Here is a 53,609-nt window from a genome sequence, read left to right on the forward strand (position 1 = left end):
GTCCACTCGGCGGCGAGCTGCGCGAATCGCGCGCTCGACGTGGTCTGCTCGTCGAGTGCCAGCTGCGCGGCGGTCTGGGCGGACTCCAGCCGACGGGCGGCCGACTCGTGCGCGGTGGCGTCACCGCGCTGCAGCCGGGCGAGCGACTCGAGGTCGAGCAGGCCCGAGCCGACGGTGCCGGGCGGAAGGGCGGCGGCCTCACGCACCGCGGCGTCGGCGGCCTCCACGGCGTTGGTCTGCGCGGCGCGGAGCGACTCCTGCGCGTCCAGGACCTTCTGCGCCGCGGTGGTGACCTGCGCCTTGGTGATGTCACGGTCCTGCCCGACCCGGATCAGCTGGTCGCCGAGGGCGGCGATCTCGGCCCGACCTCGCTCCACCTGTTGCACGACCGGGCTGGTCGCGATGCCGGTGATCGAGGTGACCGGCAGGGCCGCGGTCGTGGTCGTGCCGGTCGGTGAGCCGGGGAGGACGAGCGTGCCGGTCTGCGTGGGCCGCGAGCCGGAGTTCGGGATCGAGGTCGAGGTGGTGGCGGAGGTGGCGGGAGTCGTCGCGGCGGGAACGGCCGGGTCGGTCGGCGCGGCCATCGCGGGAATCGGCTGGAAGAGGGTGGCGATCGCCGCCAGCACCGCTGCCGGGAGAGCGAACGGACGTAGACGCGACGGTGCGAAGCGTGACCGCCGGGTCGATCCGTACCGCAATGCCTTGGACATGATCTCCCTGTCCGCGCCGGCCGAGACCGCGCTAGTCGTTCCTTATGGTTCATACCGCAGCGCGCGGACCGGTGTCGATCGAAAGAAGATGAAAACACGCTGAGAAAATTTCAACTCCGCGGTGCCTTCCAAGATCATTTCAGATGACCGAGGTGACGCCCGCGCACGTCCCGTGCTTGTTGTCGGACCCGGCACGTACCCTCGACGGCGAGGTGACGGAAAGGGGCGCACATGGACGCCGGGCTGAAACGGGAGCTCGAAGCCAAGGTCTACGCCGGTGAGAGGCTGACCCGTGAGGACGGCATCGCGCTCTACGAGTCGGACGATCTGACCTGGCTCGGCCGGCTGGCGCACCACAAGCGCACCGAGATGAACGGCGACCGGGTGATGTTCAACGTCAACCGGCACCTCAATCTCACCAACGTCTGTTCCGCCAGCTGCGCCTACTGCTCCTTCCAGCGCAAGGCGGGCGAGAAAGACGCCTACACGATGCGCATCGACGAGGCCGTTCGCAAGGCCAAGGAGATGGAGGACGAGCAGCTCACCGAGCTGCACATCGTCAACGGCCTGCACCCGACCCTGCCGTGGCGCTACTACCCGAAGGTACTGCGTGAGCTGAAGGCCGCGCTGCCGAACGTGAAGCTCAAGTGCTTCACCGCGACCGAGGTGCAGTGGTTCGAGAAGATCAGCGGCCTCTCGGCGAGCGAGATCCTCGACGAGCTGATGGACGCCGGGCTGGAGTCGCTGACCGGTGGCGGCGCCGAGATCTTCGACTGGGAGGTCCGGCAGCACATCGTCGACCACGACTGCCACTGGGAGGACTGGTCACGCATCCACCGGCTGGCACACCAGAAAGGCATGAAAACCCCGGCGACCATGCTGTACGGGCATATCGAGGAGCCCCGGCATCGCGTCGACCACGTGTTGCGCCTGCGCGAGCTGCAGGACGAGACGGGTGGCTTCGTGGTCTTCATCCCGCTGCGCTACCAGCACGACTTCGTCGACTCGCAGGACGGCAAGATCCGCAACCGGCTCCAGGACCGCACGACGATGGCGATGCCGGCCGAGTCGCTGAAGACGTTCGCGGTCTCCCGCCTGCTCTTCGACAACGTGCCGCACGTGAAGTGCTTCTGGGTGATGCACGGCCTGTCGGTCGCCCAGCTCTCGCTGAACTTCGGTGCCGACGACCTGGACGGCTCGGTCGTGGAATACAAGATCACTCACGACGCCGACGCGTACGGGACGCCCCACACGATGCACCGCGACGACCTGCTCGACCTGATCACGGACGCGGGTTTCCAGCCGGTCGAGCGCAACACCCGCTACGAGATCGTCCGGGAGTACGACAAGCCCGTCCCGCTGGCCGAACGCCGCAGCGAACCGCAGCGAGTCTGGGCCTGAGCTGACGACCGACCGAGCCCGACGACAGACGCCGCAATGACCGGAAACCCGAGGACGCCCCGATGACCCAGCAGAGGAACGCGCGCGGCCTGCGCCGAGACGCCGGTGGCCGGCTGATGACCATCAGCGACCTGCTCGGGGCGGCGTTCGCCGGTCTGGCGGTCGGCCTCGTCGTGCTGTTGATCTTCGAGGCGGTGATGGCGCTCACCGGCCTCGGCACATTCGGCTCGTCGAACGGCTGGCTCGTGCTGATCCTCCCGGTCTGGCTCTTCGTCGAGGAGTTCCGGGCCGAGGGCTTCGGCGCGCACCGGGTCATGATGGCCGCGCTCGCCGCCGGTTTCGGCGTCGCGCTCGGGATGACCGTGGCCGGTCTGATCTCCGGAGTGGCGCCGGCCCTGGTGAGCGGCACGGCCGGAGCCGCCACCGGTACGGTCGTGTACTGCCTGGTCTGGTTCTACGGCCTCCGCTGGCTCAACCAACGGTGAGGCTGAGGGAGAGATGAAGAGATGAGCCCCGCCGTCAAATACACGCTCGGCCGGCTCGGCCTGTTCGTGGTCGCCTTGGCCGTGCTGCTGCCGTTCCCGTTGAACTTCCTGGTCAAGGTCATGGTCGCGTTCGTCGTGTCGGCCGTGCTCTCGCTCGTGCTGTTGCGCAAGTGGCGTGACCAGATGGCCGAGCATCTCGGTTCGGTCGCCGCCAAGCGCACCGCGGAGAAAGACCGGCTGCGTTCGGCGCTGGCCGGGGACGAGGACGCCGCAGCGGCCGGCGACCGGGTGGCCGCCGCCGACGCGAGCCACAAAGCAGGCGACAGCGCGGGCCCGGGCACCGGCGAGACGGCAGGCAGCGAGAAAGCCGCCGACGGCCGCTGACATCAGTACGCACCAGCTGCCGATGTAACCCACCGGCGGCGACTCCGTGCTGTCCGTGAGCTAGCGTTTTCATCAGACCGCGTCTCAGCGAAGCCGGTGCGAAACCGGCGCTGTCCCGCAACTGTGATGCCCGCGACGAGCCGGGCTAGCCAGGTCGCCTGGACGCCGGTCGCGATTCAGCGCTCTCGGGGAGGGGCGCCTCGCAGACGGCGGCCACGAGCCCCTGTCGGCGAAGCACCACAGCCCGGCCGACAGGAGGATTCCATGCAGCGACGACGTCTTCTCACCACCGCGATGGTGACCACCGCCCTGGCTCTCGCCGGTTGTGCGGGTCAGGACGCGGATGAGCCGGCCGCGACGCCGGCGAGCTCCGCCGCGGGCTTCCCGGTCACGGTCGGCGCGGTGACCCTGGAGGCCCGGCCCGAGAAGATCGTCTCGTTGAGCCCGACCGCCACGGAGATGCTGTTCGCGATCGGCGCGGGCCCGCAGGTGACGGCGGTCGACGACCAGTCGAGCTACCCGGCCGACGCCCCGAAATCGGATCTGTCCGGCTTCAAGCCGAACGCCGAGGCGATCGCCGCGAAGGACCCGGACCTGGTGGTGGTCTCCAACGACACCGAGAACATCGTGGCGCAGCTCGGGAAACTGTCGATCCCGGCGTTCGTCGCGCCGGCCGCGACCACGCTGGAGGACACCTACGCCCAGCTCGGTGACCTGGGCGCGCTCACCGGCCACCGGGCCGAGGCGGAGAAGACCGGCGCCGACATGGCGACTCGGATCGACGAGATCGTGAAATCGGTTCCGGCCCGCAGCCGGCCGCTGAGCTACTTCTACGAGCTCGGACCGGATCTCTACTCGGCCACCTCGAAGACGTTCATCGGATCGATCTTCGCGAAGTTCGGCATGACCAACGTGGCGGACGCCGCCGACGCGAGCGGCTCGTTCGGCGGGTACCCGCAGCTCACCCAGGAGGCGGTGGTCAAGGCGAACCCGGACATGATCTTCCTGGCCGACAGCAAGTGCTGCCAGCAGTCCGCCGCGACGGTGACGGCGCGCAGTGGCTGGTCCACGGTGACCGCGGTGGAGAAGGGCCAGATCTACGCGCTCGACGACGACATCGCGTCGCGCTGGGGTCCGCGGACCCCCGACCTGGTCCAGGCCGTCGCCGACGCGGTGGGCAAGGTCCCCGCGTGATCGATGCCGTGGCCCCGAAGCAGCGGGCCCGCTCTGCCGGGCTCCGGCCGGCATGGCTCGTCGCGGGCGCGCTCGCGGTGCTGGTGGCGACCCTGGCCGGCCTCGCCTTCGGCTCGGCGTCCCTGCCACCGGGCGGGGTCGCGGCGGAGATGCTCAACCTCATTCCCGGGGTACGGCTGGAGAGTGGCCTCACCGATCGGGAGGTCGCGATCCTGATGCAGCTGCGGCTGCCCCGGGTGGTGCTGGGCCTGCTGGTCGGCGCGATGCTGGCCCTCTCCGGCGCGGCGTACCAGGGCGCTTTCCGCAACCCGCTGGCCGACCCGCACCTGCTCGGCGTGGCGGCCGGCGCGGGACTGGGCGTCACGGCGGTGATCGTGCTCGGTGCCGGCAGCACCACGGAGGTGCCGGTGGGCGTACCCATGGCTGCTTTTGTCGGTGCGGTGACCGCGGTGGCGCTGACCTGGCTGCTGGGCGCGGCCGGCAGCCGGGACCGGACGCCCGCCGCGTTGATCCTGGCCGGTGTGGCCGTGTCGGCGTTCCTCTCGGCGGCGCAGACGTTCCTGCTGCAGCGGCACGTCGAGTCGCTGCAGGAGGTGTATTCGTGGCTGCTCGGCCGGCTCGCCACGGCCGGCTGGCACGACGTGCTGGTGATCCTGCCGTACGCGCTGGTGACGGGCGTGATCGTGTTGTCCCGGCGGCGCGAGCTGGACGTGCTGACGGTCGGTGACGCGGAGGCTGCGAGTCTGGGCCTGCATCCGCAGCGCAGCAGGTACCTGCTGATCATCGCGGCGTCGCTCGGTACCGCGGCGGCGGTCTCGGTCTCCGGGTTGATCGGTTTCGTCGGGATCATCGTGCCGCACACGATCCGGCTGCTGACCGGCCCGAGTTACCGGTCGCTGCTGCCGCTCTCGGTACTCTTCGGCGCCGCGTTCCTGACCCTGACCGACCTGCTGGCGCGGACCGTCGCCGGTGACGCCGAGATCCCGATCGGCGTCGTCACGGCATTCCTCGGCGCGCCATTCTTCGTCCTGGTGATGCGCACCAGCCGCGCGGTGCCGACATGACCGATGCGCACCAGCCGCGCGGTGCCGACATGACCGACGCGATCACCGTCGAGGACTTGACGGTACGGCTCGACGGCACGCTGATCGTCGACGGCGTGAGCCTGACCGTCGCCGAGGGTGAATGGGTGACCGTGATCGGTCCGAACGGCGCCGGCAAGTCGACGGCGTTACGGGCGATCGGCGGCCTGTTGCCGTACACGGGAAAGGTTTTCTGGCATGGGTCTCCGATCGACCGCATGCATCGGCGGGACCGGGCCAAGGCGATCGCCACGGTGATGCAGTCGCCGGTGGTGCCACCGGCGATGGGCGTCTACGACTATGTGCTGCTCGGGCGTACGCCGTACATTCCGCCTCTGGGCCGCGAGTCGGCCTCGGACCTGGCCGTCGTCGACGAGGTTCTGGCCGCGCTTGACCTGGAGCCGTTCGCTGGTCGCCGCCTGGACACGCTCTCCGGTGGGGAGCGGCAGCGGGTCTTCCTGGCGCGGGCGCTCGCCCAGGGCGCCGGCATCCTGCTGCTGGACGAGCCGACCAGCGCGCTCGACATCGGCCACCAGCAGGAGGTGCTGGAGCTCGTCGACCGGCTGCGCGCCGAGCGGGGGCTGACCGTGCTGGCGACGATGCACGACCTCTCCACCGCCGGCGAGTACGCGGACCGCATGATCCTGCTGGCCGGTGGACGGGTGGTGGCGGCCGGTCCGCCCGCCGAGGTGCTGACCGAGACGAACCTGGCCGAGCACTACCGGGTCCGGGTCCGGGTGATCGCGGGGGAGCGCGGGCCGCTGGTGGTGGCAACCAGACCGCAACCGAACAGCACTCAAAAACCAATTGATCAGACGATAAGTCCTTTATGACGGACACGATGGTGGTGGAACTCGCGCTCCAGGCCATGACCATCTCGGCGAAACTGGCAGCGCCGGTACTGCTGACCGCGCTCGGCGTCGGCTTCGTGATCTCGCTCTTCCAGTCGGTGACCCAGATCCAGGAGGCGACGCTCTCGTTCGTCCCGAAAGCGATCGCGATCGGGGTGGCGCTGCTGCTCACCGGCAACTGGATGCTGCGCGAGATGCTGACCTTCACGACACAGCTGTACGAGAAGATCCCGCAGCTCCTGGCGTAGAGGCTCACGGGGCGAGGATCGCGAAGCTCCCACCCTGCGGATCCGTCAGCAGCGCGTACCGTCCCGCGGAGATCGTCGTGGGCGGGTGCACGATCCGGCCGCCCAGCCGGTACGCGTGCTCGGCCGCCGCATCGCAGTCGCCCACCGCGAAATAGACCAGCCAGTGCGGTGGCAGGTCGTCGGGCCACCCGTTGCCGACCATCAGCTGGATGCCGGCCACCGACTGCCGGTGCTGCTCGCAGAGCACGTAGGGCAGGCCGCCCACCTGGGTGTCCCGGTACTCCCAGCCGAACACCATGCCGTAGAACGCCATCGCCCCGGCCGCGTCCCGGGTGTTCAGCTCGGTCCAGCTCAGCGCGCCGGGGATGTTGAAGACCTCGGCGCCGCGCATCGTGCCGGCCTCCCAGACGCTGAACGGCGCGCCGGCCGGGTCCAGGAACGCGGCCATCCGGCCCTGATCCACCACGTCGAACGGCGCGACAAGCACCTTTCCGCCCGCCGCCTCGACCCGGGCCGCCACCGCGTCGGCGTCCGCGGCGGCGAAATACGTGCTCCAGGCGGTCGGCTGCCCCTCGCCGAAGAGCGGTCCCGCCCCGGCCACCGGCAGGCCGTTGCGCAGAAACGTCGTGTAGCCCCCGAAGTCGTCGCCGGAGACGTCAGCGGTCCAGCCGAACATCCCGGTGTAGAAGCGGGTGGCGTCCGCGAGGTCGGCGGTGGCCAGATCCACCCAGGTCGGCGCGCCGGGCGACGGAGCGGTCATGTCCCGCATAGTCGCATTTCCATACCTTGCCCGGCATGAAAGTGTCGTGGTTCCGGCTCACCTGAACCCTCGGCGGCGCGGGGTCACCGGCAGCAGGGCGAGTGGTCTGGGCTGGGCGAAACCACTCGCCTGAGTCACAGCGCGGCGAGCGTGGCTTTCACCTGACCGACCGGGTCCGGGCCGAGCGGCCGGAGCACCAGCGTTCCCGCGCCGGCCTCGGCCAGCGCGCGAACCTTGGCCGGGCTCTCCGCCGCCGGGCCGATCAGCGCGAACAGCTCGGACGGCTCGACGCCCAGCCACGCCGCCTGAATGCGCACCAGCTCGCCGGTCTCCCGCTCGATCGCCGCCGGGTCGTCGCTGACGTGCAGCAACGTGAAGACGACCGCCTCGTGATCGTCCCGCCCGCCGCCGCGGCGGATCAGTTCCAGCGCCTCGGCCACGTCGGCCGGTCCCTTGCCCTCCGGGATGATCGTGCCGTCCGCGACCCGGCCGGAGAGCTCCAGCGAGCGCGGCCCGACCACACCGGTGACGATGGGCGGCGCCACCGCGGGCGGGTGCACCAGCTTCACGCCGTCGATGTGCACCTCGCGGCCGTGCAAGGTCACGGTCTCGCCGTCCAGCAGCCCGCGGACCGCGCGGATCGTCTCCTCGAGCAGGGCCAGCTTCGCCTTCCGCTCGGCGCCGACCTGGCGCATCCAGTCCGAAACGCCGTGACCGAGACCGGCCACCAGGCGGCCGGGGTGGACCCGGGCCAGCATCGCCAGCTCCATGGCGAGCAGAGCCGGGTTCCGCAGCGGCGCGGGCGCGATGCCGATGCCGACCCGGACGCGGGAGGTGGCGGCGAGGGCGAGCGCCGCGGTGCTGACCGATCCGGCCCAGCCCAGGTCCTCGACGACCCAGAGGTCGTCGACGCCGATCTCCTCCATCGCGGCGGCGAAGCCGGGCAACTCCTCGGGCGCGCGGTCGCGGTCGAACATCACTCCGATACGGGGCATCAAGCGATCTTAAGCGGGTCCGGCAACGGTTGGGAGTGCAGAACCGACAGCCTCGTGACGGCGCGGGTGAGGACCACGTAGAGGCGGTTCAGGCCCTTCGGCTCGGCGGCCACGATGTCGGCGGGCTCGTGGACGATGACATGGTCGTACTCCAGGCCCTTGACCAGCGTCGCCGGCACCACCATGACGCGCGCCGCCGCCTCGACCTCGTCCGGGCTCGCGTGCTCGACGCCCGCGGCGGTCAGGTGCGCACGCAGCCGGTCCACCGCGCCGTCAGCGGCGATGACCGCGACTGATCCCTCGTGCGCGAGCGCCGCGGTGACCTCGGCCAGCGTCCGCGCGTCCAGAACCCCGGGCTCCGGCACCGCGATCACGGCGAGCTCGCCGTCGCGGCGCAGCGACTCCGCCTCCGGCACGTTCACCCCGAGCGCCGGCAGCAGGCGATTCGCCAAGGTCACAACCGCTTCCGGTACGCGGAAACCAACGGTCAGCGGAACCACCGCGGCGTCCGGTTTCCCCAGGTGACGAAGGATCTCCCGCCAGTCGGTGGTGGCCCACGGCGCGGTGCCCTGCGCGAGGTCGCCGAGAAGCGTGATCGAGCCGTGCTCGCTGCGGCGGGCGATCACCCGGGCCTGCATGGGGGAGAGATCCTGGGCCTCATCGACGACCACGTGACCGAAACTGTTCTCCCGTTCGAGGAGACCCGCGGCCTCGTCGAGCAGGAGCAGGTCGGCCGCCGAGAACTTCGCCGACTTCACCGTCTTCGGCGGCTTCACCCAGCGGATCGCCTCCTGCTCCTCCTCGGTGAGCAGGTCGCCGGCCGCCGACGGGTCGGTCAGCAGGCCCACCACCAGCGACTCCGGGGTGACGGCCGGCCAGGCCGACTCGAGGAACTCGGTGACCGGGGCGATCTTGCTCATCTTGCGGAGCCAGGTCTCGCTCGGTGAGTTGCCGGTGCGGTACTCCGACTGGCGTTGCAGCAGGCCCACGACACGGGCCCGGACGCGTTCCCGGCCGACCGCGTACGGCAGGCCCTCGCGGCGCGCCTCGTCGACGATCCGGCGCAGCGGCTCCACGTCGATCCGCCAGCGGTAGGAACCGTCCGACACCATGATCGGCTCGGTCGGCTTGCGCAGTCGTCCCCACAGGACTCGGTGGAGCACCGCTGCCATCCGTACGTCATGTTTGACGAACGTGGCCGGCGCCGGGTCGACGGCCTTGACCGGCACCCGGGCGATCAGCTCCTCCAGAGTGGACTGCTGGACCTCGACCTCGCCCAGCGTCGGCAGCACCGCCGAGATGTAGGAGAGGAACGCCGTGTTCGGCCCGACGATCAGCACACCCGACCGGCGCAACCGTTCCCGGTGCAGGTAGAGCAGGAACGCGGCCCGGTGCAGGCCGACCGCGGTCTTGCCGGTGCCGGGCGCGCCCTGCACGCAGATCGAGTCGGCCAGCTCGGCCCGGACCAGTTCGTCCTGCTCCGGCTGGATGGTCGCCACGATGTCCCGCATCGGCCCGACGCGGGGCCGCTCGATCTCGGCGGTCAGGATCCGGCTCGTCGTGCCGAGCTCCTCGCCGCGGTCCAGGTGCTCGTCCTCGAAGCTGGTCAGATCACCCTTGACGAACCCGAACCGGCGGCGGGTCGCGACACCCTGCGGATCACGCACGCTGGCCCGGTAGAAACTGCGCGACAGCGGCGCGCGCCAGTCCAGCACCATCGGCTCACCGGCGTCGTCGGTGACATGCCGCCGTCCCACGTGGTACGCGGTCTCCTCGATGTCGAGACGGCCGAAGAAGAGCGGCGTCTCCGGATCGTCGGCGAGCTCCTTGACCCGGCGGGCCATGTGCCGGCCCAGCTGCTCGGCGGTGTAGGCGTCCCCGGCGACCTTGTCACCGGTGGCGAAGAGCGATTGCGCCCGGTCGCGCATGCGGCGCAGCGCGGCCCGGGACTCGACGAGATGGGTACGTTCGGCGGCGAGTTCACTGTCGAGATCGATGGACACAGTCATCCCCAGAATCCTCAAGGCTGGCTGCTCGCGTATCCGCAAGGCGGGTGGCCGCCGGCGGCGCGGGGACGTCCGGTGCGGTGCATGCTCACCACGGCCGTCAAGCGGCCCTCCACGCTACGCGGATTCCCCGGCCTGTCCACCGGATTTCGAGCTCGAGGTCGCCTCGCCGGGCCGATGTCTTCCTGGCTGAGAATGGGGGGATGGCTGAGCAGGCGAACGTTCGGATCACTGATGCGCGGACCATGCGGGCGCTTGCGCATCCGGCCCGGATCGAGATCGTGGAGTACCTGAGTTACACCGGGGCCTCGGTCACCGCCACCGAGTGTGCCGGCCTGGTCGGGCTGTCGCCCAGCGCGACCAGTTATCACCTGCGGGAACTCGCCAAGTACGGGCTCGTCGAGCACGCTCCGAGCCAGGGTGACGGGCGCGAGCGGCGGTGGCGCAGCACCGGCTCCAGCCTGTGGATCGACAGTGACGCCGCGCAGCCGGAGTCGCTGGCGGCGGAGCAGGCGCTCGTCGACCTCTACATGACCCGGGACAAGGATCGGGTACGGGATTGGATGGCCCGGCAGCCGCAGGATCCGCGGGAGTGGCGGGACGCGAGCGCGCTGATGGGCCAGCAACTGGTCATGACGGCCGAGGAGCTGGCCGAGCTGAACAAGAGGATCAGGGCGCTGATGGAGCCGTTCCGGATGCGGGACCGGCAGGCCGAGGCGCCGGAGGGAGCGCGCCGGGTCGTGGTGCAGTACGCGGCGTTCCCGATGGCATAGCCGCACCCTTGCCCGGATAGTTGTGAAGGAATACTTTCGAAGTATGTCCTTCACAACTTCGCGATGGCCGGACGTCCATCTGGCTGCCGCGGGCCGTGGGATCTCGGTCTGCGGTGACCTGCTCGCGGCGACCACGCTCGCGCTGGTCCTCCAGGAATCCGGGCACGGCGGGCTGGCCGTTTCCGGACTGCTCGTCGCGGCGAGCCTGCCGATCGCGGTGCTGGCGCCGCTCACCGGACGGCTCGTGGACCGGGCGGACAGCCGTACCCTGATGGTGGTGGTGGGTCTTGCGCAGACCGCGCTCTGCGCGGCGCTGGCGTTCACCGCCCACCCTGCCCTGATCATTGCCCTTGTCGCGCTGCTGGCCTGCGGTGTTGCCGTCGTTCAGCCGACCATCGCCGCGCTCGTGCCGGGCATGGTCAGCGAGGCGGACCTGCCGCGCGCGAGCGGCATCGTGCAGACCGCGAGCCAGGTGGGGATGCTCGCCGCACCGGCCCTGGCCGGGATCCTGGTCGGGCAGGCCGGTCCCCGAGTGCCGCTGCTACTGGCGGCCGCGGCCTACCTCGGGCTGAGCGGAATCGGACTGCTGATCCGTACGCGGAGGGGCAACCTCACCGGTGCCGACCCCCTGCCGGCTGTCCCGTTCCGCCTCCGCGACGACCGCGTCCTGACCGTCATGACGGTGGCCGTCGCCGCCGTCGTCGCCGGGGTCAGCGCGATAAACGTCTTCGAGGTGTTCTTCATCCGGGACACGCTCGGCGCCTCCACCACGGTCTACGGCTTCGTGATGGCGTCCTGGACCGTCGGCATGCTGACCGCCAGCCTGACCCTCGGCCGGTCGGCGCGCCGCTGGATCACCCTGCGCACCGTGTTGGTCCTGCTGACCGCGACCTGCCTGATGGTGCTCGCCGGCGCCACCGTGCGGAGCGCCGGCTGGCTGATCCCGCTCTGGATCCTCGGCGGCGCGGCGAACGGCGCCCTCAACATCTGCACCACCGTGCTGATCGCCGGCCGGGTGCGGCCCGCGGCGCACGGCCGGGCCTTCGCCGCGACCACCGCGATCGTCCAGGGCGCCGGACTCACCGGGCTGCTGGTGGCGGGTCCGCTGGCCGAGGGTTTCGAGCCCCGCGCCCTGGTCGCGGGCGCCGGGGCAGCGGGCGTCCTGGCAGCGCTGGCCTGCCTCCCCCTGGTGCGATCTGAGCCACCCGCCGCCCCGCCGACCGGCAGCGGACCCGAGATCAGGGATAACGTCGCAGCATGAGCGACAGCGTCCGTCGGCCCCGGGTCGGGCATATCCAGTTCCTCAACTGCCTCCCGATCTACTGGGGCCTGATGCGCTCGGGCGCCCTCCTCGACGTCGACCTGCACAAGGACACCCCGGAGCGGCTCAGTGCCGCGCTCGTCGCCGGTGACCTGGACATCGGGCCGATCACGCTCGTCGAGTACCTGCGGCACGCCGACGAGCTGCTGCTCCTCCCCGACCTGGCGGTCGGCAGCGACGGGCCGGTGCTCTCGGTCAACCTGATCTCCACCCGGCCGCCGGCTGAGCTCAACGGGCGGCCGGTCGCGCTCGGTTCCACCTCGCGGACCGGGGTGCTGCTCGCGCAGATGCTGCTGGCCGAGAGGTACGGGGTCGACCCCGAGTACTTCCGCTGCCCGCCGGACCTGTCGCAGATGCTGATGGAGGCCGACGCCGGTGTTCTGATCGGGGACCCGGCGCTGCGCGCGATGTACGAGGCGCCCACCCTCGGCCTGCAGGTGATCGACCTGGCCGAGGCGTGGAAGGAGTGGACCGGGCTGCCGATGGTCTTCGCCGTCTGGGCGGTCCGCAAGGACTTCGCGGCCGCGCACCCGGGTCTGGTCAAGGACGTGCACGAGGCGTTCCAGCGGTCCCGTGACCTGGCGTTGCAGGAGCTGGACGAGGTGGCTGAGGCCGGCGCCCGATGGGAGCCGTTCGACGCGGCCACCCTCGCCAACTACTTCCGGGTGCTGGACTTCTCGCTCGGTGAGCGGCAGGTCGCCGGGTTGCGCGAGTTCGCCCGGCGGGCGGCGGAGCGAGGCGAGGTGCCGGCTCTGCCGCTCGACGGCCCGGAGTTCTTCGCCGGCTAGCTGAGGATCTCTTCGAGGGCCGCCACGTCTGCCACGCTGAGCTGCCACGACGCCGCCGCAGCGTTGGCGTGCACCTGCTCGGCCGTGGTCGCCCCGGCGATCACGCTGGTCACCGCCGGCCGTGCGGCCAGCCCGGCGATCGCGACCTCGAGCAGGCTGCGCCCGCGCTCCGCGCCGAACGCGGTGAGCGCTTCGATGGTGTCCCAGTCGGCGGAGTCGAGCCAGGACGCGTACCGGTCGGTCGACATCCGGGTACCGGCGCCGGCCGGTGCGCCGCGCCGGTACTTGCCGGTCAGCAGGCCGGCGTCGAGGGGGAAGAACGGCAGCAGCCCGAGACCGAACTGCTCGCACGCCGGCACGACCTCGGCCTCGGCATCGCGGTGGAGCAGGCTGTACCGGTTCTGGGCGCTGATGAACCGGGTCCGGTCGCTGGTCCGGGCGGTCCAGTCGGCGTCCGCGATCTGCCAGCCGGAGAAGTTCGAGTTGCCCAGGTAGCGGACCTTGCCGGAGCGGACGAGGTCGTCGAGGGCGGCGAGCGTCTCCTCGATCGGGGTGGCCGGGTCGGGCTCGTGCATCTGGTAGAGGTCGATGTAGTCGGTCTCCAGCCGGCGCAGCGACGCCTCGACGGCGCGGGTGATGTACCGCCGTGAGCCGCGGGCGCCGAAGTCCCGGCCGTTCATGCCCTCCATGTTCATGCCGAACTTGGTGGCCAGCACCGCCTCGTCTCGCCGGCCCTTGAGCGCGGCGCCGAGCAGGGCCTCCGACGTGCCGTGCGGGGTGCCGTAGATGTCCGCGGTGTCGAAGAGGGTGATGCCGGCGTCGAACGCCGCGTCGACCACCTCGCGGGTGCCGTCGGCGTCCAGCTTGCGGCCGAAGTTGTTGCAGCCGATGCCGACGGCGGAAACGACGAGGCCCGAGTCGCCCAGCCGGCGGTAGGTCATCTCACTCATGGGTTCCCAACTCTAATATCGGATTTCGTCTATTGACACGACTTGTTACGCCTCGCAGAGTTGAGGGCGTTCCGGGTAGTCTGACAAGCCGCCGCGTCCATCGTGGACTCGCCCACGATCGGTCCACGATGGACGCGGCCCCGGTCTGTCATTCCTCAGATCTGCCCAGCTCGCGATAGGCGGCCCGGAGCGTGTCCACGAGCGGGATGTGCCGCACCACCACCTTCGGCGGGTCGAGCGCACGCAGCAGCAGCTCCGGTGGCGCGGCGCCGCGAGCCGGCCGTTCCCGCAGCCGGCCCAGGCTGATCCCGGGGGCGTAGAAGTCGGCGAGCCGATCCTCCAGCGGCTCGTCCTCGACCGCGAGCGGGTCGGCTGTCTCCTCGTCCGGCTCGGGAGTGCCGCGCAGCTCGTCGAGGAGCGCGTCCCGGGCCTTGCCGCGCCAGGCCAGCACCAGGAACGGGTCGTCGTCGAACGCCTCGGCGAGCACGTAGAGCGCGGCTGAGCCGTGCTTGCAGGGGACACCCCAGTCCGGGCAGGAGCAGGAGATGTTCAGGTCCGAGGGGAAGAGCGGCATGCCGAGGTCGGTGAAGAGCTCGACGATCTCGTGCGGCATCTCGCCGGCCAGCAGGGCGGCCCGGTAGAGCGCCTGCCCGGCCAGCGCCGCGGTGATCTCGGCCCACTGCTCCTCGTCGTAGGCCTCGATCCGGATCTCCACCTGGTACGGCGTGGGCCGCGACCCCTGCACCCGAGCCGTCACCCGGCCCGGCAGCAGGGCGAAGTCCATCACCTGGCCCTTGCGCGCATAGGTCCGGCCCCGGGCCAGCCGCCCCGGCTGGCAGACGCTCTCCAGCACGTCGACGAACCGGCGTGACCACCACTGCTCGCCGATCTTGCCGCGCTGCGACCTGACCGCGAGGCCACCGTCCACCTTGATCGGCGGCCCGGACTCGAAGAACTGAGGCATGTCAGCGCACCGCCGCCGGGTCGAGCGAGAACAGCTCCCGCAGCTGATCGGTGCTCAGGTCGGTGATCCAGTCCTCGCCGGTGCCGACGACCGAGGAGGCGAGCGACTTCTTCCGCTCGATCATCTGGTCGATCTTCTCCTCCAGCGTCCCGGTGCAGATGAACTTGCGCACCTGCACGTTGCGCGACTGCCCGATCCGGAACGCCCGGTCGGTGGCCTGGTCCTCGACCGCCGGGTTCCACCACCTGTCGAAGTGCACGACGTGGTTCGCCGCGGTCAGGTTGAGGCCGGTGCCGGCCGCCTTCAGCGAGAGCAGGAACACCATCGGCTCGGAGCCGGTCTGGAAGCGGTCGACGAGCTCGTCGCGGCGGGCCTTGCTGAGCCCGCCGTGCAGCCAGAGCACCGGGCGGTCGAGCTGCGCCGCGAGGTAGGGCTGGAGCAGCGAGCCCCACTCCGCGTACTGGGTGAAGACCAGGGCCTTGTCGCCGTCCTCCACGATCTCCTCGGCGAGCTCCTCCAGGCGCGCCAGCTTGCCCGAGCGGCCGGGCAGGCGGGACCCGTCCTTGAGCAGGTGGGCGGGGTGATTGCAGACCTGCTTGAGCTTCATCATGGCGGCGAGCACGTTGCCCCGGCGCTGGATGCCCTCGGTGCTCTCGATCTCGGCCATCATGTCCTCGACGACGGCCTGGTAGAGGGTGGCCTGCTCGGGGGTGAGCGAGCACCACACCTTCATCTCGTTCTTCTCCGGCAGGTCCGAGATGATGCTCTTGTCGGTCTTGAGGCGCCGCAGCACGAAGGGACCGGTGGCCCGTTTCAGCGCGGCGGTGGCATCGGCGTCCTGCCGGTTCTCGATCGGCTCCTGGAACCGCCGCCGGAACCGTTTCGCCGGCCCGAGCAGCCCGGGGTTGCAGAAGTCCATGATCGACCAGAGCTCGGCCAGGTGGTTCTCCACCGGCGTGCCGGTCAGCGCCAGCCGGGTCCGCGCCGGCAGCGCCCGGACCGCCTGGGACTGCCGGGTGCCACTGTTCTTGATCGCCTGAGCCTCGTCGCAGGCGACCCGCCCCCAGGTCACCCTCCGTAATGTCTCTAGATCACGCAGCGCAGTGCCGTAGGTGGTCAGCACCAGATCCGACTCGGCGACCACGGCGTCGAACTCCTCGCCGCGCAGCCGGGTGCCGCCGTGATGCACGTAGACCCGCAAGCTCGGCGCGAACCTCACCGCCTCTTTCTGCCAGTTGCTGACCAGCGACATCGGGCAGATCATCAGCGTTTTCTGCGTGGGGTCGGTGAGCATCAGCGACAGGGTCTGCGCGGTCTTCCCGAGACCCATGTCGTCCGCCAGGATTCCACCGAGTCCCAGGTGGGAGAGGAAGTTCAACCACGAAAGACCCCTTTCCTGGTACGGGCGGAGCGTCCCGTGGAAACCGGCCGGCGTCGGCAGCGGGGTCAGCCGCTCGGCGGCCTGCCCGGAGAGCAGGTCCCCGAGCATCCCGTCGGCGTCCACCTCGACCAGCGGCAGATCCTCGTCGCCGCCGTCGGCCACCTGCTGGAGCACCTCGCCGGCGGTGAGCTCACCCTCGTGACGGCGGCTCACCGCCTTGAGCGCGGCCTTCAGCTGGCGGTCGTCCAGCTCCACCCACTGACCGCGGACCCGGACCAGCGGCACCTTGAGCCGTGCCAGCTCGGCCAGCTCCTCGGCGGTCACCGTGCTGTCGCCGATCACCAGGTCGAGCCGGAACTCGACGAGCTGCTCCAGGCCGAACCCGGAGTCGGCGACCGCGCGTGAGGCGCCGGCCTTGGACTTGCTCTTGGATCGGGTGGTGAGCTTGAGGCCGATGCCCTTGCGCCCGGCCCAGGACGGCAGCTGCACCCCGAAACCGGCCGCCTGCAGCAGCGGCGCGACCTGGCGGAGGAACTCGAACGCCTCACCGGTGGCGAGCGGCATCGCGGTCGGCTGCTTCTCCAGCAGCGCCACGTGCAGCAGCGGGAAGAGCCGGACCGCGCGGCCCAGCCCGGCCAGCAGCGTCTCGTCCGGGCGGCGGGGCAGGCCGGGGAAGCGCTCGCCCTGCCAGAGCGCCGCCGCTGACAGGTAGAGGCTGGGATCGTCGGCGGACTGCAGCGCGAACTCCAGCGACCACTGATCGTCGCCGGGCTGGGCCTCTCCGGGCTGGGCCTCTCCGGGCTGGGCCTCTCCGGGCTGGACCTCGCTGGGCGGTGGGGGTTCGATGAGCCGGAAGCTGACCCGGATCGGGCCGTTCGCCGCGTTCGCCGCCTGCATCCAGCCGTCCAGCGCCTGGCGCAGGTCGCGGACGTCCGCGCTCGCCGCGCCGGGCAGCGAGGGGTCGTCGATCGTGAGCGCGGAGAGCCAGCGGTCCGGCAGGGCGGCCTTGGGGCCCGGGCGGGCGCCGGCCAGGATCCGTTCCGGCATGACGTCCCGTGCGGCCTGGTCGACCAGGGCGTCCAGGGCGTCGCGGACCGTCCGGCCGATCGGGTGGGCGCCGCCGGTCGACCCGATCGCTCGCGCCACCGGGGGCATGCCGGCCGCGAAGTCCCGGTAGGTCGTCGCGTCCGCCCCGGTGAGCACCGGCCGCCAGCGCGCCGCGGGCACGCCCGACTCGATCACCAGCTGCGGCAGCATCCGGCCGCGCCGGGCCAGATCACAGGCGTAACCGGCGAGCAGGCAGAGGTATCGCAGGGACGGGCCGGCCGCCCAGGGGCCGCTCGGGTCGGGCTCGGCCAGCATCGCGAGCACCGGCGCGGCGGACCGGGCCGGCACGGCGAGCACCGGGACCGTCCAGTCGCCGAGTCGAAGACCCCGGGTCGTGGCATCGAGGCCGGTCTCCGGCGAGGGGAGGGGTCCGCGCGCGGTGCCGGGCAGGGTGGCGGTCGCGGTCTCGGCCACCGCGTCGGCGACCGGCTCGCCCAGGGCGGCGCGCAGCGACTCGGCCGAGGCGGCGAAGGGGTGCGGCCGGGCGCTGCGGGCCCGGGAGGCCGACGTCGGCGGCAGATCGGGGTCCTCGGCCCAGAGCACGAGCCGTCCCGGACCGCCCCGGCCGGGCACCCAGCCACCATGAACGACGAGCACTTCCACCCCCTGAAAAAGCCCCGTCGAGGTTACCCCCGGCCCGCCGCAGCGGGCCGCGAGCCGAGCCGCTGCGCACCGATCTCGTTGCGAGCGGTGACCCGCGCCGCTGCCGACTCCGCGCGTGGAGTCGTACGCTTCGAGTCGTGACCGCGAATCCGGAGATCGACAGCATCCTGCAGCGCGGCGCCGACGGCGGGCGGATCACGCCCGAGGAGGCGCTGCTCCTCTACACGCAGGCCCCGTTCCACGCGCTGGGCGAGGCGGCCGACGCGGTCCGGCGACGGCGTTACCCGGACGGCATCGTCACGTACCTGATCGACCGGAACATCAACTACACCAACGTCTGCGTCACCGCGTGCAAGTTCTGCGCGTTCTTCCGCGCGCCGAAGCACAAGGAGGGCTGGTCGCACCCGACGGAGGAGATCCTGCGGCGGTGCGGCGAGGCGGTCGACCTCGGCGCCACCCAGGTGATGCTCCAGGGCGGCCACCACCCGGACTACGGCGTGGCGTACTACGAGGACCTCTTCTCCTCGGTGAAGCAGGCGTACCCGCAGCTCGCGATCCACTCGATCGGCCCGAGCGAGATCCTGCACATGGCCAAGGTCGACGGCGTGTCGATCGAGGAGGCGGTGATCCGGATCAAGGCGGCCGGGCTGGACTCGATCGCCGGCGCCGGCGCGGAGATGCTGCCCGAGCGGCCGCGCAAGGCGATCGCCCCGCTCAAGGAGAGCGGCGAGCGCTGGCTCGAGGTGATGGCGGTGGCGCACCGGCACGGCCTCTCCTCGACCGCGACCATGATGATGGGCACCGGCGAGACGAACGCCGAGCGCATCGAGCACATCACGATGATCCGTGGCGTGCAGGACCTGGCGGTGGCGAACGGCTATCGCGACGACGCCGTCGAGAAGGACCACACCGTCGGCGGCTTCCGGGCCTTCATCCCGTGGACGTACCAGCCGGAGAACAACCACCTGAAGGGCCGCACCCAGGCGACCACCGTGGAGTACCTGCGGTTCATCGCGGTCTCCCGGCTGTTCTTCGACAACGTCGCCCACCTGCAGGCGTCCTGGCTCACCACCGGCAAGGACATCGGCCAGCTCTCGCTGCACATGGGCGTCGACGACCTCGGCTCGATCATGCTGGAGGAGAACGTGATCTCCTCGGCCGGCGCCCGGCACCGGTCCAACCTGCAGGGCCTGATCTCGATGATCCGCACCGCCGACCGGATCCCGGCGCAGCGCGACACCTGGTACCGGCACCTCGCCGTGCACCGCACCGCAGCGGAGGACCCGACCGACGAGCGCGTGGTGTCGCACTTCTCCTCGATCGCGATCAAGGGCGGCGGAGCCGGGCGCACGCAGCTGCCGCTCGTGGACGCCTCCTGACCCCTTTGGGGGGTGGTCGTCGGCCGTTCGGCCAGGTTCGGCTAGTCGGACCGGTGAGGGAGGGTTGCTCCTTCGTAACGAGGCCGCCTGTTGCCTGTACCCCGTCTTTGGCGCTGGTTAAGTTGCCTGCGTAAGGCAACGAACACTTATGCGTCGCCAGCCGCGATCAGGTCGGTGACGAGCAGTCGGACCCGACCGATGGCGGTCGTATATATAGAGAAGAAGGCCGAGGCCCCAACGTCGCAGCTCAGCGGCGGTGGGGCCTTCGCTGTGGGGGGCAGGTGGGGGGATCTCAGCTCAACCGGCGCGGGCCGGCCGGGAAAACGAGGACCTCGCCCGTGGTCTCCCGGCCGGCGCCCGGCGGCTGCACCGCCTTCTTGACCTCCAGCGCTCGCGCCATCCGCTCCGTACGCGCGGCCAGCAGCTCGGTGTGCTCATCGAGGTGCGAGAGCTCCGCCTTCAGCCCGGCCATCTCCGCGCGCAGGGCGATGACCTCCTGGCCGCTGCGTCGCGCGTCGCGGATGAACCATCCGGCACAGCCGATGGACAGCGCCTGCGCGAAGAGCAGTGCGGCGACGATCGGCGTTTCGTGCATTTGGCTGAGGCCAGCGGCGATGAACGCCGCGCACGAGACACCGAGTCCGACATAGGCCAGGAAGCTGCGAGGGTGTTGCATCTGGATCTCCGATCACGCCGGTTGGTTCGGTTGTGGCGTAGGAGGCGTGGCTGGCGGACCGCCTCCTGACACTCGCGCGTCAGCGCTGAGCGCCACTTTGTGACCGGCTTCACTCCCGCTAGCCGGCCCCATGGGTTAGAGCTGGCTGGGGTCCTGGCTCTCAGGACGGTCGCGATGCGTTTCACCCATCGACTGCACCGGCCTTGATCTGGCACCGCGCCCTCACTCGGGTGCCCGGCTTCGGTGAGCAGCTGCCCGTGCTGCTTGCGTCGATCTGCATCGTCCCCCCATGATTCGAACAAGTGTTCGAACATCCTAAGCCCTTGATCAAGCCCCCTGCTCGACTTGATCAATCTCAGGTGTCAAGAGGTTACGAGATCAACACGGAAAGTGAAACGTCCGAATCGGACAGTCATGCTGCCGGGTGGCTCAACGAGCAGAAAAAGGATTACTCAGGGAGAACGTCCACCACGAACGTTCCACGGCCCTGACTCCCGATTACCAATCCACGCTCGTCGACGCGGTCCAGGGCGCGCTGAATCGTGCTCACCGAAACGCTGTAGAGAGTTGCCAGCTCACGCAACGTGGGCAGGCGGGAGCCAGGCGGGTACTCCCCGCTGCGGATACGCGCGGAGAGATCATCCGCAATGTCGCGTGATGACGGCGGAACGGGCACGGTGGCGGTTAACTCCCTGGCTGGCCCGGCCATTCGATCACGGGGCGTTAACGGTCATCAAGCGCACACTCGTCCTAGGTCACATAGTGACCTATGCTGCGAGCGGGGCGATCTCCCCTGGCTGGCCCTAGGCGGGGATCGCCCCACCCTGCTGCCCAGCAGGGGCCGGAGCCGACCGGACAGTCCTCCCGCGGCTGCACGAGCGGCTCCGGCGCCAGAACGCAGAAGGGCCCCGACCGGATGCCGGTCGGGGCCCTTCGCTGTTGATTAGTCCTGCGGCGCCTCGCCGCGGTGCGTCCGCTCCGAGGCCTCCAGGAGCCGGCGCACATCAGCCGGATCCGCGGTCCGCTGCTTCCCGCCGGGGCGGTACCGGTACGCGAGCTCGCCGCTATCGAACAAGCGGGACGCCGTCGACCGGGACACGTCCAGCACCGTCGCGACGTCGCCGGCGCGCAGCCACTCGTCGGCGGCCAGGGCGGCGAGCAGCTCGTCGCGACTCCTCGGCATCAACGCTCCCATCTCGTGTGCGCTGATCGTATCGAGCCCACCACGCATGGGCGATCACCCCCGACTGTCCCGTTCCATCAACCATCTCATCTGTCTCAACTGTGTCATGTGTGTCATGATGGCGCCATGACCCTGCTGATGTTGAACGTCGCGCTGGTCCTCGTCGGCCTGCCACTGATCATCGGCGCGATGACCCTCATCGCCGCCGTCTGCGGCTGCCCTGAGCTGCTCCCCGACCCCCGACGGCCCCGCGCCGCCCGAACCCGCACGGCGGTGTGGGCATGAACCTTGACCTGCTCAACCCCACGCTCGTGCTGGCCGGCCCGTTCATCGCCGTCGGTGGGCTCGGCGCCTTCGCGGTTTGGGCGGTGAACGACTTCCCGATGCCAAAGCGCAAGAAGTCCGAGCCGACGAAGACGCAGAGTCCGCGGCCGGCGATCCGGGCCCGGGCCGAGATCGCCACCACAGCCCCGCACGTCAAGGCCATCGAGGGCGAAATCTTGGCCCGGCCCCAGATCGAAGGACACCGGTGATGGCAGCCAACGAGATCACTAGCTGGATCCACCGTCCCGACGTCCTCGTGGCTGGCCTGCTGGTCTCCGTGCTTTTGCTGGTCTGGCTCGGCCGCCGGATCCGCCAGGTCGCGAGGTCGGCCCGGCCCGACGAGCCGCTCTCGAACCTCGCCATGATCGTCGGCCTCGGCTGGTCGTCCGAGGCCGTCTGGGAACTCACTGGCCGGGCCGGTTTCCCGACCAGCCTGCGTCTGCTGATGTTCTTCGTTCTCGAGACCCTGCTCGTGCTCGCGATGATCCGCGCGAAGCGGTCCATGCGCGAGCACGGCCACCCCGGCCGGTCCGGTCGCACCGCGTGGATCGTCGCAACGGCCATGGCGGTCGTCGCCGCCGCGATCTCGTCCTCACTCGCCGAGGGCATCCTCCGCCTGCTGATCCCGCTCCTCGTCACCCTCGCCTGGTGGGACGGCCTCGTTGGCGAGGCAGCCAAGCGAGCGGACGGCGCGAGCAGCTGGCGGTGGACGCCTCGGCGATTTCTACTCTGGCTCGGCGCGATCGAGCCCGGCGAGCGCGACATCGAAACCGTGCATCGCGAGCGACTCACCCAGCAACTGACCCGACTGGAGTTCCACCGCCGGCACGGCACGCGGTGGCAGCGGAGGCGCGCGACCGGGCGTCTCGCACGGCTGTCGCTGGCCGCCGACGACGACATGATCGCCGACGTGAGGCGGCGGGTCGACCGGTCCACCTGGTTCGCGGCACCCGCATCTGCCGCAGACGACACGGTCCCACGACGGGCGACGAGCATCGCCCAGGCCGGGCGCGCTCGAATCGCCCGGGCCCGCCACGGGCGCCGCATTCGCACCGTCCGGCTCACCCACCTCCGCCCCCGGGTCCCAGCAGCTCAGCAGCCGCGTCAGGACGAGCGGGCCGCCCACGAGATCGACTTCGTGATCCGCGCACTGCGGACCGCGGACCCGACTCTCGGCCGGCGGCGCCTGGCGGCACTCGCCGGGACGTCTGAGGCAGCCGTCCGGCGCGCCATCCAGCCCACCAAAGAACCCGAGCGGGAACCGCGCATCAACGGGGAGCGCCCAGAGCTGCAGGAGGTCGGCGCGTAATGGCGATGGGTTCACTGGGCGAGCTGGCGTACCGGTACGTGACCGGTCGGCCGCTGGACGGCCGGGACGGATACCCGTACCTCCGGCCCGGTGCCGGCCGGTGGTCCGGCTGGAAACGGCAGGCATACCGCCTCGGCACGCCCGCCCTGGCGGCGCTCACCGTCGTTGAGCCGCACCAAGGGATCGGTGTAGCCGCGACGGCCGGTGCGGTTGCGGCCTGGAGTGGGCGTCGGCAGATGACACGCCGGCGCTTCCGCCGTGCGTACATCGACCCGACCCTGACCGCCATCCGCACACCGCTCGGCCTCGAGACCGGGGTGACGCTGCACGTCGACCCGGGCCTGGGCAACCTCACGCCACGGCTCGCCACTCCGCTGTCTCCGGCGGAGCTCGCCGCGCGGCAGTGGTACGGCCAGCGGATCGAGCCCGTTCTGCGGTGGCTTCCGGATCGGACGCAGCGCTGCGCGTGGGCGGTGCAGCGGTGGGTCCGGCCCGCGACCACCAAGCTCGACGTCTTCCGGCGGCCCGGCACCGAGCAGATCGGTCCGCACATCGAACTGACCGCGCAGACGCCGTACCTCACCCAGGAGCAGCGGGCACTCGTCTCGTCGATCATCAACAGCAAGATTCCAGTCTCTGACCTGGTCGAGTCCTGGAATCAGGTAGGAGCGCAGGTGAAGGCACGTTGGACGGTTCGTAAGCGCCCGCCAGGCGACGTCGGTTACGACCACGTCATCGCCCGGATCGATTCACTGGCCGAGTGGGAGTTCTACATTGGTGAGGCGGCCGGCGGTAGGCCGTACACCATCTCGCTGAAGGACGACTCACCACACATCGCAGTCAGCGCCGGGTCGGGCGCCGGCAAGAGCGTGTTGGCCCAGCTGATCGCGGTGCAGGTGCTACGCCGCGGTGGCCGCGTCATCATCCTCGATCGCAAGGGCTCGCACCGATGGGCTCTCGGCGTGGACGGCGTGGACTACTGCACGAAGCCGCACCAGATGCACGCTGCACTCATCCGCGAGGCCGAAGACGCCGACGTCCGCAACGACCTGGCGCTGCACGAGGCAGACGACTGGGACCCGGGCGAACGCACGCTGGTGATCTGCGAGGAGCTCAACGCCACGATTGGCCAGCTGACCAACTACTGGGCCGAGGTGCGCGAGAAGTCGGATCCGAAGAAGTCGCCAGCCGTCACCGCGCTCGCCGAGCTGCTCTTCATGGGCCGGGCCGCGAAGAAGAACGTGCTCGCGATTGCGCAGATGCTGACTGCCCGAGCGATCGGCGGGCCGGAAGCGCGCGAGAACTTCGGGGTGCGCTGCCTCGCCAGATACACGGTCAACGCCTGGAAGATGCTCGTGCCAGAGGCTGCGATGCCGAAGTCATCTCGGACGCTCGGCCGGTGGCAGGTCGTCATCGGCGGTGTCGCGACAGAGGTTCAGGTCGCGTACCTGAACACCATGCAGGCACGTGCGCTCGCCAAGCCTGCGGATGGCCCTGATAGCGCGCTGAGCAGCGATGTCCCCGAGGACAGGGACATGTTGACCTTGCGGGACGCCTCAGACGCTGGCGTGATCCCGTGGGGGTATGAGGCGGCGAAGAAGCGGCTGCAGCGCAACGTGGGCGCCGTGCCCGCTCCGCGTGGGAAGAAGGGCAACGCGGACCTGTACACGCGCGGTGATCTCGTGACCTGGGCGGAAAGCGGTAAGACGTCGGTTGGATGATCGGCGTCAATGTCTACCCGTTTGGCTTACCTGGATCAGGTGGCCTGCAGCGTTGTGGCTCATGACGACGTACCGTCGATGTTGGCGGCCGGTTGTAGCGGCCGGCCGCCGCACCCTGACCGCTACCAGGGAGCCGCCATGTCCGAGATCGGTGACCGCATCTTCGAACTGCGCAACGAGCGCACCCCCCGGCTGACCCAGCAGGATCTCGCCGATCGTGCCGGCGTATCCCTCGATCTGGTCAAGAAGATCGAGCAGGGCGTGAAGCCCGGATCGCTGCCGTATCTGACCAAGATCGCCAAGGCACTCGACGTCGATCTGGGTGTGCTCGTGGGGAAGCCGACCCACCTCGAATCCGTGCCGGATGCCGGCGGCATCCTCGCCCTGCGCCGAGCGCTCACCCCGGTCGTCGACGACGGCGGTGAACCTGCTTCCGTCGACGAGCTCCGCGCCTCCGTGCGCCAGGCGTGGGCCGCTTACTGGTCCGGCAACTACGATCTCATCGCGACGTTCCTGCCGCAGGTGATCAGCGACGCTCGGCGGATCGGTGCTGCGGATCTGCATGCCGAGTCGAGCCAGCTAGCAGCCTCCACGCTCGTCCATCTCGGTCACCCCGATCTGTCGCTGGTAGCTGCCGACCGCGCCCTGGACGTCGCCGAGGACCGGAATCTGCACGCCGCAGTGGTCGGCACCCGGAGCTGGGTGTTGCTCAACCAGGCGCGAGCAGACGACGCCGCGGCGATCGCGGTCCGCGAGGCCGACGAGATCGAGCCGAACCGCAAGGCCGCACCGGAGGCGGTGAGCATGTGGGGCAACCTGCTGGTGACCGGCGCGACCGCCGCGGCTCGGGCCGGCAACGACGACGAGGCCCGCGATCTACTGCAGGTGGCGCACGGCGCGGCGGTCCGGCTCGGCGAGGACCGCAACGACTTCAACACCACGTTCGGCGTCACCCAGGTGGTTATGCAGCGCGTCGACGCAGCCGTGGTGGCCGGCGACTTCGCGCGCGCCCTGGACGTCGCCCGGGAGATGCCGCAACACAATCCGATGCCGCTCGCCGCACGGTCTCGACACAAGACCGACCTGGCACATGCACACGCTGGCCTGGGCCGGTACGCCGACGCTGAGCGGATCTTGCTGGAGATCGAGCAGGACGCCGGGCAGTGGATGCGGTATCAGCCGTTCCCGCGAGCGGTGGTCGGTTCACTGCTGAACGGCCGGCGCGCGTCGCCGAAGCTGCGCGGCCTGGCCCGGAGGCTAGGGGTGCGGTAGGACGCTCCGTCCCCCCTGCCAAGATCGCTCTGGGCAAAGGGGTATCTGCCGTCCCTTCACTATCTGTTAGCCCGCCATCACTCTAGATCGCAGCGGTGGCGGGCCGGCGTCGACTGGACATCTTCAGCGGCCCGCCGCCGCGCACCGCGGCGGCGGGCGCTCCCTGGCTGGCACCAGGACGGCTCGCCGCCGCCCAGAACCCCGGATCGGCTCGGCGAGCGGAGGCGAGGAACGTGACCAGGCGGCAGCAGTACCCGATCGAGCACGGACGTCGACGGCTCTGGCGGCGCGGCAGACCATGGAAGGTCGGCTGCCGCTGCGGCGTCGACGCCTATCCGTGCCCGGCTGAACGCCAGCGCGTTCGATGCGCTCGGCCCTCCGAGCCGATCCGGAGCTTTGGGCGGCGACCCGTCAACGCGGGCAGGTGGCGGTGATGCGCAGGGACTACCCGGCAGGCGTTGTGCTCCACGCACCGCACTGCGTCGAGGGCGGCAACTCCCCCGCTCTGCCGATCGACGCGGCATACGAGGCGTACCCCTCACACCAGCTGCACTTTTGCTTCGGCGGCATGGTCCCAGCAGGGCTCATGGACATGCACACCCTGCAAGAGATCATGCCGTTCGTCGTCGTGGAGCAGATCCAGTACGGACCTCACGACTACGTGCAGTCGGAGAAGTGGCCAGCGGATGCGGTCCGGCCGCTGTGCGGGAAGTGCCAGGGCACGCACGAGGCTGCCCGGGTCCAGGCCCCGACACCTGCCGGCCTTCCGCAGCGGCCGAAACTCGATCATCAGTCGTGACAGTGATCCACCTGATGGGTCGCGCAGAAATCCGAAGCAGGCTAGGGCTCAGCCGGGCCCGGATTTACCAGCTCACCCAACGCCCCGACTTCCCGAAGCCGTGCGCGGAGCTGCTGGGAGGCGGAATCTGGCTGGCTGACGATGTTGAGGCGTGGATCCGTCAGTACCGGCCTGAGCTGGCCGAGGGTCCCGACGCCTTCTGACCCAGGACGCATAAAAGCCCCGCTCTCCTGCAGGAGGGCGGGGCTTTTATGTGAGGAGGGCTGAGATCAGCGGTCGGCCGTGGCGCTGGTCGGCAGCAGGCTCGGGTCCGTGCTGTCGCCGACCGTGGTGCTCACGATCGACGTCAGCACCGACAGCACCGCGGCGCCACCCGCGATACCGGCCGCCCCGAGCGGGTCGACGTCGAACAGGTTGAAGGCGTCGCCGCCCCAGAGCAGCAGGAGCGCCTGGGCGGAAGACTTGACCGCGCGCTCACCGGTAGCCAGCCAGAACACTTTCTTGAACATCGATGCTCCCAACTTTGTCGTACACGTGTTCGATAATCAGGGGATGGGCATGCAGAACGGCACCTTGGACCAGGCGACGAACAGATGGATTCAGGACGAAGCGGATAAGCACTACAACGGGGATTGGGGCCGTGCGGCAGCAGCCATCCTGGAAGCGGCACACGCCCGAGCAGCTCACCCAGAAGACCAGTGGGCGGAGCTCGACTCGCGGGTCAAGAGCCGCGCGAAGTAGGTCAGCCGCACGTCTCCTGCGGTGACGGGGGTACCGGGTTCAGGCGGCGCTGCTCGTCCGCCTGGGCCCGGGCCATGTTGTACCGGCGGATCTCCGACAGCGCAGCGTCCGGCTGATCAGCAACCACCCGGAGCAGCTCGTCGAGCGCCTGGCGGTCCGCCTCCGCCGCCTCCGCCCGCGCCCGGGTGCTCGAGTTCGCCGACTCGTTGTACCGGGCCTGGCACGAGGTCATCTGGACCTGCCGAACGCCGATCATCACCGACAGGAGCAGGGCAACGGCCGCCATCAGACGCCAGGCGATGTCGGCAGGCCGCGAAGTCAGCCAGCGTGCAACGGCTGTGGTCATCGGTCGTGGTCTCCTCGGTCTCGGGTAGCCCGCCGCCAGATCAGCGGTCGAGCAGCGAGACCGAGGGCCCCGCACGTAACGATGGACAGGGCGGCCTGGAGTCCGTACAGCATGGTCACGTCTGTGCCCCGTCCCGAGGCTCGGCAGACGCACCGGGGGACGGGCTTTCGCTACCGCCTCCGCTGCGGCCGATCGCCGGCGGCGCGAGCGCGAGCACCAGGCCGGCCGGGACGCCCAGGAGGATCGCGTCGGGGAGCTGGCCGCGCACGAGTGAAACGATCACGACGGCGAGCCAGGCCCCGAGTCCGGTGATCATGGTCAGATTCCGGAGCCAGGCCGGCACGTGATCAGCCCCCGTTGGCCGCAGATGGATGGGTCAGGTGGTGCTACGCCGCGGCGAGACGCTCGCCGAGCGCGTCGACGACGTCCTGGGCGATGCCGTCCGGGATCCCCGCGGCGATCCGCTCCGGCGTGAGACCGGCCAGCACGGCGTCCACGATCGCGTCCTCGTCGACCAGGTCCTTGCCGCCGAGCGCGGCCACCTGCTTGGCGAGTGCGCCGATCGCGGCGAGGATGCGGGCCCGCTCGGGCGAGCCGTACGCGTCGACGTTGCTCCAGCGCTGCCAGTTCGGGGTCTTTCCCGTGCCGGGGTTGACGTTGACCTTCAGATCTCCGACCGCCTTGGCGAAGTCGGGCAGGGCGTCCTTGAGCTCGGCCTTGACCGCAGCCCTCAGCTGTTCCGGTGTCACGTCGTCCTCCTCTACGCCCCACGGGCGCGTATCGCTCTCGGTCCTGGTCAGATACCGCGCGCTGATGTGCGCGTGATCGAAGTGCTTGGACGCGCCGGAGTACGTGCGCCACTCGGACCAGCCCCACGAACGGGAGATGATCCGGCCGCGCCAGATGATGTACTGCAGCCGGCCGTAGACGTCCGGACTTGCGTACTCGATGCGTTCCTGGGCGGCGATGTGCTGAATCCGCCGGTCGAACCAGCCACCGGCTTCCCGGCCCGAACCGTCCGGCCACGGCCCATCACTGTCGACATCTACCGCGTGGACCTCGTTCTTGTCGTCTGCGTCGTGATCACGCAGAACGTCGGAGTCCTCGTCCGGGGTGTGATCCGACGACGAGGTATGCGACGAGTCACCGATCGCACCATCGGCGCCCTTGTCCCTGCGCGGGGCGACTGAGTTGAACTCGTCGCGCAGCTTGACCAGGCACGGCACCAGCATCCAGTCAGCCATATCGGCCCTCCGATCAGTAGGTAGGTGCGCCAGGGCAGTCGTCGTACGCGCCCGCTTGCCGGACCACCATCTCGAACGGACCGGAGGCGAAGCCTTTGAAGGCGGCCGTGCCGGCGCTGACGGTCCCACGGAACACGATCCCGACGGTCGCAGCCGTGAACGTCGGCGCGGTGCGGAAACTGCAGCGGAATTCATAGAAACGGGCGCCCGTGGCTGGGAGACCCTGGCGGCCGTAGTCGACGAGGATCGAGCTATCGGGCCGCCGGATCTGCGGGAGGAAATCGAGCGCGGCCGAGGTGGAGACCTGGGAGCGCACGGTCACGTCGTAGGCCCATCCGGGCCGCAGCGCGGTGGCTGCGGTGCAGATGGTCTGGCCTGCGGTTGTGACCGTTTGGACGGTGCCGGTGTTGCTGTAGTAGCCCACGACCCGCCCGACGTCCCGGATGGCTGCCTCAGCAGCCTCGGCGAGGGACTGGCTCAAGAGAGGGCCGTTGGGCGGATCGTCGTCCTCTTGATACGGCAGGCCGTAGATCGGGGTGCTGTCGACCATCGGGTGCTCCTCACAGGGCCATGGCGGTGATGTTGCGGTTTTCGAAGTTGGCCTGCACGGCACCGCCGCGCCGGCGGTACATCGCTGTGATGGTGGTGAGGCCTGGGGTTAGCCCTTCGAGCAGGACGAGCCGCCCTGCGGCGCCCGTCGTACCGAAGGTGACAGCGCTGGAGGAGACGAGGATGTTGCCGGACACGACATACGCACGAGAGGACGCTGCGCCGAGGGTGTTCGCTCCACTGAGCGCGAAACCCATATCGCCACCGGCAATGATCGTGTTCGCGGCAGCGGTTGTGCCCTGAGCTGAGATCTCTGCAGCAAGGAACACCATCAATCGCCCGCTCTTGCCCACGACGATGGAGACCACCGGTCCGCTGCCCGCCTTGAATGAGGTGCTGGTGAAGCTCTCCAGGCCGGTAACGGATGCCGACTGGGTGCGCAGCGAGGACAGCGCGGATACCGCCTCGGGACTGCCCGGGATCGTGAACCGGCCGAGGATGCCCCACGTGTTGCCCGAGACGAGGATGCTGACCACGTCGCCGATGTTCAGGATCGCCGCTTCGCTCGTGTTCAGGATCGACAGGTTCGCCATCACGGTTTCGTCGACGGCCACCAGGTTTTCGGCCGTCTCCTGGTTCCAGGACATCACCACGCCCTGGCGGAACTGGACGCCCGGCCCGGCGTCCGGCGGCCTCAGCAGCTCCACCAGCTCGTCGTCGGCCATCAGGTCTCTCCGATCGTGATCAGGGTTTGCTCCCGGGTGGTGGCCTGCATCGACTCGTCGACGGTGAGCGGGATGGTGAGGGTATCGATCACGTGCGTCTCCGTCTGGCCGCCGTCGACCTCGATCGCCACCGGGTCGTCTGGCTCGATCGCGGGGTTGACAATGGAGCGGAAGTCCACGTTGTACGGGAGCCCCAGCGCGCGTTTCAGGAGTGTCCGCGCGGCCGCCGTTGCGGCGGCGTTGCTGGTCAGCAGCGGGCTCGAAAACGTCCGGTGCACCCGCCCGAACGGCCCACCCCACCTCGTCGGTGACGTCGCGCCGGCATCGACAGCCAGACCGCGTGCTGGCGCGGTCGTGTCGAGGCCCTCGCCCTTGGCCAGGACGCCGTTATAGGTGCCGACCCGGGACAGGCTTCGGGAGGCCTCGACCAGCACGCCACCCTCGCCCTGAGCCACCGTCCACACCGGTGTGGCAGTGCTCGGCAGGTCGGAGATCTTCAAGACGCCGCGGTGGTCGAAATACCAGCGCTTCCCCAACCCGGTGATCAGCTCGTCGACGAATCCGTACCGGTCCTCCTCCACGGCCACGGTGCGACCGATCGGAGCGTTGGCCACCGTGGGCTCGTCCCACTCGATCACCGCAGCCGGGTACGCCTCGGTGACCAGCTGGGCCACCACGGACGCGTTGGTCCGGGCCGCCCCGAACTGCACAGGCGAGGTGAGCTTGCTGTCGACGATCGCGGCCATGCGGTCCACGGCCGTGACCTCTATCGGCCCGTTCGGCGGGACGTCCTGCTCGATGGTGTTGATTCGGTGGTAGCCCAGCGACACCCACTCCACCGCGCCGTTGCCGTAGGCGATCCCGCGCTCCACGAAAACTTCGTTGCCGTACGGGGTGAGCAGGTCCGACCCGTACTGGGGCCACAGCCCGGTGCCGTCGATCTCCAGGCTGAGCTGCGACCGGAGCGCCTGACCGGAGTCAAGGCGGACCTCGCCGTCGATGATCCGGACCTCGGTGCCGATCGGGGTGACTCCGGTCTGCCCGGGTGTGACGACCCAGGCCCGGACCACCGCGGTGTGCGATCCGGTGAGCGTCCGCAGGAACTTGTCGCTGACGGGTCTCACGGGACGATCACCGTCTCGGGATCTGCCACGTACGCGGCGACATCCGCCCATGTCGCGAACGTGGCAATAACGTCTGCCCAGGTGCCGAACTCGGCGAGCAGCGTGGCCCACGTGGCGGCAGCGCCGACCACGTCCGGGCCGGGCGCCGCCCGCTCCGACATGGGCAACGACCACACGCGCCGCCGATCACCCGGCAGCTGGGAGAGTCGGCGATGGCTGCTGGTGCCGACCTTCACGTATCCGGTCGGCACGTCACCGTCGTAGGTCGGCGGCACCTGCAGATAGAGCACATCGCCGAGTGCCAGCATCAGCTCCAGCGCGCGGGTATCGCCGGGGTCGTCGGTGCGGACCTCCAGCTCCCACTCGCGTGGACCGCGGACCTCGGCGACCTCCACGGGAAGGCTGCGGCCCTTAATCGCGAACGATCCCGAGCGGGTCGGCTGGCTAATCGCGGGCGCAGTCCGCACCGTCACGGCCCGGTTGAGGAACGGCCGGGCCACGCTTTTGAGCCACACCCGGTCGATCACTGCGGTGATGACGGCCGTCTCTGTGGAGACCAGCACGTTGCCGCTGGTGTAGCCACGCACGCGATAGGTGACCGGCTTCCCAGGCGGGAACTCGTAGTCGTCGAGAGCCACGGCGCCGGCGGCCGGGGCACGGCGGCCGCCGCCGCGCACGGTCGTCCACCGCCAGCCCGTGAGGCTACGGTCGATGACCGCGTATGCCACCGTGCCGACGACCGTGGCGGAGAGTCGTACGCGGGCCACCGCATCGTCGTAGGTGAGGGTGATCATCGACGCCTCCCCGTCGGCTGCGGCACCATCTTGGTCCGAGGACCTGCTTTCCTTGCCGTCTTGGCGTTCGACTTCTTGATCCGCACGTCGACGAGGTCCTCGATCTCTCGGGTGCCTAGGTAGACGTGCACCTCGATGGGCTGGCCGTTGCGGTCGGTGCCGTCCTGCCGGGCCTCGCGGACCAGGTTGTTGAGCTTGGACAGCGGCATGACCGCCTCGTCCTCGCGGCCTTCACCGACGATCGTGAGCCGGCCGCCGCGGGTCTTCGGGACCACGGCGCCTTTGGCGAGCATCGGAATGTTGGGCGTGTTGAGCGTGACGGACGGGATGCCCATGCCCAGGATCGATCCGCCGCCCAGCGTCAAGCTGAAGTTGTTCCACCGGCCGATCACCCAGTTGATCGCCGACCGGAACGCGGATTTCAGCCCGTCGAACGCGCCGCTGAGCGCGCTACGGAGCCGCCCTGGGAGCGCCTGGAACCAGTCGAGCGCCTGATTGCCCTTGTTGATGATCCCGTTCCAGGCACCCAAGATCCATTTCTGCCACAGGGTGTCCCGGAACCAGGAGCCCACCGCGCTCGCGGCCGATTTGATGCCGCCCCAGGCCGCTTTCCACATCTTCGAGAAGATGTCGGTCTGGCTGGCGATCAGTACGATGCCGGCCACCAGCGCGGCGATCGCGAGCACCACCAGGCCGATCGGGTTCATCGACAGCACCAGGTTCAGCGCGGTCTGCGCGATCGTCCAGAGCTTGACCACGCCGATGACCGTGCCGATGACCAGCGCGAGGGTGCCGAGAACCGCGGCGGCCGGCCCGACGACGGCAGAGTGCCGGTCGATCCAGCCCACCAGGGACTCGATGTACGGGATCGCCTGGCCGATCTTCTCCACCAGCGCGGCCTGCGCGCTCCGCTTGAACGACTCCAGGCGCTGGCTGGCGGACTGCTCCAGCGTCTCGCCCATCTTGTCCGCGGCACCGGACACGTCGCCCATCGACTTTGCGGCCGTGTCCAGGTCGAGCGCCAGCAGCGCACCGCCGAGGTTCTCACCGGGACCGCCGAAGAGGCCTTGGATGGCCTGCTGCGTGGTGGTGGATTCCGGGCCGAGCTCGCGCAGCTTGTCGAGCACCATCTGGAACGCGGCCTGCGCCTTCGGCCCGCCGGCGGCGATTCCGGAGGCCACGGTGTCGGCGTTCAGGCCGAGCGTGGCGAGGGCGTCGGAGGTGGTCTTGCTGCCGTCGACCGCGCGCAGCGAGAACTCTTTGACCGCGTCGGCGACGGAGTCCGCGTCACGGGCGCCGGCCTTCAGCCCCTGGGAGAGCAGGCCCGTGGCGGTTGTTCCGTCGATGCCCATCTTCTGGAACTGGACGGAGTACTCCGAGAACGTATCGAGCAGGTCGCCAGCGTGGTCACCGGTCTGCTGGAAACCGCGGGTGAGGATGTCGAACGCCTCGGCGCTGTCCTTGGCCAGGCCGGTGCGGACCATCTGGCCGGCGGCCCGGGCGGTCTGGGTCACGTCCTGCCCGAACGTATCGGCCAAGGCCTGCGCCTTGAGCGTGACGGACTCGATCTCAGCGTTCGTCGCGTCCTCGTCCAGCAAGCCGGACCCGAGGACACCACGCAGCGTCTCGTTGACCGCTTCCAGGGACTCGCCGAAACCCCTGCCGTAGACGTTTCCCGCGATCTCGCCCATGTCGGCGGCGTACTGAGCGTCCCCACCCAGCTGAGCGGACAGTTTCGCCTTGGCCTTGTCCGCATCGAGGGCACCGACCAGGCCGGCGCCGATTCCGGCGGCGAGCGCCCCACCGATCAGCGGCCCGTACTCGCGGGCCTTCTCCCCTGCGGCCTGGAGCTTGTCCTGGGCGCTGGCCAGGCCGCGGGCAAGAGCGGTGTCGTCCGCGCGGAGGTAGGTGACCAGCTCGCCAAGTTTCAGGGCCATGGGCTGGTCGCCTCCGAGCTATTCAGGTGGATTGAGCGCGCGGCTGAGCCGTGACTTGGTGAGGACCAGGCCCTCGATGCGGATTTGCAGCCACCGCCACGACCGGCGCCGCATCAGCGCCCGGTCGTCGACGTCGATGCCGTACTCGGAGTGCAGGTCAGCGACGATCAGGTCCCACTGTTCGAGGACCTCTGTCCACGTCCGCCCCTCGCCCGCCTGTTCCTCGATGAGCCGTTCCGGGATCTCGTAGTACTCGAAGAGCCCGGTTTCGGGGTCTCGGCGGCCGCGGCCGTATTGGTCCGCCCAGCTGCCCGGCGCTCCGCCCTGTTCGCCGGGCCCGGCGCTTCCCCCGGACGACCACCCGATTTCCAGTACCGCTCGGCCTCGTCCTCGTCCCGCACGATCCAGAGGTAGGCGACCCGACCGCAGAACTTGATGTGCTCGTGGAGGACCCCGTCGGCGACCATCAGGTCGTAGGCCGTGCTGAGGGTGCGCTGTTCCAAGGTCCGGATCCCTTTGCCGAGCTGGGGAAGCTCGTTCTCGATGGAATCGAAGACCTCTTGCAGCTCCTCTGGCGCAGTTGCCGTGCGGAGTCGTCCGGTGACCTCGGCCAGCATCTGGCACCACAGCCCGAGCTCGGCTGAAGCGGGCGGGATCACATACTCGCGCTCGACGCCGTGGCGGTCCGGCACGGCGAGCGTGAGCTCAGGGTTGAAGTACTCGCGAAGCCCGGAGAGCTTGGCCATCAGGAGACCACGAAGTCATTCGTCGTACCCGCGGTCTCAGCGGTGCCGGCCGGGGTCGTGACGGTGACGTCCTTCGAGCCTGCGGTGAGCGCCGGCTTGGTCGCGACGATGTGCCCATCGTGGATCACCGTGAAGTTGGGCGCCGCCGTGCCCCCGAAGCTCACCGCCGTGGTGCCGGTGAAGTGCCCGCCGTAGATGTTGACCAGGCCGCCCGCTGCGGTGCCGCCTGCGGCCGGGCTGAGGCTGGTCACGACCGGGGTCATGTCCGCATTCGGGTTGTCGATCACGCTTTGCGGGCCCTGGCCCTGGAGGACCAGGGACACGATGTCGAGGGCCTCGGGGCCACCGCCGTCCGGCGGGAACGCCTTGACGAAGACCGTGCCCTCTTTGCTGTTGCCGTCGTCGAGGCCTTCCTTGTCGTACCAGCGCACCGCGAACTCGCCGAGGTGGGTGGCCTGCTTGCCGGCCTCGTACTTGTCGCGGAGGAACCGGTGGACCGGGTGCACTGCGGTGCCGGCCGCGTTCTTGGAGAAGAAGATCTTCGCTTCGATCCGCCAGCTGACCCCGGTTCCGGTCTCGCGGTAGAAGCCGTTGTCCTCGTGGGTCTCGTCGGCCTCGGTTCGAATCTCTTCGACGAGGGTCACTTCCTGCTTGCCGATCAGCTCCTGCCAGCTGCGGGCTTCCCAGGTGCCGGTGTTGAGGTCGATGCGGTATCGCCTGGCGAGCGCGGTGACTCGGGTGGTGGGTGTGGCGGCCATGAGGTCCTCCTGATCAGTCGGTGCGGTTCGGGGTTGGCCTCATGGCCTGGACGTAGTAGTTGTGCGAGATCTCCCAGCGGCTGGCGCTGTCGCGGCCGAGGGAGGTGTACGACTGCCGCCAGACCTGGACGACAGGAATGCCGCCCCAGGTGAGGCCCTCAGCGCTGTCGAGAAGATCGAAGATCGCATCGCCGATGTCCGCAGCCGCGCGGGGATCTGTGGTGCCGCGTACGCGGATCTGGAGGCCCTGCGTCACGTCGGCCATCCCGGGCGGGGAAGCGACCACGTACGGGGCGAGGGTGATTAGCCGGTCCGGCCGGGCCGGGATGTCGAGCATCACGATCGCGACCTCGTCAGCTGTGTAGCTACCGCCCGGCCGCCAGACACCGACGCCTGCGGCCTGGAGGTGCTCGGCACAGCCGACCACGAGCCGGGAGGTCCAGCCGTCGCCGATCATCCGAGGAGCCCGCGCGGGCGGGAGGCAATGAGCGCGAGCATCGTCTCCTGCTCGTCGTTCATGGGATCTTCCAGGTATTTCGCCTGCTTACCGGCGTCGTGTCGCAGCGTCATGTCCTCGTGCTGGCGGACCGCGTACGGCCGGTCGTAGGAGACGGCGACGGTCTGCTCGCCGCGGTCGCTGGACACCTCACCGGATCGGGCCAGGTCGCCCTCCTCCAGCGGTGCGAGCTCGGAGGAGACCTGGAGCAGGTGCTCAGCAGCGAGTTCCAGGCCGTCGATCGACGCGCCGCGGAGCGCCGCCATGACGTCGTCGCCGCTCCAGTTCAGCTCGTACGGCTCATCTGCCATCGGTCACTCCAGGGACAGCTCGACGTGTTCGGGCAGGTCCAGGCCGTGGGCGTCGAGGACGGCAACGGCCAGGACGCGGGTAATGCGGCCGGACGGCAGGGTCACCCGGCTGCCGGCTGGAGCGGTGGTGCCCCGTGGGCAGAGCACCGTGGCACCCGATGTGTCGTTGTGGCCGGCCGCGTCCTGGGTTTGCACCGCGACGCGGCGGGTGGACTCGTCGACGACGCACGGGCCCACGACGACGGGGCTGCCGTACACGTCGCCGAACCCTCCGGCACCGGTGAGCGCCTCGACCGTGATCTCGTGCGGCTCCGGTACGTACTCCTCGACGAACTCGGCCCAGTTCACTGCTCACCTCTGCATCGGTCCGTGGCCGGTGAGCCCGGCCTGCTGGAGGATCGCCCAGGCCGAGGACCAGAGATCACCGACCTTGGCGGCACGGTCTTCGGCCGCCTTCGGCGAGACGGAGATCTTGCCGAAGGAGAAGCCACCGCCCTTGCGGCCGCCGGAGCCGGTCACGTCGCCCTGCTCCAGGCCGACCGCGATCTGCTCGAGCACGGCCTCCCGGAGCGCGGCGATCGTGGCCGGGTCGGTCGGGTCGTAGATCGCGCACAGGATCACCTGGTCGACCGCCCGGGACGCTCGCAGCAGGAGCTGCCGCGCGTTAGCGGGGGTGCGGCCGAGGTGATCGTGCAGCTGCGTGAGCGTCGCGTACGCGCCCGGGATCGTCGGATCCGGGGCGCTCGTCGACGCCGTGATCGAGGCGAGGGCACCGATGTTGCCGGCCGCGTCCCGGGCCCGCACCGCGAGGGTGTACGAGGTCGCCGACGCCAGGCCGGTGAAGGTGTACGCCGTCGCCGTGACCCCGGTCGCCACCACGGTGCCGTCACGCAGCACGTCGTACGAGGCGACGCCCACGTTGTCGGTGGCGGCCGTCCAGGTCAGGGCGATCTGCGTCTGCCCGGGTGTCGCCTGCAGGCCGGTCGGTGCCGACGGTGGCGTGGTGTCGGCGATCGCCGGGAACCCGTACGACGCGAGCGGCGCCGGGGTCGGCCGGACTAGACCGCTCGGGAACGGGTACGCCGGCGGGACCTGGCCGAGGTCGGCCAGCAGGTTGGTCAGGGCCTGCTGCAGGACCGGGGAGACGAGCGTGCCGCCGGGGTGCCGGTCGTGGACCTCGTCCAGGCCCCATGCGTATTGCACGGTGCCGGCCGCGAACACGACGGCGCCGGTGGTCGGCGACCGGTACGCGGTGATCGCGTGCGTGTACGGGCCGCTCAGGCTGTAGATGTTGCCGTCGTCGTCCGACAGCATCCCCGAGACGGTGTGGGTGATCTGAGACAGCCGGATCAGCCCGGACGGGGCCTCACTCGGAATCATGTCGGCCGGCTCGTCCGCCTCGAAGCCCACGATGCCCGCCGGGCTGGTCCAGACGTCGCTGCCGGTGAGGCCGGCCACCGTGGTCGAGCGCCACAGCGGCGAGCTCGCGTGCGCGGCCGTCGCACCCATCGGGTACGACGAGATCCCGTTCAGGCGGAAACGCTGCCCGTTGAGCAAGCTCGCAGGCCTGCGGTCAGGGTTGAAACTCCTGGTGTCCTGCCAGGTGCCGGAGTAGAGCCCGGTGGGGTTGAGCTGGCCGTCGTGCGAGTCCTTCCAGCAGTCGAACGTCCGCCGGTCTCCGCTCCACCTGATCCGCCAGAACGCCTCGTTGCCGGACAGGATCACCAGGTTTGACGCCTGGGTGGCGTGATCGTGGGCGGCCACGTGGGCGTCCCGCATGCCAGCTGACCAGTACTCGTCGTGCCCGGAGGAGATCACCGCATCGCGGCCGAGCAGCAGCGACGGGTCCGCGTCGACCTGCGCGCAGCTCAGGTAGTCGACGTCGTAACCGAGCCGCTCCAGCCAGCGGATCAGCGGATATTCCGCGTTCCAGAACGATGTCTGCGGCAGGTGCTGGCGGGTGACGAGGGGCCGGTCGTAGCTCACAGCACGGGCGCGGGTGGCCTGACTGAAATCGAAGCCCGTTGCCGAGCCGGTGCCATAGATCGAGCGGCCGTTGAGCAGGTCCGCCGGGTTCGTGCCGGCATGGTTGTAGGCCTGCCACGTGCTGTCGCTGAGCCGGACCGCGATCGAGGCCTTCCGGTTCGGGTCGGTCACCACGAAGGGGCCGATGTGCGAGCTCAACGCCGCATTGTCGTTCCGGGAGATTTTGATGATGTAGACGCCCGGTGTCAGGGTGCTCGCCGGCGTCCAGGTCGCGTTGATCGACCAGTTCGAGCAGCTGCCCATGAGCGTCGTCGGGTCGACGGTGCCTGCGGGCTGCGTGGTCTGCGGTCCGTTGACCGTGTCAACGGGCCGTGCCCCAGCGCCGCCGTAGTAGCCGAGTCGGTAGACAGTGCCGTTCCAGCTGGCCGCTGGACTGTGGACCTTGAGCGAGAGCGCCTGGCCGCGCGGCACGTGCGTTGACGTGGCGTAGCCCTGGATCGTCATGCTGCCCGCGCCGACGATGTCCCAGACGGACTTCGCGACGCCCTGGAGCCGGTTCTCCGCCTCGATCGCGGTCTCGGCGGGCGGCGGCTCCTCCGGCGGGTCACCGACCGGCTCCATGGCCCAGACGGCGATCTGCAGCTGCACGGCCGGGACGTTCGTGATGACCAGCTGGTGCTCGCCGGCCGCGACCACACCGGACGCCACGACCAGCCGGACCGATTCGCTGCCCAGGCCCGTCACGACCACGGTCTCGTCGACGGTGAGGGCGCCCGGGAAGACCGGTGCCCAGGTCGGAGGCTCACCGACCGTGGAGATCGCCACGTACACGCGGCACCCGTCCACCGCGGTGGTCACCGGGGTCAGCGCGAGCTGGCCGCTGTACGTGATCGAGTTCGGGTACGACGCCACGGACCCGGCGTGGACCGGGCCCAGGTCGTTGCGGCTCTCGACCCAGCCGGCCAGGCCGCGCGGCGCCGTCGGCGCCCCGGACGGCCGGTCCCAGGTCAGCGCGGTCTCGCCGCCGGTCGCCGACCGGATCCCGACGGACAGCTCGCCGTCGCCGAGCGGCTGCGCGATCTCGTCCCAGCCGGCCGAGTAAGCGACCAGCGCGGGTGCGGCGCCGACCGCCACGAGGGTGCGGCCGGCGATCGCGGCGGCCGGGTAGGTCGCCGCGTGCTGCACGCCAGCCACCGCGGCGGCGTAGGGCAGTTTCCAGTCCCGCGCCACCGCGGCCCTCCCGGATCAGATGCGTTCGGACTTGCCGGTTTCGAGGTTGTGGCGCAGTCGCACGCCGCCGACCTCGTACTCCTCGTGCCGGTCCTTGTCGGTGTCCCGGTTCGGATTCGCGCCGGGCGGAGTGGCCTCACCAGTTTTGACGTAGCCGACCACCGCGCCGACGCCCGCCTGAGCGGCCTCGGCGAGGGTCTTCCCGTCGACCACGACGGTGGAGACCCGCTCGGTCGGGTCGGTCGTGTCGGCCGGGCCGTCACCGGGGGCCGTGATCTGCCGTTCACCGGGCACCTGGCCCTCAGCGACGGTGGCCTCCGGGACTTCGCCCGGGGCGTGGCCCTCGGCCACCGCCTGGTCGGCGGCGGCCTGGGCGGTGGTTTCCTGCTTCGCCTTGCTCTGTGCGCGGGTCGTCATGCCCAGCGCCTCCCTTCAGGGTTGGGGCCGGTCGAGCCGATCAGCCGTTGAGAACGCCGGTGAGCCGGGCCGCGGCCTTGCCCGCGAACACCGCCACACCGGTGAAGAACTCGATCCGGGTGCGGTAGGCCGGCTTGGCGTCCAGCTCGCCGAGGTCTCGGACGTCGACACCGCCGTTGGTCAGGCCGGTGACGCCCTTGTCGCCCTCGTCCTGGCCGTACTTGACCGCGTAGATGGAGCTCGTGATGCTCGCGGCGGTGCCCTGGGTTTCGGTCTGCGGCAGGATCCGAACGCCAGCGGCCGTGTCGCCCGGGTCGAGCACCGGAATACCATTCCAGGTCAGGACGCGCTTGCCGGTCAGGTCCTCGCGGACGATCTCGACTCCACCCAGGCGCCGGCCCGCCGAGCGAACTTTGGCCTGGATGGCGTTGTTGGCGTAGATTGCGCCGTTCTCGCCGTTGAGGCCGGGCACAGCGGCGACGAGTTCGTCGAGCTTGTCGAAGAAGGCGTGCACGTCGCTGCCGCCGTTGCCGACGACCGGGATGCCGTTGGTTCCGGCAGCGATGACCTGGGCGCCGGTGAGCCGCTTACGGAGACCGTCGAAGCCGTTCGGGGCGTCACCGCCGCCGGCGACGTCGCCGTTGAAGAAGGCGTCCTGGAAGCGGTACGAGGCCGCCTTGACCTTCATCGCCGTCTGCACGGCCCGCTGGTCGTTGAGGTTCGAGCGGGTCTTCGCGATGAACGTATCGACGTCCGCATCGCCGCCGAGGATGACCAGCGACTCGGTCGCCTGGTTCACGACGCCGGTCGATTCGGTGTACTGGCCGTTGACGGCACGGAACTCGACGCCGGGGAGCGTGCCCTCGCTGTTGTAGGCGTAGGCGTTGCCCTCGATCTCCATCAGCGGGATGCGGTCGAGGACGGGGCTGGCCTGCACGAACATCTCGATGACGCCGCGCTGGAGGTCGTTCTGGCTCAGGGTCGCAGCCTGAGCGAGGGTCACTGCCACGGTGGGCTCCTAAGGAATCAGGTTTGGCTGTAGGCGTGCCGGAGCCGGTCGATGCCGGGTCCGATCTGCTGCTGCGCGCCGGCCGCCGGGGCCCCGTTGAAGTCGCCGCCCGAGCGCGCCGGGCCAGCCGGCGGAACGGTCGGCGCCGGGGGCGCAGGCGGGTTCGGCGGCACGGGTTGGCCGGGCGCTGGGTTGGCCGGGGTCGCGGCCATCCACGGGTTCGCCGCGAGAACGCCCTGGATCGTCCACTGGAGACGCTGGGCGTAGTCGGCGGCGGCCGGATCGAGCTGGGCCGCGGCCTGCTGCCAGGCGAGGCTGCCGACCAGGGCCTGCGGGTTGACGCCCAACTGCGGGGCGAGTGCCCACGCCTGCTGGGACACCGAGGCGGCGCGTAGCTGCGCGGTGTGCTGCTGCTGGTTGGCGCGGAGACGTTCGATCTCCTCCCGCGCGGCCCTGGGCAGGCGGGCGAGGTCGTACGTCTGGCCGTCGTCGCCCGGGTCCGCCGGGGGCGGGGGCGTGAAGGCGGCCGGCAGCATCGGGTATCCGGGCTGGGCCGGGTACGGCTGCTGCTGTGGTGCGGGCTGCTGCGGCTGGGCGGGCGGCTGACCGGGCGCCGGCGGCTGAAGCCACCCGGGCGGGGCGGCTGGCGGCTGCTGAGGTGCGGTCTGCGGCGGGTAGCCGGGCGGGGCCTGCGGGGTCGGGTACGGCTGGGCCGGCGGAGCGAACGGCTGGCTGGGCGGCTGCTGGGCGGGCTGCCCCTGCGGGACGGCCGGCGCGGCAGGCGGCGCAGTCTGCGGCTGCTGGGCGGGCTGGGTCATTGAGCCTCCTGGCTCGATCGGGTGGTGCTTTCCGCTGCGGGATTGCGGCGGAGGCTTGATGTGGTCCTTGCCGGGACGCCGTACCGTGCTCGCGTGATCACTCCACAGGGGACAGGAGCGAAGGTGCGGGCAGGTCAGGTATGGAAGGTGGCTGGCGCGGCGGCGGTAGCAGGTGTGCTGATCGCCTGCGGCAGCGGCGGGGCAGACACAGCATCTGAGGCACCTGCCGTGCCGGCGGCAACCGCTGAGGCACCGGCTGGTAGCGGGCTTGTACCCGAGCCGGACGCGGCCACGACCAAGAAGTACGTGGCCGCGCTGCGGAAGATCGACGCGGACATCGTCAACGACGATGACGACGAGAAGCTCGTCGATCGGGGCCGCGACCAATGCAGCAGCGTCAAGGAGTCACCCGATGACGAGAAGAAGCTGATCAAGCTGACCAACCAGCGGTTCATATCCCCGGATCACCCGGACGGCTTCGGCGACAAGAAGTCGAAGAAGATCCTGGCGGCGGTCCGGAAATACATCTGCCCAGACCTCTGATCAGCGCGGCGCTGATCCGGCACCAATCTGCTCGCGGTAGCTGAGGCGCTTCAGCGTGGGGTTGGCGGCCAGGTGCTGTCGCATCTGGCCCTGCCACAACACCACCCGGGCCCGCGCCTGGGCGGCGGCGGCCGGGGTCAGCGCGGCGAGTTCCCGCTCTTTCCACCGCCGGATCGCGCGCTCGATCGCACGCTGTCTCTGCCGTGCGGCGTCGCCGTCAGGATCGGCGGTGGGCTGGCGCGGCAGCCGGGTGATCCCCGGCAGGTAGCTCCGGACCGAGTGCCGGCAGTTCGGATGCTGGAAGCCCCACGATCGCGCGTCGTCCAGGGTCGCCCGGACATCGATCGTGACCGGCTCGCCAGTGGTCTGGTGCGCCACCTCGATCGTGCCGGTCGGCCCGGAGCCGATCCGGAGCACCCGCCCTTCATACGGCCGGCACCGTTCGCACTCCTGGGCCTCGTTGGAGACCACCACGAACGGCAGGCCTAGGCGGCGCTGCTTGTCCACCTGGCCCTGCACTGCGGCGCGCTGGGTGACGGTGCGGATCGCCATCTCGACGTAGCTGGACATGCGCCAGCGGCGGCCACGCGCGTCGACGAAGCTGACCACGCCCTGCTCGACGAGCCGGGCGTACGTCAGCTGGGAGGCCTCGCGCCGGGTGAGCCCGCCCGCGATGCTCGCCGCCGTGCCCTCGGCCACCACACGGCGGTAGACGTCCGTGATGTGGCGCAGGACGTTGCTGTGCCGGGCGCCGATGTCCTGGACGAGGGCCTGGGCGAGCGCCTCCATGGCCGCTGAGCGGGGCACCACCGCGGTGGCGGCGGCGCCGGCCGCCGCGCCGGCCGACAGCTCGGTCGGGATCTCCTCGAGGACGGACGCTCCGCCGGCGGCATAGGCGTTGGCGACGGCCTGGAGGACCGTTTCGGCCAGCTCGTCGCTGATGCTGTCGAGGATGTCCTGGCCCGCCCTGCGCAGCTGGCCGAGAGCCGCGAGTCGCTCGATGGCCCAACCGGGGGTGTCGATGCCGGTCGCGAGGTAGCGGGTGACGAGCCGGAGCAGACCATGCTCGCCCGCCCGGTACAGGTCGACCGTGGCGCGGATGATCTCGGTCAGCTTGTCGGGGTCGACAGCCACCGGCTACTCCTGGGGCGGGTCGGCTGGCGGGTCGGGCGGCTGGCCCGGGTCGCCGCCGGTTCGGCCGCCGTTCAGGCCGCCGATCACGATCTCCGGGTCCTCTCCTGCGCCGCCGGCCTGCTGGATCCGGTCGACCTCTTTCCGCACCTCGGTGTCTTCCCAGTCCGGGTGCAGGGTCTTGACCTTCATCCAGGTGGAGATCGACTGGGCCGCTTCGAGGAGCTGCAGGGTGCGGGCCTGCTTCTCCGGGTCAACGGAGACGGTGTCACCGAAGTCGATCTGCGGGACCTCGGGTGTGACGCCGGTGCCGAAGATCGTGGCGTCAACGATCAACAGCGTCTCGATGAGCGTGCCGAGCTCGGGCCGCCAGTGAATGATCTTCGAGTCGCGGCCGATGTCCGACTCCTGCTTCCGCGCCCCGACCTCGGTCGCGGTCACCGCGGTCCCGTCCGACATGCCGAACGTCTGGGCCGAGTAGCCGGCCGTCTCGACGATCGTGCGGGTCATCTGGTCGGCGATGCGCAGGTGCTGCTCGACGCGGATGTCCGGCTGGAACGTGTGCATCTGCATCGCCTGGTCGTCGCCGGACAGCGTTTCCAGGCCGACGAGGATCTCCCGAGCGGCCTCCCAGGTGGCGCCCTTGCCGGGTCCGTGGGAGGTCAGGTACTGCTGCGGGACGAAGACGCGGGCGACGCCCAGGCGCAGGTCACGCATCAGCGAAGACCAGGTTTCGTCCAGGCTGTCCAGCAGGCCCTCGGTGCTGTCGTAGTCGGAGCGGCCGAGGTCGCCGGCGCCCGGGATGTCCGCCCAGATGCGGGTCGGGGTGACGTTCGGGATGTACGCGGCGGTGAGCCGGCCGGGCACGGTGGTGATGGCGGCCGCCTTACCCGTCCAGGAGACGCCCTCCATCGACGTGAGCCAGGAGGTGTCCGCCCAGCCGCCGACGTCGACGGGGTCACCGAGTTGGTCGAGGGTGCCGTCGTAGACGCCGTGCCAGATGACGCCGGGCTCGTGCCGTTCGAGGTACCGCACCACGCGCTGGCTGTTGCGCTCCAGGATCCGCCAGAAAGTCACGGCCGTCAGCACGCCCCAGCGGAACTCTGGGACCGCAGTGCCGGGGTCGACGCGGGCGATCCACGGGCGCGGCCGGAGCGTCTTGTCCCAGACGATGCGCAGGTACGTGCCACTCTTGGCGGCGGCGACTTCGGCGGCGGCGAGGAACTCCGCGTGGGCGCCGTCGTCGATCAGCTCGTCGAGGCGGGCCTGGGTGTCCTTGTCGGTTGCCGTCAGGGTGGGCGGCTCCGAGAACAGCAGCCGTGCGCTCGTCTGGGCGATGTCGGCGGCGAGCGGCACGTGAAGCTTGGCACGGCGCTGGCCGTCCGGGACGTGCTCGCCCCAGAACCAGCGGGCCGCGGTGTCCTTCGGTCCGGGTTGGACTTCGGGGAAGGCGGGCCGGCTGCGGCTGTAGAAGTCGGCGAGCTTGTCGGGCTGGCCGGCGTACCAGATGCCCCACTCGTTGATCTTGCTGAAGACGGGCTCCAGGTGCTTCGGCGGCCACGCCTGCAGCGGGTCGGAGGGCAGCGGCATCAGTCCTCCTGTGAGGTGGCGCACAAGCGCGGGGGATAGAACGCGTAGCCGCACATATGAGCTGGCGACTACAACGTCACGCGGGCAAGTGGAGTCGTTCGCGCAGCTCACCACGCCAGGCGGCACGGGTGGTGTGGCCGATGTACCGCTTCGCGTCGGGGCCGTGGTCGGCCACCTTCATCGGCACGTCTTCGCCCTTGGCCGCGGCCTTGTCGTCCCAGGAGTAGCCGAGCGTCTCCCTGATCAGCTCCTGGCACGACTCGTGGATGTCGAGCAGGTCGAGGCTGTAGAGGGTGCTGATCGTGCGGATGCCGGGCAGCACGCTGTTGTCGGCGAGCATCGACGCCAGGCCGTCCTGCTGCAGCTGCACCCGGAAGCCGGTCGCGGACGGGTCGACGACGGCGCGTTCCGGCTGCACGCCGATCCGGTCCGAGCGGGGCACCGGTACGCCGCCGAGCCAGTGCCGGACTTCGCGGGAGTACTCAGCATCGGAGAGCTGCCGGCGCTGGCGTGCGGAGTCCCACCGCCAATCCGAGGTGATGTGCAGCTTCCGGTCCGCGCCCAGGCCCAGGAGGACCGCGTGGAACGGGTTGCGGGTGCCGTGGTCGATGCCCACGCCAATCCACCGGCTGATCGCCGGGATGGCGGTGACGACGTGCCGATCGGTGTCGAACATGTCGTAGATCGCGCCCTCGGCCGGCACCCACAGGCCCTGGATGTAGCGCTTGAAGAACAGGCCGACGTACTGGCGCTTCAGCGACCGGATGAAGTCGGGCGACAGGTGCGGGTTGTCGTCCAGGGTGAACGAGAACCGGTGCATGTCGAGTGGGTCGCCGTCTTGGCTGCGGGTGATCGCGCCGTCGTGGTCGAGCCACATCGCGGCCTGATCGAGGAGCACCTTCAGCCAGTGGACAGGGCCGGCCGGGTTGCAGGTGCCGAAGAACTGGGCGCCGGGGACGGAGAGCCGGGTGCCGAGCATGTTCCACAGGTCCTCAGGCCAGGTCGCGATCTCGTCGCCGTACGCGCCCGCCAGGGTGAGGCCCTGGATCTTCTCGATGGCACGGGCGTCGTTCGCGCCGGCGGTGTAGATGCGCCGGCCGAACAGATACAGCTCGCCGCTGCCGGACATGTACCGGCAGCGCTTGGACCCGAGCATGTCGATCATCGGGTCGATGACGTTGCGCTTCAGGGTCCGCTCGGTCTTGCCGAGCATGGCGAGGTTGCCGCCGGGCCCGTTGCGGACGTATTGCATCCAACGGAACGTCGAGGCCACAGTCTTGGAGGACCGGACCGCGCCTTCCCAGATGTTGTACCGGGCGGTGGCCAGCTGCACCGAGCGCTTGGCCTTGCCGGTCAGCGGTTTGATCATCAGTCGCCGTCTCCGGTCATGTGCTGGAGCCAGGCGTCGATGCCGGAGGTGGCCACGTCGGTGCGGTCGTAGTCGGCCAGCTTCATCGCGGTGTCGGCGAGCGCCTTGATGGACAGGGCGATGGCCTGCTTGTCACGGAACGGCGGCTCGTCGAGCGTGCGCTCGTTGTAGTCGTTTTCCTTACCGCCGAAGTTCCAGATCTTCGACGGGGCGAACATCTGGCCGGCGAGCCGCTGCGCGTTCTCCAGCAGGTCGACCTGTAGCTGTGCGCGGCGTGCGGCGCCGTCGGCCTTCTTCGCGGCGGTAGCCGCGGCCGTCCTGGTGCGCTCGAAGGTGAGCGGCGGGTCGTGCTCGGCGCAGATCTTGGAGACCGTGCGTCCGGAGCGGCCGAGGAGCTCGGCGATCGCGTTGCGGCTCAGGCCTTCGGCGTGGAGTTCGGCGACGCGCTGCCGTTCGGTGTCGGTGATGGGTGGGTGTCCGCCGGCCATGGTCACCCCACTTCACACAGTCAGTACCCTAGGGTATTGTCAGGGCATGACCTCCCTTTCCGAAGTTGCTGGCCTGCTGACCGCGCTCCAGACCCTGGAAAGCCTGCCCCCGCTGGAGCGCGTCCGCGCGGCCCGGGCGCTCAGCGACAGGGCCAAGACGGCGCTCGCCGCCGTGGGCGACGCCGCGGTGGTGGAGGCGCTGTCTGGCAGCTCGTACACGGCGGTGGCTTCCGAGTTGGGCGTGTCGGTGGCGACGGTCAACAAGGCGGTGACCAGGCACAACGCCCGCACGAAGGAGTAGTACCCGCTCTCGCCGCACTCAACTACCCTAGGGTGTTGCTTCGTCCAATACCCTAGGGTATTGTTGTCCTCATCGGAGGGAACACGATGAGGGAGCGCGAGATGTACGAGCTGATCGAGGTCGACCCGGCCACCGGCAACGAGGACCAGCTGATCACCACCGGCACCCTCCGCCAGGTCACCCGGGCGATGCGGGACCTGATCGCCGACATGCAGGAGGACTGGGAGTGCGGCGGCGCCTGGTCCTGGCTCCGGATCCAGCCGGCGGCATGAGGCGAGGGCCGGGAAACCGGCCCTTTTCTCGCACCTCACATTGGAACGTTTCAGTCCAGCGCTTCGCGGCGAGGGTTGGTGCGGGCCGGCTTCCCGGTCGACCCGCACCAACCCCATCGACCCCCGATGCATCCACCCCCTGGATGCACAACAGCCCGGATCCCTGGCGGGGGATTCCGGGCTGCGAGCAGACTCCTGCTGGCAGCAGTGTGACGTAGAGATCCACTCGCGTCAAGAACGACGCCCGCGGACGCTCCCCCGGTCCCGCATCTCCAGCTCAATGCGGCTCGCTTGACCGAGCGGGTACCGCACCTGAGGCCGGCCGTGGCCGTCCGCGATGCGGGCCTTGCGCAGCCCCTGATCGCTGGCCCAGTACCGCACGGCGCGGATGGTCACGCCGTGGCCGAGCTGGTCGGCGATCTCTCGGGCTGTCCCCCACAGCTCCCCGTCGACCAGGATCACGCCGAGACGCCCCCTAGAACCTCGCTCCGCGGCCAGGCGCTCCCGCACGTCGTGCACTCGATCACCCGGGCATCCAGCGGCGGCGACAGCCGCATGATCAGGCCGGTGGTGTCGCAGTCGGGGCACGGGATGCGCGGGACGAGCTGGCGGTCGTGGGCGATGCGGAGTTGGCGGCGGATGCGGCCGTCGATGCGGTCGAACCAGAGCCGGGCTCGGTCGGCAGCACGCGGGCTCATCGCCGGGATGGCGGCCTCCAGGTCGCGGACCGGGTGGGCGACGTAGCCGGTCCGCGGCACGTGCCGGCTGACGTTCAGCAGCTGCTCTTGGACCTCGGTGCGCAGTTCGGCGTACCGGTTGGGCCTCGTGGTGCCGACGGTGCCGGCCGCGTCGCCGGTGGGGTCGCCGTGCCCGCCGAGCGCGTGCCGGCGCCCGAACGTCGGCGACTTCAGCGGCTCGTACCGCGCGGCCTGTTCGGCACGGATGGCGCGGTACTCGTCGTCGACGCGGTCGTCCAGGGCGGCGAGCGCCGCCTCCAGGGTGTGGAGGGCGGCGCTGGCGCGGAGCTGATGGTGCTGGTTGGTCACATCTCTCCCTCAGGGAACCGGAAGCAGCCACAGTGACTTGGGCACTCCTCGCACACCGACCGGTGGCCGGGCCGTGCTGGCTGGACGAGGACACCGGCTTCACACCCGGCGCACTGAACGAGTCCGGCGCGGCCAGTGCGGATGGCGTGGTCTTCGCGGACGGCGGCGAGTTCGCGGGCGCTGACTCGCTGGCTCATGCCACGTCTCCGTTCGGCCCGCTCTGCTTCTGCGGGGCGACGAGGGCCAGCTTGTACTCGTACGCGGCGATGATCTTCAGCAGGTTCACCGCGGACGGCATCGTGCGACCGCGCTCGTACTCGCCGAGCTGCTGAAGGTTGATGCCGGTCTTGTCGGCGAGCTGCTGGAGGGTGAGGCCGTGGAGGTGCCGGATCTCGCGCAGGGCGGTGCCGAGGCTGGTGGTGCTGGGGACGCGGATGCTGCCGGGCCGGTTGTCCTCGTAGGCCTGGAGCATGCGGTCGTCGGGCTGGGGGTGACCGTGGTCGGTGGCCCATTGGCGGGCGGCTTGGGTGGCGGGGCTGACGGTCACTGTGGGCCTTTCGGGTCGAGCTGGAGCGGGGTTTTGCTGATCAGCCATTGGTTCACCGGTGGGCAGAGGATCTTGGTGCCGCTGGCGTCGTGTGTGCGGTGGGTGGTCCCGCAGCGGGCGCATTGGCGGGCTGCGGGACCGTGGTCGGTGTACCGAGGCGACGGCATCAGCCCGGTGGACTCGCATCCCGATCCGGTGCGATGGTGACTAGGGCACGCAGGTAGTTGCGGGCATCCGCCTCGGCGGCGCGCTGCTCCTGCTCGGTGAGATCGGCGAAGGTCGGGTAGAAGCCCGCGTTGAACGGGCTGCGGCGGGCCAGTTCTTGACGGGCCTCCGCGAGCATGCGTGCGGTGACCTCGACGCCGTTCACCATGATCGAGTCCGGGTCAGGCACGGTCGGCCTCCTCGGCGTCGCGGCCGCGGCGGTCGAGCGCCTCCACCCAGGCCGCGGCAACGGCGGCCACCTGGACCAGCTCGGTGCGCAGCTCGGCCGGCTTCTCCTCCGCCAGGGCCTCGAAGACCTCCTCCAGGAGGATGTGTCGCCACGTCAGCGGGCCGTGGTGTTCAAGGCCGGGCGTCTTACCGGCCGCGGCGTCGGTGGCGCGGCGCGTATCCCGGGCCAGCTCGTGCATGTAGCGCACCTGGAACACCTCCCGGGGGCCGGTGCCGTCGGGGTGGTTCTGCTCGCCCCACTTCTCGTCCTGCGCCACCCGCTCCCGGGCGACCTCGTCCAGGACGAGGGTGAGCGGCAGCGGCTCCAGCACGAGCTGGCGCAGCGGACCCAGCACCGACCGAGCCGCCCGCGCATCCGCGTGCGTCTGCAGCAGCGTCTCCACAACGGCCCGGGACGCGCCAGGAATGCACCGGCACGGAGAACACACCGTGGCGTCCTCCGGGTCGTACCCGGGCTCACACGGCCGGTTGATCGCCGTCTCCTGCGTGCGCGCGGAAGGAACCGAGGACGACGGCCAGGGCTCGGGGATGTCGACCGGTTCGTCCGCGAGGTCGAGGTAGTGGTGGTTGCCTTCGTGGCCGAGGAAGTGGCGGCATCGCTGGTGTTCGTTGTCTGTGTGGATGCAGCGCTGTGCGTCGACTGGTAGCAGGTCCTCGGTGAGGTGGTGGGCGGCTCGTTGGCGGTTGGCGGCGTCCTGTTCGGGTGTGAGGCAGATGGCGCCGGGGGTGTGTTCGGGGGTGCCGATGCCGAGGCAGGTGCAGCGGCAGCGGGCGGCCTGTGGGCCGGTCAGCGGGTAGTTCTGTTCGAGGTAGCTGTCGATGTCGCGGCGGATGGTGGTGCGGATCTCGGCCAGGGCCTTCTCGTAGGCGTCGACGGTGCCGTGTCCGGTGTAGAACGCGTCGATGGTGCCGAGGAACTGGCCGGTGATCATGGCGAGGTGGTCGTAGGCGAGGCGGTAGGCGCCGGCGCGGGCTTCGGCGGTGTCGAGGGCGGCCGCGGTGACGTACGGCCGGGCGGCTGGCGGGGTGGTGGGGTGGAGGTTCAGCACTGGGTCTCCTCGATCTGGTGGCGGATCTGTCGTGCTCGGGCGGGGGTGATCCAGGAGTCGGCGGGTTCGGGTTCCTGGGGCGTTCTGGTGGCTCGGGCCATAGCGCGGGCAACGGCGGCTGCGGCAGCGGCCTGTGTGCGTTTCTCGCCGGGCGTGAGGTGCCGGATCATGCGGCCTCGCGGCGGCTGGATCGCTTCTCAGCGCGGGACCGGTCAAGGGCTCGCTGCCGGATAAGGTCCGAGCCGGTCAGTGGGGGTTCGTCGGCACCGGGTACGGACCGCGCAACGACGTATTCCGCGAGGATTTCTCGGACCCTGTTCCGGTTGCGGGCGATCCGGGCATCGCGATCGGGGTCGTCTTCGAGCTTGCCGGGCGGCAGGGCGCGGACGGTGGTGGAGGCTCGGCGTTCGTCTCGGATGATCCGGGTCAGGCGTCGGATGTGAGCGGGCATGATCCGGTCGGTGGACTCGCGGAAGTGCCGGCTGACTGCGGCGCGGGCATCGGCGAAGTCAAGGTCTCCGAGGTCTTCGTGCCAGGCAAGGACATCAGCGTCGCCGATGGTGCGCTGGTCACGACCGGCGATGGCGCCGAGGAGTAGGGCGATTTCGGAGCGGGTCACTGGTCCTCCTGGGCGTACTTGGCGGCGAGTTCGAGGGCAGCGCCGACACGCTGGTCCGTGGTGGAGGGTCTGGGGGTGTGGCCTGAGAGGGCGACAACGTTGCCCTGCGGGCGGGCATTCATCACCTGGTTGACGACGCTGGGCAGCGAGGTGGGGTGCATGCCGCGGCCTTGCCAGTACTCCAAGGCGCGCTGGATGTCGCTGGGGTCGATGTCGTCGCGGAGTAGCTGGGCGACTTCGCGGCCGATGGCGTCGACGACTCGCGATGGTGGGCGTCGGGTGCAGGCGGTCATCCAGGCTTGGACGATCTGTTCGGCTCGTCCGGGGGTGCCGGCGGGGTCGTCCTCGCGCACGCGCGCGGCGGGGTTTTCCCTGTTCCCTGTTCCCTGTTCCCTGTTCCTTTCCGCCAGTGAGTCCTCAGCGAGTGGTGCGTGAGGGCTGTGTGAGGGCTCACTGTGCGGGGTGGTTTCCGCAGGTGGGGGCGCATAGCGAGGACTGGCGGGAGCGGTTTCCGCAGGTGGCGGAGCCGGGATCTTGCTCCGGGTGGGCCGGTTGATCCGCTGGTGCTCATTCCAGTTAGTGATGGCAAGGAATGAGCGCGCACCCACCGTGTAGCGAGTAATCAGTGAGGACTCACTGAGTGCTTTGAGGTCCAGTTCGACGTCGCTGGAGAGGCGGTCGTCGAGGGGCCACACGGCGGCCTTGATGAGCCGTGCATCGTCCACGCAGCGGCCCTCGTCATCGACGTGGGTCCAGAGCCCGATGAACGTGAGCCGTGCCTCCAGCGTCAGGCTCGCGATGGCCAACGAGGTGAAGAACTCGGGCTTAATGGTCCTGATGCGGGCCAACTGCTTGTCTCCTTGCTGAGGTGCTGGCCGGCCGCCTCTCGGCCGCCGGCCAGCGGGATCAGGCGGCGGCGCGGTGGCGCGCCCAGGCGGTGAGGTGGGCCCAGGGCCGGTCCGTGGGGACGGCGGCCGCGAGGATGAAGAGCAGCGAGGTCCGGTCGGCCGGGTCGGGCAGCTCAGCGAGAAGCCACCGGAGGTTGGCCTGGGGGTTGTCGTCCCGGACCCGCTCGACCAGTTGCACCGCCAGGGCGGCGAGCCGGTCGACGTGCTCCTCAGTTGGCTCCGAGCGACGCATGTCGAGGTGATTTGGCATGGTCAGTCCTCTCGCTCGCCGAGACGGCGTAGGTGCTCGTCGTGCTGCGCCTGGACGGCCGCCCGGTGCTCGGCCACCCGCGACGCGTCGTGGAGCCGGTGCGCCCTGATCAGGCGGCAGCGGCACACGCCCGGGCTGTCCTCGTCGAAGTCGTGCGGGACCGCCTCACTGGTCCGCTTCGGGCCCCTCAGCACCAGCTGGGTGGGCTTCGGCGTCAAGCTCATGCCGGCACCGCCTCACGCGCCTCGGCGTACGCCCGGCAGCTGCACGCGCGGCAGGCGCGGGTCTCGTCGACGTGGACGAGCTGGAGGTGCGCGCAGGCGCAGCGGGGCTTGCGCGGCGCCGGCGCGAACGGCGACACCACGGCGGCCGGCTTCGGCTCGACCGGGCGCACGTACTCCGGCGCGATCGCGGCCACCGCAGCGATCCGCTCGGCCGGGTCGGTCCGGTAGTCGGAGCCGATCCCGGCCAGCTCGTCGACGTCGTCCAGGCCGTACGGGTCCGGCTGGTCCGCGAGGATCGCGTCAGGGTGCTCCCGGACGGCGGTGGTCAGCCACGTCTCCGGCCCCTGCACCGGGCCGCGGTCGTAGTCGTCCAGCCAGGCCAGGCCGCCCCGGTCCAGCACACGGCGGGCCCGGGTGACGGCAACGTACGCGAGCATCAGCTCGTCGCGGCGCCACAGCGCCCGGCCGGTCAACCGGTCGCGGCGCGGCTCCCGGAAGTCGGCGCCGATCCGTACCCGGTCCCACTCCCGGCCCTTCGCACGGTGCCCCGTTGAGATGATCACGTCGGCGTGCTGCTCGTCGACGAGCGTGGAGACGACCCGGATCAGCTCCTCCGGGCCGTGGTCGTCGACCAGCTTCACGAGGACCTTCAGCGAGCCGGACGCGTCGTCCAGGGCGGCGTGCTCCTGGACCTGGGCCCAGGTCTTGAACGCGAGCAGCTCGGGGTGTGCCGTGCCGCGCCCGGCCATCAGGTCCATGGCGGCCTCGGCGAGCCGGATCAGGTCGTCGCCGCCGCCGACGAGCGCCGCGCGGCGGCCCGACCGGACGGCGTCGACGAGCTGGGCGATCGCGCCGGCGTTCGACCGGCACAGGATCGCGTCCGGCTCAGCGAGAGCGGCCAGGCTGGAGCCTGCTGGCTCGT

Annotated in this window: 63 protein-coding genes and 1 riboswitch (2 of these 64 running past the window's edge); of the genes, 21 read left to right on the forward strand and 42 right to left on the reverse strand. The window is 70.1% G+C overall.

Annotated features, from left to right (window positions below; translation table 11 throughout):
• On the reverse strand, positions 1–710 hold the start of the coding sequence (locus AMIS_RS01060) for a C40 family peptidase (protein ID WP_014440324.1). Its footprint begins 1,075 nt before the window's first position; only the first 710 of its 1,785 coding nucleotides appear in the window; the start codon lies at positions 708–710; its stop codon lies off the left edge, out of view.
• A 231-nt stretch (positions 711–941) separates the two neighbouring features.
• Here AMIS_RS01060 and mqnE point away from each other — a divergent pair, with 231 nt between their 5' ends.
• The 7 genes from mqnE to fliQ all read left to right on the forward strand — a co-directional run bounded on the left by mqnE (position 942) and on the right by fliQ (position 6,355).
• Positions 942–2,111, forward strand: a complete 1,170-nt coding sequence (mqnE, locus tag AMIS_RS01065) for an aminofutalosine synthase MqnE (protein ID WP_014440325.1) — start codon at positions 942–944, stop codon at positions 2,109–2,111.
• A gap of 62 nt (positions 2,112–2,173) precedes the next feature.
• A complete protein-coding gene (locus AMIS_RS01070; RefSeq protein ID WP_014440326.1) occupies positions 2,174–2,596 on the forward strand; it encodes a hypothetical protein in 423 nt (140 codons plus the stop codon).
• Between the two features lie 21 nt (positions 2,597–2,617).
• The gene (locus AMIS_RS01075; RefSeq protein WP_014440327.1) at positions 2,618–2,980 is read left to right on the forward strand and encodes a DUF4229 domain-containing protein; all 363 of its coding nucleotides are present in this window, start codon (positions 2,618–2,620) and stop codon (positions 2,978–2,980) included.
• 43 nt (positions 2,981–3,023) lie between these two features.
• Positions 3,024–3,151: riboswitch (cobalamin riboswitch) on the forward strand.
• Between the two features lie 93 nt (positions 3,152–3,244).
• Complete coding sequence (locus tag AMIS_RS01080) at positions 3,245–4,174, forward strand: ABC transporter substrate-binding protein (RefSeq protein ID WP_014440328.1); 930 nt, start codon at positions 3,245–3,247, stop codon at positions 4,172–4,174.
• Positions 4,171–5,238: a FecCD family ABC transporter permease gene (locus AMIS_RS01085; RefSeq protein WP_014440329.1), complete on the forward strand. Its 1,068-nt coding sequence runs from the start codon at positions 4,171–4,173 to the stop codon at positions 5,236–5,238. The genes AMIS_RS01080 and AMIS_RS01085 overlap by 4 nt, the downstream gene beginning before the upstream one ends.
• Entirely contained in the window at positions 5,235–6,089 is an 855-nt protein-coding gene (locus tag AMIS_RS01090) for an ABC transporter ATP-binding protein (RefSeq protein WP_014440330.1), read from the forward strand. The genes AMIS_RS01085 and AMIS_RS01090 overlap by 4 nt, the downstream gene beginning before the upstream one ends.
• A complete protein-coding gene (gene fliQ, locus AMIS_RS01095; protein WP_014440331.1) occupies positions 6,086–6,355 on the forward strand; it encodes a flagellar biosynthesis protein FliQ in 270 nt (89 codons plus the stop codon). Before AMIS_RS01090 ends, fliQ begins: the two co-directional genes overlap by 4 nt.
• Positions 6,356–6,359: 4 nt before the next feature.
• Here the strand turns inward: fliQ and AMIS_RS01100 are convergent, their stop codons facing one another.
• From AMIS_RS01100 to AMIS_RS01110, 3 genes are all read right to left on the reverse strand, one after another.
• Positions 6,360–7,115, reverse strand: a complete 756-nt coding sequence (locus AMIS_RS01100; protein WP_041830396.1) for a VOC family protein — start codon at positions 7,113–7,115, stop codon at positions 6,360–6,362.
• Positions 7,116–7,249: 134 nt separating this feature from the next.
• A complete protein-coding gene (locus tag AMIS_RS01105) occupies positions 7,250–8,110 on the reverse strand; it encodes an LLM class flavin-dependent oxidoreductase (protein WP_014440333.1) in 861 nt (286 codons plus the stop codon).
• On the reverse strand, positions 8,110–10,119 hold the full coding sequence (locus tag AMIS_RS01110; RefSeq protein WP_014440334.1) for a HelD family protein: 2,010 nt from the start codon (positions 10,117–10,119) through the stop codon (positions 8,110–8,112). Before AMIS_RS01110 ends, AMIS_RS01105 begins: the two co-directional genes overlap by 1 nt.
• A gap of 200 nt (positions 10,120–10,319) precedes the next feature.
• Between AMIS_RS01110 and AMIS_RS01115 the strand changes: the two genes are divergently transcribed.
• Genes AMIS_RS01115 through AMIS_RS01125 form a run of 3 tightly spaced genes read left to right on the forward strand, consistent with a single transcriptional unit; the run spans position 10,320 to position 12,998 of the window.
• Complete coding sequence (locus AMIS_RS01115) at positions 10,320–10,889, forward strand: ArsR/SmtB family transcription factor (protein WP_014440335.1); 570 nt, start codon at positions 10,320–10,322, stop codon at positions 10,887–10,889.
• 43 nt (positions 10,890–10,932) lie between these two features.
• The gene (locus AMIS_RS01120) at positions 10,933–12,150 is read left to right on the forward strand and encodes an MFS transporter (protein WP_014440336.1); all 1,218 of its coding nucleotides are present in this window, start codon (positions 10,933–10,935) and stop codon (positions 12,148–12,150) included.
• On the forward strand, positions 12,147–12,998 hold the full coding sequence (locus AMIS_RS01125; RefSeq protein ID WP_014440337.1) for a menaquinone biosynthetic enzyme MqnA/MqnD family protein: 852 nt from the start codon (positions 12,147–12,149) through the stop codon (positions 12,996–12,998). Before AMIS_RS01120 ends, AMIS_RS01125 begins: the two co-directional genes overlap by 4 nt.
• On the opposite strand, the gene AMIS_RS01130 is transcribed toward AMIS_RS01125, so the two are convergent.
• The 3 genes from AMIS_RS01130 to AMIS_RS01140 all read right to left on the reverse strand — a co-directional run bounded on the left by AMIS_RS01130 (position 12,995) and on the right by AMIS_RS01140 (position 17,997).
• A complete protein-coding gene (locus tag AMIS_RS01130; RefSeq protein WP_014440338.1) occupies positions 12,995–13,948 on the reverse strand; it encodes an aldo/keto reductase in 954 nt (317 codons plus the stop codon). The two genes, AMIS_RS01125 and AMIS_RS01130, sit on opposite strands and share 4 nt — an antisense overlap.
• Before the next feature lie 148 nt (positions 13,949–14,096).
• Entirely contained in the window at positions 14,097–14,912 is an 816-nt protein-coding gene (locus AMIS_RS01135) for an SWIM zinc finger family protein (RefSeq protein WP_014440339.1), read from the reverse strand.
• Between the two features lies 1 nt (position 14,913).
• Complete coding sequence (locus AMIS_RS01140; protein ID WP_014440340.1) at positions 14,914–17,997, reverse strand: DEAD/DEAH box helicase; 3,084 nt, start codon at positions 17,995–17,997, stop codon at positions 14,914–14,916.
• A gap of 143 nt (positions 17,998–18,140) precedes the next feature.
• Between AMIS_RS01140 and mqnC the strand changes: the two genes are divergently transcribed.
• Positions 18,141–19,382, forward strand: coding sequence for a cyclic dehypoxanthinyl futalosine synthase (gene mqnC / locus AMIS_RS01145; protein ID WP_014440341.1), 1,242 nt, complete (start codon positions 18,141–18,143; stop codon positions 19,380–19,382).
• 292 nt (positions 19,383–19,674) lie between these two features.
• On the opposite strand, the gene AMIS_RS01150 is transcribed toward mqnC, so the two are convergent.
• The 3 genes from AMIS_RS01150 to AMIS_RS01160 all read right to left on the reverse strand — a co-directional run bounded on the left by AMIS_RS01150 (position 19,675) and on the right by AMIS_RS01160 (position 21,241).
• Positions 19,675–19,977 (reverse strand): hypothetical protein, encoded by a 303-nt coding sequence (locus AMIS_RS01150; protein WP_157434703.1) that lies wholly within the window; start codon positions 19,975–19,977, stop codon positions 19,675–19,677.
• 529 nt (positions 19,978–20,506) lie between these two features.
• Positions 20,507–20,767 carry a winged helix-turn-helix domain-containing protein gene (locus AMIS_RS01155; protein ID WP_014440343.1) on the reverse strand — a complete coding sequence of 87 codons (261 nt, stop codon included), beginning with the start codon at positions 20,765–20,767 and terminating at the stop codon, positions 20,507–20,509.
• A 234-nt stretch (positions 20,768–21,001) separates the two neighbouring features.
• Positions 21,002–21,241, reverse strand: coding sequence for a helix-turn-helix domain-containing protein (locus AMIS_RS01160; RefSeq protein WP_172666556.1), 240 nt, complete (start codon positions 21,239–21,241; stop codon positions 21,002–21,004).
• Positions 21,242–21,367: 126 nt separating this feature from the next.
• On the opposite strand from AMIS_RS01160, the gene AMIS_RS42220 reads away from it, so the two are divergent.
• From AMIS_RS42220 to AMIS_RS01185, 6 genes are all read left to right on the forward strand, one after another.
• A complete protein-coding gene (locus tag AMIS_RS42220) occupies positions 21,368–21,526 on the forward strand; it encodes a hypothetical protein (RefSeq protein ID WP_014440345.1) in 159 nt (52 codons plus the stop codon).
• Positions 21,523–21,774, forward strand: a complete 252-nt coding sequence (locus AMIS_RS01165; protein WP_041829490.1) for a hypothetical protein — start codon at positions 21,523–21,525, stop codon at positions 21,772–21,774. The genes AMIS_RS42220 and AMIS_RS01165 overlap by 4 nt, the downstream gene beginning before the upstream one ends.
• Positions 21,774–22,874, forward strand: coding sequence for a hypothetical protein (locus tag AMIS_RS01170; RefSeq protein ID WP_041829491.1), 1,101 nt, complete (start codon positions 21,774–21,776; stop codon positions 22,872–22,874). Before AMIS_RS01165 ends, AMIS_RS01170 begins: the two co-directional genes overlap by 1 nt.
• Positions 22,875–22,912: 38 nt before the next feature.
• The gene (locus tag AMIS_RS01175; RefSeq protein ID WP_231859202.1) at positions 22,913–24,595 is read left to right on the forward strand and encodes a helicase HerA domain-containing protein; all 1,683 of its coding nucleotides are present in this window, start codon (positions 22,913–22,915) and stop codon (positions 24,593–24,595) included.
• A 9-nt stretch (positions 24,596–24,604) separates the two neighbouring features.
• Positions 24,605–25,867 carry a helix-turn-helix domain-containing protein gene (locus AMIS_RS01180; RefSeq protein WP_014440349.1) on the forward strand — a complete coding sequence of 421 codons (1,263 nt, stop codon included), beginning with the start codon at positions 24,605–24,607 and terminating at the stop codon, positions 25,865–25,867.
• 433 nt (positions 25,868–26,300) lie between these two features.
• Positions 26,301–26,666 carry a hypothetical protein gene (locus AMIS_RS01185; protein WP_014440351.1) on the forward strand — a complete coding sequence of 122 codons (366 nt, stop codon included), beginning with the start codon at positions 26,301–26,303 and terminating at the stop codon, positions 26,664–26,666.
• Positions 26,667–26,935: 269 nt separating this feature from the next.
• On the opposite strand, the gene AMIS_RS01195 is transcribed toward AMIS_RS01185, so the two are convergent.
• Positions 26,936–27,175 (reverse strand): holin, encoded by a 240-nt coding sequence (locus tag AMIS_RS01195; RefSeq protein ID WP_014440353.1) that lies wholly within the window; start codon positions 27,173–27,175, stop codon positions 26,936–26,938.
• On the opposite strand from AMIS_RS01195, the gene AMIS_RS01200 reads away from it, so the two are divergent.
• Complete coding sequence (locus AMIS_RS01200; RefSeq protein WP_157434704.1) at positions 27,168–27,407, forward strand: hypothetical protein; 240 nt, start codon at positions 27,168–27,170, stop codon at positions 27,405–27,407. The two genes, AMIS_RS01195 and AMIS_RS01200, sit on opposite strands and share 8 nt — an antisense overlap.
• Before the next feature lies 1 nt (position 27,408).
• Here AMIS_RS01200 and AMIS_RS01205 read toward each other — a convergent pair whose 3' ends face one another.
• From AMIS_RS01205 to AMIS_RS43835, 17 genes are all read right to left on the reverse strand, one after another.
• Positions 27,409–27,753, reverse strand: coding sequence for a hypothetical protein (locus AMIS_RS01205; RefSeq protein WP_014440354.1), 345 nt, complete (start codon positions 27,751–27,753; stop codon positions 27,409–27,411).
• A gap of 115 nt (positions 27,754–27,868) precedes the next feature.
• Entirely contained in the window at positions 27,869–28,069 is a 201-nt protein-coding gene (locus AMIS_RS01210) for a hypothetical protein (RefSeq protein ID WP_231859203.1), read from the reverse strand.
• 70 nt (positions 28,070–28,139) lie between these two features.
• Positions 28,140–28,997, reverse strand: coding sequence for a hypothetical protein (locus AMIS_RS40175; RefSeq protein WP_014440356.1), 858 nt, complete (start codon positions 28,995–28,997; stop codon positions 28,140–28,142).
• A 13-nt stretch (positions 28,998–29,010) separates the two neighbouring features.
• Positions 29,011–29,547 carry a hypothetical protein gene (locus AMIS_RS01220; RefSeq protein WP_014440357.1) on the reverse strand — a complete coding sequence of 179 codons (537 nt, stop codon included), beginning with the start codon at positions 29,545–29,547 and terminating at the stop codon, positions 29,011–29,013.
• Between the two features lie 10 nt (positions 29,548–29,557).
• Positions 29,558–30,271 (reverse strand): hypothetical protein, encoded by a 714-nt coding sequence (locus tag AMIS_RS01225; RefSeq protein WP_014440358.1) that lies wholly within the window; start codon positions 30,269–30,271, stop codon positions 29,558–29,560.
• The gene (locus tag AMIS_RS01230; protein WP_014440359.1) at positions 30,271–31,395 is read right to left on the reverse strand and encodes a DUF5047 domain-containing protein; all 1,125 of its coding nucleotides are present in this window, start codon (positions 31,393–31,395) and stop codon (positions 30,271–30,273) included. Before AMIS_RS01230 ends, AMIS_RS01225 begins: the two co-directional genes overlap by 1 nt.
• Positions 31,392–32,189 (reverse strand): hypothetical protein, encoded by a 798-nt coding sequence (locus AMIS_RS01235; protein WP_014440360.1) that lies wholly within the window; start codon positions 32,187–32,189, stop codon positions 31,392–31,394. The genes AMIS_RS01230 and AMIS_RS01235 overlap by 4 nt, the downstream gene beginning before the upstream one ends.
• Positions 32,186–34,126 (reverse strand): phage tail tape measure protein, encoded by a 1,941-nt coding sequence (locus tag AMIS_RS01240; protein WP_014440361.1) that lies wholly within the window; start codon positions 34,124–34,126, stop codon positions 32,186–32,188. The genes AMIS_RS01235 and AMIS_RS01240 overlap by 4 nt, the downstream gene beginning before the upstream one ends.
• Before the next feature lie 167 nt (positions 34,127–34,293).
• The gene (locus tag AMIS_RS01245) at positions 34,294–34,872 is read right to left on the reverse strand and encodes a DUF7426 family protein (RefSeq protein ID WP_014440363.1); all 579 of its coding nucleotides are present in this window, start codon (positions 34,870–34,872) and stop codon (positions 34,294–34,296) included.
• Positions 34,872–35,630, reverse strand: coding sequence for a phage tail tube protein (locus AMIS_RS01250; RefSeq protein ID WP_014440364.1), 759 nt, complete (start codon positions 35,628–35,630; stop codon positions 34,872–34,874). Before AMIS_RS01250 ends, AMIS_RS01245 begins: the two co-directional genes overlap by 1 nt.
• Before the next feature lie 13 nt (positions 35,631–35,643).
• Positions 35,644–36,087 (reverse strand): minor capsid protein, encoded by a 444-nt coding sequence (locus AMIS_RS01255; protein WP_014440365.1) that lies wholly within the window; start codon positions 36,085–36,087, stop codon positions 35,644–35,646.
• Positions 36,084–36,437: a hypothetical protein gene (locus AMIS_RS01260; RefSeq protein WP_014440366.1), complete on the reverse strand. Its 354-nt coding sequence runs from the start codon at positions 36,435–36,437 to the stop codon at positions 36,084–36,086. The genes AMIS_RS01255 and AMIS_RS01260 overlap by 4 nt, the downstream gene beginning before the upstream one ends.
• A 3-nt stretch (positions 36,438–36,440) precedes the next feature.
• A complete protein-coding gene (locus AMIS_RS01265; RefSeq protein WP_014440367.1) occupies positions 36,441–36,785 on the reverse strand; it encodes a hypothetical protein in 345 nt (114 codons plus the stop codon).
• 3 nt (positions 36,786–36,788) lie between these two features.
• Entirely contained in the window at positions 36,789–39,653 is a 2,865-nt protein-coding gene (locus AMIS_RS01270; protein ID WP_014440368.1) for a fibronectin type III domain-containing protein, read from the reverse strand.
• A gap of 15 nt (positions 39,654–39,668) precedes the next feature.
• Entirely contained in the window at positions 39,669–40,070 is a 402-nt protein-coding gene (locus AMIS_RS01275; protein WP_014440369.1) for a hypothetical protein, read from the reverse strand.
• A gap of 40 nt (positions 40,071–40,110) precedes the next feature.
• Positions 40,111–41,079, reverse strand: a complete 969-nt coding sequence (locus tag AMIS_RS01280) for a major capsid protein (protein WP_014440370.1) — start codon at positions 41,077–41,079, stop codon at positions 40,111–40,113.
• 17 nt (positions 41,080–41,096) lie between these two features.
• Positions 41,097–41,897 carry a hypothetical protein gene (locus AMIS_RS43835; RefSeq protein ID WP_014440371.1) on the reverse strand — a complete coding sequence of 267 codons (801 nt, stop codon included), beginning with the start codon at positions 41,895–41,897 and terminating at the stop codon, positions 41,097–41,099.
• Between the two features lie 93 nt (positions 41,898–41,990).
• On the opposite strand from AMIS_RS43835, the gene AMIS_RS01290 reads away from it, so the two are divergent.
• Complete coding sequence (locus AMIS_RS01290) at positions 41,991–42,440, forward strand: hypothetical protein (RefSeq protein ID WP_231859204.1); 450 nt, start codon at positions 41,991–41,993, stop codon at positions 42,438–42,440.
• On the opposite strand, the gene AMIS_RS01295 is transcribed toward AMIS_RS01290, so the two are convergent.
• The 4 genes from AMIS_RS01295 to AMIS_RS01310 form a co-directional block, all read right to left on the reverse strand.
• A complete protein-coding gene (locus AMIS_RS01295) occupies positions 42,441–43,574 on the reverse strand; it encodes a phage minor capsid protein (protein WP_014440373.1) in 1,134 nt (377 codons plus the stop codon).
• Positions 43,575–43,577: 3 nt separating this feature from the next.
• Positions 43,578–45,161 (reverse strand): phage portal protein, encoded by a 1,584-nt coding sequence (locus tag AMIS_RS01300; protein ID WP_014440374.1) that lies wholly within the window; start codon positions 45,159–45,161, stop codon positions 43,578–43,580.
• A gap of 76 nt (positions 45,162–45,237) precedes the next feature.
• Positions 45,238–46,530, reverse strand: coding sequence for a PBSX family phage terminase large subunit (locus tag AMIS_RS01305; RefSeq protein ID WP_014440375.1), 1,293 nt, complete (start codon positions 46,528–46,530; stop codon positions 45,238–45,240).
• On the reverse strand, positions 46,530–47,018 hold the full coding sequence (locus tag AMIS_RS01310) for a helix-turn-helix domain-containing protein (protein ID WP_014440376.1): 489 nt from the start codon (positions 47,016–47,018) through the stop codon (positions 46,530–46,532). The genes AMIS_RS01305 and AMIS_RS01310 overlap by 1 nt, the downstream gene beginning before the upstream one ends.
• A 46-nt stretch (positions 47,019–47,064) precedes the next feature.
• On the opposite strand from AMIS_RS01310, the gene AMIS_RS01315 reads away from it, so the two are divergent.
• Both AMIS_RS01315 and AMIS_RS42225 read left to right on the forward strand, forming a co-directional pair.
• On the forward strand, positions 47,065–47,319 hold the full coding sequence (locus AMIS_RS01315; protein WP_014440377.1) for a WS/DGAT domain-containing protein: 255 nt from the start codon (positions 47,065–47,067) through the stop codon (positions 47,317–47,319).
• Positions 47,320–47,405: 86 nt separating this feature from the next.
• Entirely contained in the window at positions 47,406–47,591 is a 186-nt protein-coding gene (locus tag AMIS_RS42225; protein WP_014440378.1) for a hypothetical protein, read from the forward strand.
• A gap of 231 nt (positions 47,592–47,822) precedes the next feature.
• On the opposite strand, the gene AMIS_RS01320 is transcribed toward AMIS_RS42225, so the two are convergent.
• The 10 genes from AMIS_RS01320 to AMIS_RS01360 all read right to left on the reverse strand — a co-directional run.
• Positions 47,823–48,053: a hypothetical protein gene (locus tag AMIS_RS01320; protein WP_014440379.1), complete on the reverse strand. Its 231-nt coding sequence runs from the start codon at positions 48,051–48,053 to the stop codon at positions 47,823–47,825.
• Positions 48,050–48,637, reverse strand: a complete 588-nt coding sequence (locus tag AMIS_RS40180; RefSeq protein ID WP_014440380.1) for a hypothetical protein — start codon at positions 48,635–48,637, stop codon at positions 48,050–48,052. The genes AMIS_RS01320 and AMIS_RS40180 overlap by 4 nt, the downstream gene beginning before the upstream one ends.
• A gap of 193 nt (positions 48,638–48,830) precedes the next feature.
• A complete protein-coding gene (locus AMIS_RS01330; RefSeq protein ID WP_014440381.1) occupies positions 48,831–49,184 on the reverse strand; it encodes a helix-turn-helix domain-containing protein in 354 nt (117 codons plus the stop codon).
• A 166-nt stretch (positions 49,185–49,350) separates the two neighbouring features.
• Positions 49,351–49,578: a hypothetical protein gene (locus AMIS_RS01335; RefSeq protein ID WP_014440383.1), complete on the reverse strand. Its 228-nt coding sequence runs from the start codon at positions 49,576–49,578 to the stop codon at positions 49,351–49,353.
• Entirely contained in the window at positions 49,571–50,686 is a 1,116-nt protein-coding gene (locus AMIS_RS43840) for a hypothetical protein (protein ID WP_014440384.1), read from the reverse strand. Before AMIS_RS43840 ends, AMIS_RS01335 begins: the two co-directional genes overlap by 8 nt.
• A 166-nt stretch (positions 50,687–50,852) precedes the next feature.
• Positions 50,853–51,305 (reverse strand): hypothetical protein, encoded by a 453-nt coding sequence (locus AMIS_RS41410; RefSeq protein ID WP_014440386.1) that lies wholly within the window; start codon positions 51,303–51,305, stop codon positions 50,853–50,855.
• The gene (locus AMIS_RS01345; protein ID WP_014440387.1) at positions 51,302–52,153 is read right to left on the reverse strand and encodes a hypothetical protein; all 852 of its coding nucleotides are present in this window, start codon (positions 52,151–52,153) and stop codon (positions 51,302–51,304) included. Before AMIS_RS01345 ends, AMIS_RS41410 begins: the two co-directional genes overlap by 4 nt.
• A 58-nt stretch (positions 52,154–52,211) precedes the next feature.
• Positions 52,212–52,463: a hypothetical protein gene (locus AMIS_RS01350; protein ID WP_014440388.1), complete on the reverse strand. Its 252-nt coding sequence runs from the start codon at positions 52,461–52,463 to the stop codon at positions 52,212–52,214.
• A 2-nt stretch (positions 52,464–52,465) separates the two neighbouring features.
• Positions 52,466–52,687 carry a hypothetical protein gene (locus tag AMIS_RS01355; RefSeq protein WP_041829497.1) on the reverse strand — a complete coding sequence of 74 codons (222 nt, stop codon included), beginning with the start codon at positions 52,685–52,687 and terminating at the stop codon, positions 52,466–52,468.
• On the reverse strand, positions 52,684–53,609 hold the 3' portion of the coding sequence (locus AMIS_RS01360) for a UvrD-helicase domain-containing protein (protein WP_014440390.1). The gene runs 883 nt beyond the window's last position; the window shows 926 of its 1,809 coding nt (coding positions 884–1,809); its start codon lies beyond the right edge, outside the window; it ends in the stop codon at positions 52,684–52,686. The genes AMIS_RS01355 and AMIS_RS01360 overlap by 4 nt, the downstream gene beginning before the upstream one ends.

The sequence above is a fragment of the Actinoplanes missouriensis 431 genome (assembly GCF_000284295.1).
Lineage (GTDB): Bacteria > Actinomycetota > Actinomycetes > Mycobacteriales > Micromonosporaceae > Actinoplanes > Actinoplanes missouriensis.

Bases quoted from the DNA above. Each gene is read 5' to 3' on its own strand.
- mqnE (WP_014440325.1), top strand. From the start codon at position 942: ATGGACGCCGGGCTGAAACGGGAGCTCGAAGCCAAGGTCTACGCCGGT.
- AMIS_RS01070 (WP_014440326.1), top strand. From the start codon at position 2,174: ATGACCCAGCAGAGGAACGCGCGCGGCCTGCGCCGAGACGCCGGTGGC.
- AMIS_RS01075 (WP_014440327.1), top strand. From the start codon at position 2,618: ATGAGCCCCGCCGTCAAATACACGCTCGGCCGGCTCGGCCTGTTCGTG.
- AMIS_RS01080 (WP_014440328.1), top strand. From the start codon at position 3,245: ATGCAGCGACGACGTCTTCTCACCACCGCGATGGTGACCACCGCCCTG.
- AMIS_RS01090 (WP_014440330.1), top strand. From the start codon at position 5,235: ATGACCGATGCGCACCAGCCGCGCGGTGCCGACATGACCGACGCGATC.
- fliQ (WP_014440331.1), top strand. From the start codon at position 6,086: ATGACGGACACGATGGTGGTGGAACTCGCGCTCCAGGCCATGACCATC.
- AMIS_RS01100 (WP_041830396.1), bottom strand. From the start codon at position 7,115: ATGACCGCTCCGTCGCCCGGCGCGCCGACCTGGGTGGATCTGGCCACC.
- AMIS_RS01105 (WP_014440333.1), bottom strand. From the start codon at position 8,110: ATGCCCCGTATCGGAGTGATGTTCGACCGCGACCGCGCGCCCGAGGAG.
- AMIS_RS01110 (WP_014440334.1), bottom strand. From the start codon at position 10,119: ATGACTGTGTCCATCGATCTCGACAGTGAACTCGCCGCCGAACGTACC.
- AMIS_RS01115 (WP_014440335.1), top strand. From the start codon at position 10,320: ATGGCTGAGCAGGCGAACGTTCGGATCACTGATGCGCGGACCATGCGG.
- AMIS_RS01120 (WP_014440336.1), top strand. From the start codon at position 10,933: ATGTCCTTCACAACTTCGCGATGGCCGGACGTCCATCTGGCTGCCGCG.
- AMIS_RS01125 (WP_014440337.1), top strand. From the start codon at position 12,147: ATGAGCGACAGCGTCCGTCGGCCCCGGGTCGGGCATATCCAGTTCCTC.
- AMIS_RS01130 (WP_014440338.1), bottom strand. From the start codon at position 13,948: ATGAGTGAGATGACCTACCGCCGGCTGGGCGACTCGGGCCTCGTCGTT.
- AMIS_RS01135 (WP_014440339.1), bottom strand. From the start codon at position 14,912: ATGCCTCAGTTCTTCGAGTCCGGGCCGCCGATCAAGGTGGACGGTGGC.
- AMIS_RS01150 (WP_157434703.1), bottom strand. From the start codon at position 19,977: ATGCACGAAACGCCGATCGTCGCCGCACTGCTCTTCGCGCAGGCGCTG.
- AMIS_RS01155 (WP_014440343.1), bottom strand. From the start codon at position 20,767: ATGGCCGGGCCAGCCAGGGAGTTAACCGCCACCGTGCCCGTTCCGCCG.
- AMIS_RS01160 (WP_172666556.1), bottom strand. From the start codon at position 21,241: ATGCCGAGGAGTCGCGACGAGCTGCTCGCCGCCCTGGCCGCCGACGAG.
- AMIS_RS42220 (WP_014440345.1), top strand. From the start codon at position 21,368: ATGACCCTGCTGATGTTGAACGTCGCGCTGGTCCTCGTCGGCCTGCCA.
- AMIS_RS01165 (WP_041829490.1), top strand. From the start codon at position 21,523: ATGAACCTTGACCTGCTCAACCCCACGCTCGTGCTGGCCGGCCCGTTC.
- AMIS_RS01170 (WP_041829491.1), top strand. From the start codon at position 21,774: ATGGCAGCCAACGAGATCACTAGCTGGATCCACCGTCCCGACGTCCTC.
- AMIS_RS01180 (WP_014440349.1), top strand. From the start codon at position 24,605: ATGTCTACCCGTTTGGCTTACCTGGATCAGGTGGCCTGCAGCGTTGTG.
- AMIS_RS01185 (WP_014440351.1), top strand. From the start codon at position 26,301: ATGCGCAGGGACTACCCGGCAGGCGTTGTGCTCCACGCACCGCACTGC.
- AMIS_RS01195 (WP_014440353.1), bottom strand. From the start codon at position 27,175: ATGTTCAAGAAAGTGTTCTGGCTGGCTACCGGTGAGCGCGCGGTCAAG.
- AMIS_RS01205 (WP_014440354.1), bottom strand. From the start codon at position 27,753: ATGACCACAGCCGTTGCACGCTGGCTGACTTCGCGGCCTGCCGACATC.
- AMIS_RS01210 (WP_231859203.1), bottom strand. From the start codon at position 28,069: ATGATCACCGGACTCGGGGCCTGGCTCGCCGTCGTGATCGTTTCACTC.
- AMIS_RS40175 (WP_014440356.1), bottom strand. From the start codon at position 28,997: ATGGCTGACTGGATGCTGGTGCCGTGCCTGGTCAAGCTGCGCGACGAG.
- AMIS_RS01220 (WP_014440357.1), bottom strand. From the start codon at position 29,547: ATGGTCGACAGCACCCCGATCTACGGCCTGCCGTATCAAGAGGACGAC.
- AMIS_RS01225 (WP_014440358.1), bottom strand. From the start codon at position 30,271: ATGGCCGACGACGAGCTGGTGGAGCTGCTGAGGCCGCCGGACGCCGGG.
- AMIS_RS01235 (WP_014440360.1), bottom strand. From the start codon at position 32,189: ATGATCACCCTCACCTACGACGATGCGGTGGCCCGCGTACGACTCTCC.
- AMIS_RS01240 (WP_014440361.1), bottom strand. From the start codon at position 34,126: ATGGCCCTGAAACTTGGCGAGCTGGTCACCTACCTCCGCGCGGACGAC.
- AMIS_RS01245 (WP_014440363.1), bottom strand. From the start codon at position 34,872: ATGGCCAAGCTCTCCGGGCTTCGCGAGTACTTCAACCCTGAGCTCACG.
- AMIS_RS01250 (WP_014440364.1), bottom strand. From the start codon at position 35,630: ATGGCCGCCACACCCACCACCCGAGTCACCGCGCTCGCCAGGCGATAC.
- AMIS_RS01255 (WP_014440365.1), bottom strand. From the start codon at position 36,087: ATGATCGGCGACGGCTGGACCTCCCGGCTCGTGGTCGGCTGTGCCGAG.
- AMIS_RS01260 (WP_014440366.1), bottom strand. From the start codon at position 36,437: ATGGCAGATGAGCCGTACGAGCTGAACTGGAGCGGCGACGACGTCATG.
- AMIS_RS01275 (WP_014440369.1), bottom strand. From the start codon at position 40,070: ATGACGACCCGCGCACAGAGCAAGGCGAAGCAGGAAACCACCGCCCAG.
- AMIS_RS43835 (WP_014440371.1), bottom strand. From the start codon at position 41,897: ATGACCCAGCCCGCCCAGCAGCCGCAGACTGCGCCGCCTGCCGCGCCG.
- AMIS_RS01300 (WP_014440374.1), bottom strand. From the start codon at position 45,161: ATGCCGCTGCCCTCCGACCCGCTGCAGGCGTGGCCGCCGAAGCACCTG.
- AMIS_RS01305 (WP_014440375.1), bottom strand. From the start codon at position 46,530: ATGATCAAACCGCTGACCGGCAAGGCCAAGCGCTCGGTGCAGCTGGCC.
- AMIS_RS01310 (WP_014440376.1), bottom strand. From the start codon at position 47,018: ATGGCCGGCGGACACCCACCCATCACCGACACCGAACGGCAGCGCGTC.
- AMIS_RS01315 (WP_014440377.1), top strand. From the start codon at position 47,065: ATGACCTCCCTTTCCGAAGTTGCTGGCCTGCTGACCGCGCTCCAGACC.
- AMIS_RS42225 (WP_014440378.1), top strand. From the start codon at position 47,406: ATGAGGGAGCGCGAGATGTACGAGCTGATCGAGGTCGACCCGGCCACC.
- AMIS_RS01350 (WP_014440388.1), bottom strand. From the start codon at position 52,463: ATGCCAAATCACCTCGACATGCGTCGCTCGGAGCCAACTGAGGAGCAC.
- AMIS_RS01355 (WP_041829497.1), bottom strand. From the start codon at position 52,687: ATGAGCTTGACGCCGAAGCCCACCCAGCTGGTGCTGAGGGGCCCGAAG.